This is a genomic window from Methanocalculus alkaliphilus (genome assembly GCF_024170505.1).
GTDB lineage: Archaea > Halobacteriota > Methanomicrobia > Methanomicrobiales > Methanocorpusculaceae > Methanocalculus > Methanocalculus alkaliphilus.
Map to the genome: position 1 here is coordinate 1 of NZ_JALJYG010000013.1, position 53,831 is coordinate 53,831.

Annotated in this window: 63 protein-coding genes; 21 read left to right on the forward strand and 42 right to left on the reverse strand. The window is 56.9% G+C overall.

The annotated features are described in order from the left end of the window. The first annotated feature begins 80 nt into the window (after nt 1-80). Entirely contained in the window at nt 81-767 is a 687-nt protein-coding gene (locus tag J2T58_RS08770; RefSeq protein WP_253488938.1) for an ABC transporter substrate-binding protein, read from the forward strand. Between the two features lie 46 nt (nt 768-813). Then, complete coding sequence (locus J2T58_RS08775; RefSeq protein ID WP_253488941.1) at nt 814-972, forward strand: hypothetical protein; 159 nt, start codon at nt 814-816, stop codon at nt 970-972. Here J2T58_RS08775 and J2T58_RS08780 read toward each other — a convergent pair. Next, nucleotides 956-1,147 carry a hypothetical protein gene (locus J2T58_RS08780; protein ID WP_253488944.1) on the reverse strand — a complete coding sequence of 64 codons (192 nt, stop codon included), beginning with the start codon at nt 1,145-1,147 and terminating at the stop codon, nt 956-958. The two genes, J2T58_RS08775 and J2T58_RS08780, sit on opposite strands and share 17 nt — an antisense overlap. 140 nt (nt 1,148-1,287) lie before the next feature. Here J2T58_RS08780 and J2T58_RS08785 point away from each other — a divergent pair, with 140 nt between their 5' ends. Continuing rightward, nucleotides 1,288-1,479 carry a type II toxin-antitoxin system HicB family antitoxin gene (locus J2T58_RS08785; RefSeq protein WP_253488947.1) on the forward strand — a complete coding sequence of 64 codons (192 nt, stop codon included), beginning with the start codon at nt 1,288-1,290 and terminating at the stop codon, nt 1,477-1,479. Nucleotides 1,480-1,588: 109 nt separating this feature from the next. Here J2T58_RS08785 and J2T58_RS08790 read toward each other — a convergent pair whose 3' ends face one another. Genes J2T58_RS08790 through J2T58_RS08830 form a run of 9 tightly spaced genes read right to left on the reverse strand, consistent with a single transcriptional unit; the run spans nt 1,589 to nt 11,228 of the window. Next, a complete protein-coding gene (locus J2T58_RS08790; protein ID WP_253488949.1) occupies nt 1,589-2,236 on the reverse strand; it encodes a V-type ATP synthase subunit D in 648 nt (215 codons plus the stop codon). Beyond that, the gene (locus J2T58_RS08795) at nt 2,233-3,621 is read right to left on the reverse strand and encodes a V-type ATP synthase subunit B (protein ID WP_253488951.1); all 1,389 of its coding nucleotides are present in this window, start codon (nt 3,619-3,621) and stop codon (nt 2,233-2,235) included. Before J2T58_RS08795 ends, J2T58_RS08790 begins: the two co-directional genes overlap by 4 nt. Continuing rightward, entirely contained in the window at nt 3,618-5,375 is a 1,758-nt protein-coding gene (locus J2T58_RS08800) for a V-type ATP synthase subunit A (protein WP_301287525.1), read from the reverse strand. The genes J2T58_RS08795 and J2T58_RS08800 overlap by 4 nt, the downstream gene beginning before the upstream one ends. Before the next feature lie 6 nt (nt 5,376-5,381). After that, the gene (locus J2T58_RS08805; RefSeq protein ID WP_253488952.1) at nt 5,382-5,699 is read right to left on the reverse strand and encodes a V-type ATP synthase subunit F; all 318 of its coding nucleotides are present in this window, start codon (nt 5,697-5,699) and stop codon (nt 5,382-5,384) included. Beyond that, nucleotides 5,696-6,892 carry a V-type ATPase subunit gene (locus J2T58_RS08810; RefSeq protein ID WP_253488953.1) on the reverse strand — a complete coding sequence of 399 codons (1,197 nt, stop codon included), beginning with the start codon at nt 6,890-6,892 and terminating at the stop codon, nt 5,696-5,698. The genes J2T58_RS08805 and J2T58_RS08810 overlap by 4 nt, the downstream gene beginning before the upstream one ends. Beyond that, nucleotides 6,867-7,478 carry a V-type ATP synthase subunit E gene (locus J2T58_RS08815; protein WP_253488954.1) on the reverse strand — a complete coding sequence of 204 codons (612 nt, stop codon included), beginning with the start codon at nt 7,476-7,478 and terminating at the stop codon, nt 6,867-6,869. The genes J2T58_RS08810 and J2T58_RS08815 overlap by 26 nt, the downstream gene beginning before the upstream one ends. Further along, on the reverse strand, nt 7,479-8,933 hold the full coding sequence (locus tag J2T58_RS08820; protein WP_253488955.1) for an ATP synthase subunit C-like protein: 1,455 nt from the start codon (nt 8,931-8,933) through the stop codon (nt 7,479-7,481). Continuing rightward, on the reverse strand, nt 8,930-10,894 hold the full coding sequence (locus tag J2T58_RS08825) for a V-type ATP synthase subunit I (protein WP_253488956.1): 1,965 nt from the start codon (nt 10,892-10,894) through the stop codon (nt 8,930-8,932). The genes J2T58_RS08820 and J2T58_RS08825 overlap by 4 nt, the downstream gene beginning before the upstream one ends. A 1-nt stretch (nt 10,895) precedes the next feature. Then, the gene (locus J2T58_RS08830) at nt 10,896-11,228 is read right to left on the reverse strand and encodes a hypothetical protein (protein ID WP_253488958.1); all 333 of its coding nucleotides are present in this window, start codon (nt 11,226-11,228) and stop codon (nt 10,896-10,898) included. A gap of 78 nt (nt 11,229-11,306) precedes the next feature. Between J2T58_RS08830 and J2T58_RS08835 the strand changes: the two genes are divergently transcribed. Next, entirely contained in the window at nt 11,307-11,591 is a 285-nt protein-coding gene (locus J2T58_RS08835) for a chorismate mutase (RefSeq protein WP_253488961.1), read from the forward strand. Nucleotides 11,592-11,648: 57 nt separating this feature from the next. Here the strand turns inward: J2T58_RS08835 and J2T58_RS08840 are convergent, their stop codons facing one another. The 3 genes from J2T58_RS08840 to J2T58_RS11140 all read right to left on the reverse strand — a co-directional run bounded on the left by J2T58_RS08840 (nt 11,649) and on the right by J2T58_RS11140 (nt 14,977). Continuing rightward, nucleotides 11,649-12,665 (reverse strand): hypothetical protein, encoded by a 1,017-nt coding sequence (locus J2T58_RS08840; RefSeq protein WP_253488966.1) that lies wholly within the window; start codon nt 12,663-12,665, stop codon nt 11,649-11,651. A gap of 1 nt (nt 12,666) precedes the next feature. Further along, the gene (locus J2T58_RS08845; RefSeq protein WP_253488969.1) at nt 12,667-14,661 is read right to left on the reverse strand and encodes a hypothetical protein; all 1,995 of its coding nucleotides are present in this window, start codon (nt 14,659-14,661) and stop codon (nt 12,667-12,669) included. 193 nt (nt 14,662-14,854) lie between these two features. After that, nucleotides 14,855-14,977 carry a hypothetical protein gene (locus tag J2T58_RS11140; RefSeq protein ID WP_301287526.1) on the reverse strand — a complete coding sequence of 41 codons (123 nt, stop codon included), beginning with the start codon at nt 14,975-14,977 and terminating at the stop codon, nt 14,855-14,857. Here J2T58_RS11140 and J2T58_RS08850 point away from each other — a divergent pair. Continuing rightward, nucleotides 14,968-15,165 carry a chorismate mutase family protein gene (locus J2T58_RS08850; RefSeq protein ID WP_253488972.1) on the forward strand — a complete coding sequence of 66 codons (198 nt, stop codon included), beginning with the start codon at nt 14,968-14,970 and terminating at the stop codon, nt 15,163-15,165. The genes J2T58_RS11140 and J2T58_RS08850 overlap by 10 nt on opposite strands. Before the next feature lie 27 nt (nt 15,166-15,192). On the opposite strand, the gene J2T58_RS08855 is transcribed toward J2T58_RS08850, so the two are convergent. The 3 genes from J2T58_RS08855 to J2T58_RS08865 all read right to left on the reverse strand — a co-directional run bounded on the left by J2T58_RS08855 (nt 15,193) and on the right by J2T58_RS08865 (nt 16,071). Further along, nucleotides 15,193-15,372, reverse strand: a complete 180-nt coding sequence (locus tag J2T58_RS08855; protein ID WP_253488974.1) for a hypothetical protein — start codon at nt 15,370-15,372, stop codon at nt 15,193-15,195. A 132-nt stretch (nt 15,373-15,504) separates the two neighbouring features. Further along, nucleotides 15,505-15,699: a YwbE family protein gene (locus J2T58_RS08860; RefSeq protein WP_253488976.1), complete on the reverse strand. Its 195-nt coding sequence runs from the start codon at nt 15,697-15,699 to the stop codon at nt 15,505-15,507. A 63-nt stretch (nt 15,700-15,762) separates the two neighbouring features. Next, nucleotides 15,763-16,071, reverse strand: a complete 309-nt coding sequence (locus J2T58_RS08865; protein ID WP_253488977.1) for a DUF1894 domain-containing protein — start codon at nt 16,069-16,071, stop codon at nt 15,763-15,765. Between the two features lie 83 nt (nt 16,072-16,154). Here J2T58_RS08865 and J2T58_RS08870 point away from each other — a divergent pair, with 83 nt between their 5' ends. Together J2T58_RS08870 and J2T58_RS08875 are read left to right on the forward strand one after the other, a co-directional pair. Next, nucleotides 16,155-16,862, forward strand: a complete 708-nt coding sequence (locus J2T58_RS08870; protein WP_253488978.1) for a flavodoxin family protein — start codon at nt 16,155-16,157, stop codon at nt 16,860-16,862. 39 nt (nt 16,863-16,901) lie between these two features. After that, nucleotides 16,902-17,510, forward strand: coding sequence for a flavin reductase family protein (locus J2T58_RS08875; RefSeq protein ID WP_253488979.1), 609 nt, complete (start codon nt 16,902-16,904; stop codon nt 17,508-17,510). Here the strand turns inward: J2T58_RS08875 and J2T58_RS08880 are convergent. The 6 genes from J2T58_RS08880 to J2T58_RS08905 are packed head-to-tail and all read right to left on the reverse strand — an operon-like array spanning nt 17,452 to nt 23,586. Further along, nucleotides 17,452-19,080: a Na/Pi cotransporter family protein gene (locus tag J2T58_RS08880; RefSeq protein WP_253488980.1), complete on the reverse strand. Its 1,629-nt coding sequence runs from the start codon at nt 19,078-19,080 to the stop codon at nt 17,452-17,454. The two genes, J2T58_RS08875 and J2T58_RS08880, sit on opposite strands and share 59 nt — an antisense overlap. A gap of 37 nt (nt 19,081-19,117) precedes the next feature. Next, nucleotides 19,118-19,987, reverse strand: a complete 870-nt coding sequence (argB, locus tag J2T58_RS08885; protein WP_253488981.1) for an acetylglutamate kinase — start codon at nt 19,985-19,987, stop codon at nt 19,118-19,120. Beyond that, complete coding sequence (gene argJ, locus J2T58_RS08890) at nt 19,984-21,129, reverse strand: bifunctional ornithine acetyltransferase/N-acetylglutamate synthase (protein WP_253488983.1); 1,146 nt, start codon at nt 21,127-21,129, stop codon at nt 19,984-19,986. The genes argB and argJ overlap by 4 nt, the downstream gene beginning before the upstream one ends. Next, a complete protein-coding gene (locus J2T58_RS08895) occupies nt 21,126-21,611 on the reverse strand; it encodes a CBS domain-containing protein (protein ID WP_253488984.1) in 486 nt (161 codons plus the stop codon). The genes argJ and J2T58_RS08895 overlap by 4 nt, the downstream gene beginning before the upstream one ends. A gap of 9 nt (nt 21,612-21,620) precedes the next feature. After that, the gene (argC, locus tag J2T58_RS08900; protein ID WP_253488986.1) at nt 21,621-22,613 is read right to left on the reverse strand and encodes an N-acetyl-gamma-glutamyl-phosphate reductase; all 993 of its coding nucleotides are present in this window, start codon (nt 22,611-22,613) and stop codon (nt 21,621-21,623) included. Between the two features lie 52 nt (nt 22,614-22,665). Then, entirely contained in the window at nt 22,666-23,586 is a 921-nt protein-coding gene (locus J2T58_RS08905; RefSeq protein WP_253488988.1) for an ADP-ribosylglycohydrolase family protein, read from the reverse strand. A 145-nt stretch (nt 23,587-23,731) separates the two neighbouring features. Here J2T58_RS08905 and J2T58_RS08910 point away from each other — a divergent pair, with 145 nt between their 5' ends. From J2T58_RS08910 to J2T58_RS08925, 4 genes are all read left to right on the forward strand, one after another. Continuing rightward, a complete protein-coding gene (locus J2T58_RS08910) occupies nt 23,732-25,237 on the forward strand; it encodes a glutamine synthetase family protein (RefSeq protein ID WP_253488990.1) in 1,506 nt (501 codons plus the stop codon). A gap of 215 nt (nt 25,238-25,452) precedes the next feature. Beyond that, complete coding sequence (locus J2T58_RS08915; protein ID WP_253488992.1) at nt 25,453-26,406, forward strand: ABC transporter ATP-binding protein; 954 nt, start codon at nt 25,453-25,455, stop codon at nt 26,404-26,406. After that, the gene (locus J2T58_RS08920; RefSeq protein ID WP_253488993.1) at nt 26,406-27,131 is read left to right on the forward strand and encodes an ABC transporter permease; all 726 of its coding nucleotides are present in this window, start codon (nt 26,406-26,408) and stop codon (nt 27,129-27,131) included. Before J2T58_RS08915 ends, J2T58_RS08920 begins: the two co-directional genes overlap by 1 nt. A gap of 80 nt (nt 27,132-27,211) precedes the next feature. Further along, nucleotides 27,212-28,138 carry an AEC family transporter gene (locus J2T58_RS08925; protein ID WP_253488994.1) on the forward strand — a complete coding sequence of 309 codons (927 nt, stop codon included), beginning with the start codon at nt 27,212-27,214 and terminating at the stop codon, nt 28,136-28,138. On the opposite strand, the gene comE is transcribed toward J2T58_RS08925, so the two are convergent. From comE to J2T58_RS08975, 10 genes are all read right to left on the reverse strand, one after another. Further along, on the reverse strand, nt 28,131-29,246 hold the full coding sequence (comE, locus tag J2T58_RS08930; RefSeq protein ID WP_253488995.1) for a sulfopyruvate decarboxylase subunit beta: 1,116 nt from the start codon (nt 29,244-29,246) through the stop codon (nt 28,131-28,133). The two genes, J2T58_RS08925 and comE, sit on opposite strands and share 8 nt — an antisense overlap. Further along, nucleotides 29,239-30,480 (reverse strand): cysteate synthase, encoded by a 1,242-nt coding sequence (locus J2T58_RS08935; RefSeq protein ID WP_253488997.1) that lies wholly within the window; start codon nt 30,478-30,480, stop codon nt 29,239-29,241. The genes comE and J2T58_RS08935 overlap by 8 nt, the downstream gene beginning before the upstream one ends. Beyond that, nucleotides 30,477-31,712 (reverse strand): methanogenesis marker 16 metalloprotein, encoded by a 1,236-nt coding sequence (locus tag J2T58_RS08940; RefSeq protein ID WP_253489000.1) that lies wholly within the window; start codon nt 31,710-31,712, stop codon nt 30,477-30,479. Before J2T58_RS08940 ends, J2T58_RS08935 begins: the two co-directional genes overlap by 4 nt. After that, complete coding sequence (locus J2T58_RS08945; protein ID WP_253489001.1) at nt 31,709-32,314, reverse strand: (Fe-S)-binding protein; 606 nt, start codon at nt 32,312-32,314, stop codon at nt 31,709-31,711. Before J2T58_RS08945 ends, J2T58_RS08940 begins: the two co-directional genes overlap by 4 nt. Before the next feature lie 2 nt (nt 32,315-32,316). Next, nucleotides 32,317-33,021, reverse strand: a complete 705-nt coding sequence (locus J2T58_RS08950) for a GTP-binding protein (protein ID WP_253489003.1) — start codon at nt 33,019-33,021, stop codon at nt 32,317-32,319. Then, nucleotides 33,018-33,785 (reverse strand): ATP-binding cassette domain-containing protein, encoded by a 768-nt coding sequence (locus J2T58_RS08955; protein ID WP_253489005.1) that lies wholly within the window; start codon nt 33,783-33,785, stop codon nt 33,018-33,020. The genes J2T58_RS08950 and J2T58_RS08955 overlap by 4 nt, the downstream gene beginning before the upstream one ends. 225 nt (nt 33,786-34,010) lie before the next feature. Further along, nucleotides 34,011-35,006, reverse strand: coding sequence for a Holliday junction branch migration DNA helicase RuvB (gene ruvB, locus J2T58_RS08960; protein ID WP_253489006.1), 996 nt, complete (start codon nt 35,004-35,006; stop codon nt 34,011-34,013). After that, nucleotides 35,003-35,596, reverse strand: a complete 594-nt coding sequence (gene ruvA, locus J2T58_RS08965) for a Holliday junction branch migration protein RuvA (RefSeq protein WP_253489007.1) — start codon at nt 35,594-35,596, stop codon at nt 35,003-35,005. Before ruvA ends, ruvB begins: the two co-directional genes overlap by 4 nt. A 4-nt stretch (nt 35,597-35,600) precedes the next feature. After that, nucleotides 35,601-36,074, reverse strand: a complete 474-nt coding sequence (gene ruvC, locus J2T58_RS08970; protein ID WP_253489009.1) for a crossover junction endodeoxyribonuclease RuvC — start codon at nt 36,072-36,074, stop codon at nt 35,601-35,603. An 85-nt stretch (nt 36,075-36,159) separates the two neighbouring features. Beyond that, nucleotides 36,160-36,558 (reverse strand): hypothetical protein, encoded by a 399-nt coding sequence (locus J2T58_RS08975; protein ID WP_253489011.1) that lies wholly within the window; start codon nt 36,556-36,558, stop codon nt 36,160-36,162. A 147-nt stretch (nt 36,559-36,705) separates the two neighbouring features. On the opposite strand from J2T58_RS08975, the gene J2T58_RS08980 reads away from it, so the two are divergent. From J2T58_RS08980 to J2T58_RS08990, 3 genes are all read left to right on the forward strand, one after another. Beyond that, entirely contained in the window at nt 36,706-37,914 is a 1,209-nt protein-coding gene (locus J2T58_RS08980) for an AAA family ATPase (RefSeq protein ID WP_253489014.1), read from the forward strand. Nucleotides 37,915-38,027: 113 nt separating this feature from the next. After that, on the forward strand, nt 38,028-38,549 hold the full coding sequence (locus J2T58_RS08985) for a DUF4276 family protein (protein WP_253489017.1): 522 nt from the start codon (nt 38,028-38,030) through the stop codon (nt 38,547-38,549). Beyond that, complete coding sequence (locus tag J2T58_RS08990) at nt 38,536-38,724, forward strand: hypothetical protein (RefSeq protein WP_253489020.1); 189 nt, start codon at nt 38,536-38,538, stop codon at nt 38,722-38,724. The genes J2T58_RS08985 and J2T58_RS08990 overlap by 14 nt, the downstream gene beginning before the upstream one ends. Nucleotides 38,725-38,733: 9 nt before the next feature. On the opposite strand, the gene J2T58_RS08995 is transcribed toward J2T58_RS08990, so the two are convergent. Beyond that, nucleotides 38,734-39,138 (reverse strand): molybdenum cofactor biosynthesis protein MoaE, encoded by a 405-nt coding sequence (locus J2T58_RS08995; RefSeq protein ID WP_253489023.1) that lies wholly within the window; start codon nt 39,136-39,138, stop codon nt 38,734-38,736. Between the two features lie 5 nt (nt 39,139-39,143). After that, nucleotides 39,144-39,422 carry a ubiquitin-like small modifier protein 1 gene (locus J2T58_RS09000; protein ID WP_253489026.1) on the reverse strand — a complete coding sequence of 93 codons (279 nt, stop codon included), beginning with the start codon at nt 39,420-39,422 and terminating at the stop codon, nt 39,144-39,146. A 134-nt stretch (nt 39,423-39,556) separates the two neighbouring features. Here J2T58_RS09000 and J2T58_RS09005 point away from each other — a divergent pair, with 134 nt between their 5' ends. Next, nucleotides 39,557-39,883, forward strand: coding sequence for a transcriptional regulator (locus tag J2T58_RS09005; RefSeq protein ID WP_253489030.1), 327 nt, complete (start codon nt 39,557-39,559; stop codon nt 39,881-39,883). Next, nucleotides 39,876-40,658, forward strand: a complete 783-nt coding sequence (larE, locus tag J2T58_RS09010; RefSeq protein ID WP_253489032.1) for an ATP-dependent sacrificial sulfur transferase LarE — start codon at nt 39,876-39,878, stop codon at nt 40,656-40,658. The genes J2T58_RS09005 and larE overlap by 8 nt, the downstream gene beginning before the upstream one ends. 58 nt (nt 40,659-40,716) lie before the next feature. Here the strand turns inward: larE and J2T58_RS09015 are convergent, their stop codons facing one another. Beyond that, nucleotides 40,717-41,082 carry a cupin domain-containing protein gene (locus J2T58_RS09015; RefSeq protein WP_253489036.1) on the reverse strand — a complete coding sequence of 122 codons (366 nt, stop codon included), beginning with the start codon at nt 41,080-41,082 and terminating at the stop codon, nt 40,717-40,719. A gap of 60 nt (nt 41,083-41,142) precedes the next feature. Then, entirely contained in the window at nt 41,143-42,756 is a 1,614-nt protein-coding gene (gene hcp / locus J2T58_RS09020) for a hydroxylamine reductase (protein WP_253489039.1), read from the reverse strand. 185 nt (nt 42,757-42,941) lie between these two features. Here hcp and J2T58_RS09025 point away from each other — a divergent pair, with 185 nt between their 5' ends. The 3 genes from J2T58_RS09025 to J2T58_RS09035 all read left to right on the forward strand — a co-directional run bounded on the left by J2T58_RS09025 (nt 42,942) and on the right by J2T58_RS09035 (nt 44,559). Continuing rightward, nucleotides 42,942-43,178, forward strand: a complete 237-nt coding sequence (locus J2T58_RS09025; protein ID WP_253489042.1) for a DUF7557 family protein — start codon at nt 42,942-42,944, stop codon at nt 43,176-43,178. Nucleotides 43,179-43,358: 180 nt separating this feature from the next. Continuing rightward, the gene (locus J2T58_RS09030; RefSeq protein ID WP_253489045.1) at nt 43,359-43,718 is read left to right on the forward strand and encodes a winged helix-turn-helix transcriptional regulator; all 360 of its coding nucleotides are present in this window, start codon (nt 43,359-43,361) and stop codon (nt 43,716-43,718) included. 10 nt (nt 43,719-43,728) lie between these two features. Further along, nucleotides 43,729-44,559 carry an ATP-binding protein gene (locus J2T58_RS09035; protein ID WP_253489048.1) on the forward strand — a complete coding sequence of 277 codons (831 nt, stop codon included), beginning with the start codon at nt 43,729-43,731 and terminating at the stop codon, nt 44,557-44,559. 22 nt (nt 44,560-44,581) lie between these two features. On the opposite strand, the gene J2T58_RS09040 is transcribed toward J2T58_RS09035, so the two are convergent. The 6 genes from J2T58_RS09040 to J2T58_RS09065 all read right to left on the reverse strand — a co-directional run bounded on the left by J2T58_RS09040 (nt 44,582) and on the right by J2T58_RS09065 (nt 51,456). Beyond that, nucleotides 44,582-45,805, reverse strand: coding sequence for an adenosylhomocysteinase (locus J2T58_RS09040; protein ID WP_253489051.1), 1,224 nt, complete (start codon nt 45,803-45,805; stop codon nt 44,582-44,584). Nucleotides 45,806-45,881: 76 nt separating this feature from the next. Continuing rightward, the gene (locus tag J2T58_RS09045) at nt 45,882-46,721 is read right to left on the reverse strand and encodes a class I SAM-dependent methyltransferase (protein WP_253489053.1); all 840 of its coding nucleotides are present in this window, start codon (nt 46,719-46,721) and stop codon (nt 45,882-45,884) included. Nucleotides 46,722-46,794: 73 nt separating this feature from the next. Further along, entirely contained in the window at nt 46,795-47,667 is an 873-nt protein-coding gene (locus J2T58_RS09050; protein ID WP_253489055.1) for a glycine betaine ABC transporter substrate-binding protein, read from the reverse strand. A 348-nt stretch (nt 47,668-48,015) separates the two neighbouring features. Then, entirely contained in the window at nt 48,016-49,200 is a 1,185-nt protein-coding gene (locus tag J2T58_RS09055; RefSeq protein WP_253489057.1) for a coenzyme F420-0:L-glutamate ligase, read from the reverse strand. Between the two features lie 93 nt (nt 49,201-49,293). Then, nucleotides 49,294-50,499, reverse strand: a complete 1,206-nt coding sequence (locus J2T58_RS09060) for a methionine adenosyltransferase (RefSeq protein ID WP_253489059.1) — start codon at nt 50,497-50,499, stop codon at nt 49,294-49,296. Between the two features lie 354 nt (nt 50,500-50,853). Continuing rightward, nucleotides 50,854-51,456 carry a DUF2238 domain-containing protein gene (locus tag J2T58_RS09065; RefSeq protein ID WP_253489061.1) on the reverse strand — a complete coding sequence of 201 codons (603 nt, stop codon included), beginning with the start codon at nt 51,454-51,456 and terminating at the stop codon, nt 50,854-50,856. A 98-nt stretch (nt 51,457-51,554) separates the two neighbouring features. Here J2T58_RS09065 and J2T58_RS09070 point away from each other — a divergent pair, with 98 nt between their 5' ends. Both J2T58_RS09070 and J2T58_RS09075 read left to right on the forward strand, forming a co-directional pair. Continuing rightward, complete coding sequence (locus tag J2T58_RS09070; protein WP_253489063.1) at nt 51,555-52,850, forward strand: condensation protein; 1,296 nt, start codon at nt 51,555-51,557, stop codon at nt 52,848-52,850. 80 nt (nt 52,851-52,930) lie between these two features. After that, nucleotides 52,931-53,752 carry a hypothetical protein gene (locus tag J2T58_RS09075; protein ID WP_253489066.1) on the forward strand — a complete coding sequence of 274 codons (822 nt, stop codon included), beginning with the start codon at nt 52,931-52,933 and terminating at the stop codon, nt 53,750-53,752. Nucleotides 53,753-53,831: the final 79 nt, after the last annotated feature.

The following is a 53,831-nucleotide window of genomic DNA, read 5'->3' on the forward strand; positions in this document are numbered from 1 at the left end:
AAATGGGAGATCCAGTCTAATGCTATCGCCGACTACCTAAAGGATCCAAAGTATGCGCTCTAAATTTTTTTCGGAGGGTTATGCGTAAGTCCTATCAGGATGAACCGACCATCGACCTGATTGGAGATGAGATCCGTCTCGTCGGGGACGTCTTCTCAAGGGAGAATGATGCCGATGCACTTGCAGCGTATCTTGATGGCCAGATCGCTGAGATACGGAAACGGACACAGGATATCCCCGAAGACGAAAGGGTTCGGATGATCCAGCTTGGTCTCTCCCCCCGTGCCCGGCAGGGAGGCGGTGCCGGCATGGTATGGGGCCAGGATACGATAGAGTCCTACTTCATTGAAGAGATTGCACATGCTAAGAATGTCTACGAAGGAACAGGCGCTTTCGTCGTTGTCTCAACCGAACAGATACTGGCACTTGATCCGGATGTTATCGTCCTTCCGACGGCACAGGGATACCATCCGGCCAGTGAACTCTATACCGCCCCGTATTACCGGAACCTGCAGGAACTGACTGCTGTGAAGAACGAGCGTGTCTATGCCCTCCCCTGGACACCCTTCAACTGGGCCAAACGCCTGGAGTATCCGATTGAAGCGATGGTCATCGCAAAAGCGGCATACCCTGAGAGGTTCTCCGATATCAATGTCGGAGAATGGACACTGGAGTTCTATCAGGAGGTCTATGGTGTTGATGAAGCAACCGCACGGGAACTCAGGTCAGTCCAGTGGCTTGACTGGATGGCCAAAGAGAACTTCTAACCTTTTTTTGTGAAAACCAGTGAAATTTCATTCTATCAGATTTCATATGGTAGATGGATCAGGGAATACGATCCTGATCCCCCCGATCAAAACCGTCAGCACCCCGGCGATCCAAAAAAGTGTGACCACCATCGGTCAGTTCGATCCCGATCCTGGAATTGCTGATGCGAATCCTGAAGTATGGGGTTTCAGGCAGATTTCTTAATATTGTTGTAATAATTCAGAGCACCGGCACAATCAAGAAGCTCATCGTCGTCTGATTCGCGGATATACCCTGTAAGACCATACTCCTCAAAAAGGGAATCAGTCTCTTCGGCATCCACCACCAAACCGACAGGCCCTCTCTCCCCGGATGAACAGGCACATTGCCGGGACCTCATGAACCATATACCCTGCAACACTATCTCTTCATCATACCCAGGGGTTGGGAGGTCCCGGTATTCATGCCGGAGAGGAATCAGCAGCATAGTGGCCATTCCTCTCCATTATCATCGTATATATAGTAAAAAGTGGGGGTAAAATGGAATTTCATGTATTGATTCGAGCAGATCCCGAAGATGGAGGCTATACTGTCAGCTGCCCGGCCATCCCCGGATGCCACTCGCAGGGCGAAACGGTTGAAGAGGCTCTTGAAAATATACGGGATGCCATTGCTGGCTGTATTGGAGAGACCGATGAAGAAAGAGGGGATATCAGCATCACCCTCATCTGATCCCCTCAGATAACCCCGACCAGCACCAGTATCAGCACGATCCCCCCGATCGCCACCGTCAGCACCCCGGCGATCCCAAGTGCAAGGTACAGCAACGGCAGGTAATTATTCACCATCGCCGCTCCTCCCCCCGTGACTTGGTCCGCTTTCTCCTGAAGAGATCCTCCCGCTCCTGCTCCTCAAGATAGTCGGAGATATACGCGATGATCCCCTTCAGCCGGGGAATCAGGATCGAGTCGAGGGCATTTGTCCGCCGCCGGACCGATGCTATCCGGGAGGAGAGGCGGAGGATCGCCCCCTCCACCCCGGCGAGCCGGACTGCCGCATCCACAGCCTCAAGGGCGAGATCCGAGGCGGCATCGAGGCGGCCGTTCCCGGCAGCCAGCCCGTACCCCGGCATCTTCCCCGGCCGGAGGGGGTCCGGGATCGCAAATGCCGGGATACCCACCCCCATGATCCCCTTCTCTATTGCAGGGATATCCGGGATCGTCCGTTCGACAGCCGCCGCACTCTCCACCTCACGCCGGGAGCCCGCCATCTCAGCCTCCATGAGGGCAGGATAGGCGGCGGCAAACGCCTCCTCCATTGTTCGCCGCATCTCATCCCGCCGCTTTGTCAGGGAGAAGAACTCCATCACCATCGCATCAAGCTTCTCCCGGAGGAGCTCATGCCCCTTCTCGGCGGTCACAAGCCTGCGGCGGACCTTCTGGAGTTCAATGCGTGTCGGTCTCAGCCCCGGCGGGAGGCGCCTGCTCACCCGGTCTCACCCCGGTAATACTCCCTGATGAAGTCGGGGTTGATCCGTTTCAGCTCCTCTTGTGGGAAGAGGGAGAGGAGATCCCAGGCACGATCGAGGGTCTCGCCTATCGAGCGGCCCTCATCCATCTTCTGCCCGACGAACTCCCCCTCAAACCGCTCAAGGAAGGTGAGATACAGCCGGTCGGTATCGGTCAGCCCCTCATCCCCGATGACCGCGACAAGCCCGGCGAGCCGCCGTCCACGGGCATACGCCGCATAGAGCTGGCTTGAGACATTCGCATGATCCGCCCGGGTCCTCTCCTTGCCGATCCCCCCCTGCATCAGCCGTGATAAACAGGGGAGGACATCAATCGGGGGATAGATCCCTTTGCGGTGGAGCTCACGGGAGAGGACGATCTGGCCTTCGGTGATATATCCGGTCAGATCGGGGACAGGGTGGGTGATGTCGTCATCCGGCATCGAGAGGATCGGCAGCTGGGTGATCGAGCCGGGCCTGCCTTTCACCCTCCCGGCACGCTCATACAGGGAGGCGAGATCGGTGTACATATACCCAGGATACCCCCGGCGGGCCGGGATCTCCTCACGGGCGGCCGAGACCTCCCTGAGCGCCTCGCAGTATGCCGTGATATCCTGCATCACCACAAGGACATGCATCCCGCAGTCAAATGCGAGATACTCCGCCGCCGTCAGGGCGAGACGGGGGGTGACGATCCGCTCGATGGCGGGATCATCGGCACGGTTGAGGAAGAGGACCGCGTGTGCCCGTGCCCCGGTCTCGGAGAACTCCCTGATAAAGAACCGGGCCTCCTCATGCGTGATCCCCATCGCTGCAAAGACGACGGCAAAGGACTCCTCCGTCCCCCGGACCCGTGCCTGCCGGGTGATCTGGGCGGCGAGCCGGCTGTGGGGCAGGCCGGACCCGGAGAAGACCGGGAGTTTCTGCCCCCGGACGAGGGTGTTCATCCCGTCGATGGCAGATATCCCCGTCTCGATGAAATCCTCGGGGAACTCACGCCTCGTCGGGTTGATCGCATACCCCGAGATCTCCATCTCCTTCTCGGGCACAACGCGGCCCCCACCATCTATCGGCTCGGCCGAGCCCGAGAAGATCCTCCCGAGCATCTCCTTTGCAACCGGCATCATCAGGGGTTTTCCGGTGAACCGGACCGCCGATACATCACAGTCGAGATCGCGGGTCCCGCCAAAGACCATCACAATCGCCATCCCCATCCGTGACTCGAGCACCTGGCCGAGCCGCCGGGTGCCATCCGGCAGGAGGACATGGACGACCTCGTTATATCCGGCATCATCGATCCCGGAGACGGCAAGGATCGGGCCCGCCACCCGGACGACGGACCGGAACTCACGGAGCGGCCGGGTCATCGCCCGCCTCCTCCAAAGGCATCATCAATCTCATCCAGTATCGTCTCATAGTCTTCGGCAAACTCATCATGCGGCCGGGGTCCCATCCGGGCAAGCCTGCCGGTAACCGGGATCTTCGCCGCCTCCTCAGCCGTCATCCCCTCCTCGACCGCATCCCTCCCACGGACCAGGTAGCGGTGAATCAGCCGCATCATCCGGTACTGCTTCTCCGGGGGGCAGAAGGTATCGACCTCATCAAATGCGGACTGGATGAGGAACGATTCCCGCAGGATAGTGGCGACATGGAGCGTGAACTTGTCCTGTTCAGGGAGGAGATCAGGCCCGACGAGCTGGACGATCTCCTCAAGCTCGCTCTCCTTCTGGAGCAGCCTGATGAGGTCACTCCGCATCCTGCCCCATTCCGCTCCGCCATGCTTCTCCCACCAGGGCTCTGCCAGATCGGCGTAGAGCGAGTAGGAGAGGAGCCAGTTCACCGCCGGAAAATGTCGCTGGTGGGCGAGATCGGCATCCAGCGCCCAGAAGACCCGGACGATCCGGAGTGTGTTCTGGGTCACCGGCTCTGAGAAGTCGCCCCCCGGCGGCGAGACCGCACCGATGACCGAGACCGATCCCTCCTCCCCGGACAACGCCGTCACCCTTCCCGCACGCTCATAAAAGTCGGCAAGCCGTGATCCGAGATAGGCGGGATACCCATGCTCTCCCGGCATCTCCTCGAGCCGGCCGGAGATCTCCCGCATCGCCTCGGCCCACCGGGAGGTGGAGTCGGCCATCAGGGCGACGGAGTACCCCATATCCCGGTAATATTCGGCGATGGTGATCCCGGTATAGACCGATGCCTCGCGTGCGGCAACCGGCATATTCGAGGTGTTCCCGATGAGCACCGTCCGTTTCATCAGTGGCTCCTTCGTCTTGGGATCGATGAGGGCAGGGAACTGCCTCAGGACGTCGGCCATCTCGTTTCCACGCTCTCCGCAGCCGACATAGACGACAATATCCGCATCCGACCATTTGGCAAGCTGGTGCTGGACGACGGTCTTTCCGGCGCCAAAGGGGCCCGGTACCGAGGCCGTCCCCCCCTGGACCATCGGGAAGAAGGAGTCGATCACCCGCTGGCCGGTGATGAGCGGCCGGACCGGGGGGAGCTTCTCATTCACCGGCCGGGGTACACGGACCGGCCAGCGCTGGAGCATCGTGATCTCATGGTCGTTCCCATCCCGGTCAGTCAGCCAGAGGACGGGGTCAAGCACCGTGTACTCACCCTCCGGGGCGACCTTCGCCACCCTCCCGGAGAGATGGGGTGGAAGGAGGATCGAATGGATGATCCGGTTCGTCTCCGGGACCGTCCCGATGACAGCTCCCCCTTTCAGGTCATCCCCTTCGGCGACATCCGGCGTGAACCTGTACGTCTCCTCCCTCGGGAGGGCAGGGCTGCTCACCCCCCGGATGATGAAGTCGCCGGAGATGGATCCAAGCTCGGTGAGGGGCCTCTGGATACCGTCATAGATCATCCCGAGGAGGCCGGGGCCGAGCTCGACCGAGAGGGACATCCCGGTCCGCTGCACCGGCTCGCCGGGGGTGATCCCGCCTGTCTCCTCATAGACCTGGATCGTTGCAAGATCCTCCTCAAGCCCGATGATCTCGCCGATCAGCTCGTCATCTCCGACATAGACGACCTCGTACATCTGTGCTCCACGCATCCGGTCCGCCTCGACGACAGGACCGGTGATCCGGATTATCCTTGCTGTATCACTCAACACACATCACCCTGGCATCCCTTTCCCTGCAACACGCCGTATTGCGGCGGTCACGGCATCTTCTCCCTTGACGGGCCCTTCTGGCCCCGGTATGGCGATGACGGCCGGATAGACCGCCTGTGATCGCCCATGGTCGCTCAGGAGCGGGAGGATCTCCTCCTGGTACCGGTCGAGGATCAGGATGATCCCGATGGTATCATCCTCCAGTGCTTCACGGAGTGCTTCTTTTGCCTCCTCTCCGTCCTCGCACCTGATGACATCCTCAACCCCGGCAAGCCGGCAGAGGAGGGTCGTCGCCCGGTCACCGATAGCGATGATCCTCATGGACCGCCTCCTTCAATCACCATCATGGTGGCTCCCCTCTCCTCGCTAATGCCAAGTATCAGTCTCCCCGCCGCTGCCCTGAGGTTTGCGATCTCCATCTCAAGTGCCAGCAGGTACCGGATGATCGGCCCGCTTCCGAGATGATACTGGCTGCTGTTCATCCTGCCGACATCCAGAAGGCACCGGTTCAGGGCGATATCGATCTCCCCGCTATTCCGCACCCCCTTCTCCATAAGAGGCTCGAGATACTGCCCGTACATCGTCTCCCTGAGGGCGGCCGCCATCTCGATGAGATCTGCCGTTCGTGCAAGCTCCTTCTGGAGATCGATGGTGATCTCAAAGCCGCCCTGCGGGATGAGGAAGGGGATGAGATCGCCCCCGTCAACCCCGGCAATCTTTCCACGGGCGAGGATTCGGAGGTTTTCGCAGTCGATCATCCGACCTGCCATCATCACCGCCGGTTCGTACTGCGAGTCCTCAATCCCCCGGGCCGTCATCATCAGGCTCTGGTATGCACCGGCGATGAGTGCCGCTTCGAAGGCAGCAAAACCGACCGGTTCGCCGATCTTCATCCACTGCTCCCGGATACCGGGGGTGATCGCTGATCGTTCAAGCCTCTGGACCGCCTCTTCAATCGTATCGGAATATGCCGCCTTCCTGATTGCGGTCCCGCTCAGCCCTCCGACCGGGACTGCCCGTTCCATAATGAGATCGCGGGGGAGATTCCCTGCGATCCCCCGGAGGATGGCCGCCACCTCCCGAATGGCAAAGATCTGGGTGTAGGCGGTGATGAGCGGCCGAATCGCATCGGGGACGCTCCCGGCGAGGTCCGCAAGCAGGCGGTAATGATGGGATCGGATCAGGTGTTCGCAGTCGTCAGGAGAGATCCCCTCCCTGTATCCGACATGATGGCCGATATGCTCGGCACGCTCGAAGAGTTCGAGGAGGTCGGCGGATGCAATGATCGACGCCACCCCTTCCCTGGTGACGAGCGGGTTGCCGATTGCACGGACACGTGCCGCCGGGTAGGCGAAGGATGCGATACTGAGGATGATCCGGAACCATCCTGCGGAGATCGCGATGAAGATGGCGACCATGAAGGCGATGGCGAGGCCGAGGGCGATGATCCCCGCCCCCTCGACCGTGAGGAGATCCGAGAAGATGCTCTCAATATCCAGTATCCCCACCTCCATAGAGGACTTCTGATACCCTCTGCGTCAGCTGGTTGCGCATATCCAGAAGCCGTGTCGGGAAGGTCTGATCACACCGGACGGCTCCATCCCTGGCAAGCAGGATCACCCCCCCGATCCGTATCATCGGATCATGCCTGGGAAGCGGTCTGACCGTCACATTGCTGATCCCTTCCGCCGCCTCCTCTGCTGCCTCCTGATCGTCGGCACGGCAGAGGATGGTGAGCGGCCCGTCATCGATCATCTCCCTGCCTTCAAGGATGAGGTGGCGGAGGATGCCGGGATAGGCGGAGGAGGATACCATCTCCGACAGCTCCTCTTCGGCGATGGAGAAGACCTCCCCGATGCCATCCCACCGGGCCTTCCGCTCGGCCGCCATCGCCTCAAACTCAGCCTGGAGGAGGATGGAACGCCGCATCGCCTCGATCTCCCGCTCCGTCTCACGCCGGATCTGGTCGGCCTTCTGCTCTGCCCTGAGGCGGGCCTTCTCCCTGATGCCTGCCGACTCTTCTTCTGCATCGTTTCGGATCCGGGCGATCTCCTCATCCCTCTCCTCCTCGATAAGCCGGATGATCACCTCCCTGCTCATCTAGAGTCCTCCGAAGAGCCCGATACCAAACATGATCAGGATCGCAATCAGGAGGCCGAAGATGGCAAAGGTCTCTGCCATCACCGCAAAGACGAGGCTCTGGCCCATCGCCTCAGGGCGGCGGGCGACCGCACCGATGCCTGCCGCCGCCGTCATCCCCTGGCCGATGGCGGAGAGCCCGGCAAGCCCGACGGCAAAGCCCGATCCGATGCAGGCAAGCCCGGCCGCCGCGGTTGCGGTCACATCCCGGGTGATGATCCCGGTGAATGCCATGATCAGGATTGCGACGAGGAGGCCATAGATCGCCTGGGTCTCCGGCACAACCGTGAAGACGAGCCCTTTCCCAAACATATCCTCACGCTCCGAGGTCGTTGCAATCCCTGCGGATGCGGATATCCCCTGGCCGATGGCGGATATCGCGGCAAATCCGACGGCGATACCGCAGGCGATGGATGCAAATCCGGCGGCAAGGGTGGCGGTCACATCCCGGGTGATCATCCCGGTGAATGCCATGATGAGAATTGCGACAAGGAGTCCGTATATCGCCTGCGTCTCCGGGATGACCGAGAAGACGAGGGACCGGCCAAACGACTCCTGCTTCTCGGCGGTCGCCGCAGCTCCCGCCGCCGCCGCTATTCCCTGGCCGATGGCGGAGAGCCCGGCGAGCCCGATGGCAAATCCGCACCCGAGGGCTGCGATCCCAAGTGCGGGCTCCGTGATGGGATCGCCGGCGATCATCCCGGTGAACGCCATGATGAGAATTGCGACAAGGAGTCCGTAGATCGCCTGCGTCTCGGGGATGACCGAGAAGACGAGTGAGCGGCCGAACGCACCCTCATGCTCGGCAGAGGAGGCCGAACCGGCGGCGGCCGCGATCCCCTGTCCGATGGCAGAGAGTCCTGCGATGCCGACGGCGAGCCCGCACCCGATGGCGGCAAACCCGGTCGCCGTCGTGGCGACCTCATCGCCGGAGAGGAGGCCGGTGAACGCCATGATGAGAATTGCGACAAGGAGTCCGTATATCGCCTGCGTCTCCGGGATGACCGAGAAGACGAGCGATCGGCCCATCGACCCCTCACGCTCGGCGGCGGTTGCAATCCCCGAGGATGCCGCGATCCCCTGTCCGATGGCAGAGAGTCCTGCAACACCGACCGCAAGCCCGGCACCGAGTGCCGCAAGCCCCATCGGGACCGAGACGGTGGTATCACCGCCGCCTATCACCCCGGTCGCGAGGAGGATGAGGACGGCGACGAGGAGGCCGTACATCCCCTGTGTCTGGGGGACCGCCTGGAAGACGAGCGCCTGGCCGAACTTCTCCGGTTTGATCGCGATGACCCCTGCTCCCGTCGCCCCGGCGATACCGACCCCGATACCGGAGCCGATGGCTGAGAGGCCGACGGCAAGCCCGGCCCCGATGACGGCGAGGATGAACCCGGCTGTTATCTCAGGTATCATTGGTCATCCTCCAACAGGCGGGTGGTTGTCCGTCCCGATGCAAACGGGAGAAAGACCCGTCCGCCACCGGTATAGAACGTCCCGAAGAACTCGACATACTGAAGACGAAGTGCATGGATAAAACCTCCGAGTGCCTGCAGAACAAGATTTGCCGCATGGCCTGCAATGGAAAAGAGTACCGCGACGATGACGAGGGCCGGGTGGATGGACCCGATCATCTCTGCGAGAATATTGATGGTCATCGCGATCCCGGCGGTGGCGAGTGCCAGTGCCAGGATCCTCGTATAACTGAGCCAGTCACCAAGGAATCCGGTGATACTGAAGAACCCAAGCGGCCCCTCGACAAGGAAGATCAGCGCAGCCGCAACAGCCGCTCCAAAACCGGCGGCAAGGATGACCGCCTGGGAGAACTCTGCCCATCCGAAGAAGGCAAAGAGGAGGATGGCCGCACAGGGCTGCAGGAGGAACCAGACCCCGACGGATCTGAGCATCTCACCGGGCTTCCCTGTACTGAGATGGCGGTACGATGCGATCCCAAGGCCGATATTGAGATGGATGATCCCAAAGATGAGTGCTCCCGTCAGGAGGATGAGGGGATCCATCAGGGGATCGATGGCGGCGAAGGGGACAGAAGCCCCGAAGAACCGGGGGAGGAGATCGCCGAAGAACCCCCCCTGGAGGATGCCAAAGATTGTGCCGGAGATCCCGCAGGCGACGAGGACGATGGCGAGATCCCGTGTCGATCCCGGGGCACTCGCCGGGCCTGCAAGGAGGGCCGCTGCGATGATCGCAAGGAGAAGGCCATATCCTGCATCGCCGAGCATCACCCCGAAGGTGATGATCAGAATGGGGGCGATGAAGATGGTCGGGTCGATCTCGCGGTACCTCGGCCGTGCAAAGGTTGTGGTGAGGAAGGCGAAGGGTGCGAGCCACCATGGATGATCATACGAAACCGGAACCTCGGCATCCCCGTCCTCCCCCGGCACCGACCGGTAGATGAGGGTTGCCCCGGCATGCTCATCCCCGATCCTTGTAAGATGCGGGATATCCTTCTTCCGGATCCAGCCTTTATAGAGGCGGAGATCCCGTGTGGATCCGGCAAGTGCGGCTGCATCGATCCGCTCCCTGGCAAGGGCAAGCTCCTCGGCGGCAGCCGCGAGATCACGGAGGTGATCCCCGGCGATCCGGTGCAGTCTCTCGTCGATACCCTCACGCTCCTGATGGAGATCTCCTCTGATCGAGGTGAGATCTGCGAGTGCATCAGAAACCGTCTCCTCCCGTCTCGTGAAGGTAAATTCGGCAAAAGCACGGGCACGGAGGAGTTCATCGACCGCCTCCGCCGAGCGACGATGGACCGCGATGATCACCACCATCCCCTCTTCCATGCACCTGCAGACAGAGGAGACGACTGCATCGGTGATCCCCTCCTCCTCAAAGACTGCATCGAGATCCTCACACTCATCAGTCGGGATGAGACCTGCCCTGATGACGATGAACCGGTGATCTGAACGGGGGGGAAGTCTCTCACTGAGGCATCCAAAGAGGGTGAGCTGCTCCTCCTCTTCATCAAGGCGGATCAGATGCTCCTCGATGGCAGAACGGCGGGTTCTCAGGGTCAGAACCTCCCCGATCATCTCTTCATGGATCGATGCGGCATGAAGGATCTCCTCCGGGCTCCTTTCCGGGACCCCGACCGGCTCGGGCCTGATCGGGAGGAAGAATCCAGCGATCCTGCCACGCTCCCCCTGCACCTGGCTGGTGAGGATCTCAACCGCCCGCTCGGCCCGTGACTGTACGGCTGCAATATCCTGCCGGATGGCATCACGCCGGACAGGGGTGATGAGCGGTTTGAGATGGTCGTCGCCGGTGATCGGGGTCAGCTCAACGATCCCCGCCTCATGGACGGCCTGAAGAAAGGATCCGGCGTACCGGCGATGGATACCGATTGTGATCCGATGCATCTCAGCCGGATAGAACATCCCTGTCTCCCGTGACCGCCCTGATGATCACCCTCACCCCGTCTCTCTTCTTGGAGGCGGCGAGTGCATGCAGACGCTTCACCGCCTCCTCCGCATCGAGCGCCATCGTTTCCGCGACAGACTCCGCATCGCTTCGTGCCCGGCTGATCTCCTCTTCTGCCGCTCTCCGGGCCTTCTTCTCCTCTTCCCTGATATACTCTGCCGCTCTCTTCTCTTCTGATTCGATGGCTGATGCCGCCTCTGCCTTCGCAGCCTCGATCTGCGAGACGGCCTCCTCTTCGACCTTCAGGACGGCCTCGATATCATGAACGGGCATACTGGAGTTTATGGACGGCTCCTATATAAAATGAACACGAGGCGATCTTTTTTTATCTTTATGAGTTTATTTCTCAGTATGGGTATCACTGAGATACGGGAGGAGATTGCCCGTGTGGATATGGAGATTCTGGAGCTTATCAGAAAGCGGCAGTCGCTTGCCGGGATGATGGCACAGGAGAAGATCAAAGCAGGCAGGCCGCCGGTCGATCCCGATCAGCGTGGCCAGGTGATCGCCCGGGCGGTGGATGTCGCGGTTGAGGCGGGGATCGATCCCTCTGGCATCAAGGAGATCTTCACCCGCCTTGTTCTGATGAGTGAGCAGAAGCAGAGCGGGTGCATGGGGGATGGTAATCTGCCGTAAAAAGGGGTGGTTTTCCTCCCTCATGGGGGCTGTCGCCAGGTACCACTCCGGATCAACTCAATCCTGGGAAAAAAGTGATTCAGCTCCGATTATCTCAAGAGGCTTTGAGGAATTCCCGCTGAATAATGTCTTGATGAGAGCTGATATAACAGAAGCATCTGTCAGATAGAGTCTCATATTCCCATTTAATTCCCATGGTTTCTCAATGGTAATGGCACAGTGTTCTGACAGGGATGAGATGGTATCCGTTGATCTGATGACTCCCCGCTCAGGATCCCATTCTGAGATCGCAATCTGAATGACTGTTTTGGGAATCCCAAAACCATTGCAATAGGGAATAATCACATCGTTTGGTAGGTATTTTCCATTCTCCTCGGATACACTTCTTTTCTTCACAAGAGCATTGAGAATGGTTTTAACTCTCTTAACCGGTGTTCCTTCATCCTCCTGGACAAGCCCGGGAAGGGATGAGAAGACAGTACTGCCTGGAATTGTCTCAGCCCTCTTCAACATCACTTCGACTTCGTCTGCATCAAACCCGTTGCTGAATGTGGAGATATTCTCCCCAGACGGTATTTCCCGGCCGATAGGAAGCTCCCATGAGAGATCACAGAGAGCCAGAAGGACTTTCATCTCGTTGAATGTCGCAGGAATCATCCATGATTGAAGCCTGGTGGCATTATTACCTTCCATCCCAAACTGGCTGATAACCCAGTCAGTTTTTAGTGATTCTCCGAAAGCCACCGTTCCGTCGTCGCCATGGAGCATTGTTACTGCATCTGATTCACGAGAGAAGATTGTCGTTATGGTGCTCTCTTTTTCTTCACCTGAAAAGGTGATGGTGATGATTCGGACAGGGGTTGCCAGTGTATTGAGTGTGCTGGCAAAAGAACTCATTATATTGCCCTGCTCATCAAGAATGCCGCCCTCTTTGAAGGATTGCAGGACAGGTTTCTTTGCCATGCTCTCTGTTTTGGGATCAAGATACGTAAGCGGGGTTCGATCACCCTCCCAGAATGATCCGAGTTCTCCAAGCATCCCGGTTTCAAGTGTATAGGTGGGCTTTTCGTTCATGTCACCATACCCCCCTTTCAATCTGCTGCTGTGTATCGCGTATCTTCCGCTTGATCTCCCGAGTTTCTTCGAGCATCTCCTCCTTTGATGGCATGCTGTCGAGCCGGGATCTAAGTTCTCTTCTCCGGGTCTGGATCTCCTGCCACTCGCTGGTAAGTTCTTTGGTAGTGACCTCTCTACCAAAAAGCTCCTCCTTTGCTTCATCAAGGGGTGTTTCAATTTCTAACTTTTCTTTGACACCATCGTAGATCGTCTGTTTGGGATCGGTTACTGCATCCCAGGTCTCCTTCCCCATCTTGAACATAGTCCTGACACCCTGCCTCTTATATTCCCTCTGAGCTCTTTCATAATCTGCCTGGATCTCTCTTCTCTCCTGCCAGGTGCTCCTGATCTCCTGTTCCCGGGTTTCCAGTTCGCTGATATGATCTCTCAGCTGTTGGATTCGCCACTCCGGCATCGTCTCCTCTCCCGGCTGGGTGGGTGCTTCAGGTGCTGCCGGGGGATCAGACATGATCGGGGCTTTTGGTATCCGTGGAGGTTCCACTTCCTGCTTCGGTTCTTGTGGCATCTCCGGTTCTACCGGTCCTTCAGGTTCTGGCTGCGGATGCTCCGGAGTGGGTGGTGTCTCCGGGGTTTTTGGCGGTTCTCTCTCTGGTATTGGCTCTCCTGGTGCTTCAGGCTCAGGCATCTCAGGGGCCACCGGTGCCTCCGGGGTTGTATCTGGAAGTTCCTGCTTTGGTGCTGCTCCTCCCTGATCCCCTGACTGTTCTCTGTATCTTCTGTACTCCGGGTTGTCCCGGTACGGATCGTCTGGTGTTCCCCTCCCAATGATCTCAGGAGGTCTTCCAACCTGCTCGGGATATTGTGTAAGACTACCATCAGCCTCAGTCTTCCCGATAGAACCCGCATCGCGGAACGGATCATCTGGTGTACCAGTACCGTATATACCGGAGTCGGGGCGTCCAGGTGAAGCTCCGGCAGCAGAAGTTCCCGCTGCTCCGGCTCCAGATGAGCCCATACCTGCTGTTATTCCCGCAAGCGAAGACGCACCGCCGGATATTGTCAGGGTTGAGAGAATGCCCGCTATTGTTGCAGATGCAGGAAAGATGCCAACAATGAGAGCGGTTCCGGTATTGTTATAGGGACATGAGCAGCTGCTGCTTATCGGCATCCCTCCGACAGCTGCGAGAACCGGGGTTGTGAGAAGGCTTGCCGCCATGAGAACCAGAATACCGGTCAGGGCAGTAGCAGCTTCAGGTGACCTCCCGGATCCCTTCTGCATGTGATACCAGTAGAGTGCATACCCCAGAGCCGCTATCGCAATAATGAGAGAGCCGATCCGGGGAATGAACGCAGCAAGCAGAAATCCTGCTGAACAACCGGTGATTACAAGGGTTGTTCGCTCTATCTCAAGGGGAGAGAAGGCAGGTTCATTCAGGAAGATCCGTTTCAGATCAGAATACCCGACGCCTGAGACGAGTAACAATACACTCTCCTCCCGTGCGGTGAATGAGAGGAGGAGGAGGATTGCAATAAGAATCGAAACAAGATAATTCTGGAAAATTGCACCGATAAGTCCACCTATGCCAATCCCGGCAGCGAGCAGAGCAGTTGATTCAGCCTCATAGAGGGATCTGGATTGGCTGATCCACTCTGGAACCTCCTTAATCTCCCTGATATAGCCGTCTACTCCATGCTGCCTGATCTTGAGAAACACTGTTGTTCCAAGCATCGCAATAAGCAGCCAGAATAAGGTTCCGGTAATCAACCCGTCAGTGACTGCGAGCATATTTCCAAGGAGGTCTCCTCTTCCACGGATGCTCTGGTTAATATAAAAGAGAACAAAGGTATGCAGGATATAGATTCCAATAAAGATACCAATGAAAAGTGGAATTGTTCTTTTCAGATTTCTGACCATCCCCTCAACCATAATACCGGCAATATCTGCAAGTGTTTCGGGGCCGGGTGTATTCCTGGGTATATCGTTTCTCTCCATCTGCACCACTCCATTGGCTATCAATGAAAATTTAGCGATACGCTTTCATTCTTCGTTATATTATATCAAGATATTGTGAAGAATACACCAGGGGACTCATTTGCTAAAGCCCCTCCATTCCTTAATTATCGAAAATAGCGAACTTGATATGGGCTGAATGAAATACGTAACGTACACTCTCTGTTTACGGCCATCATACAGGTGTCCAAGACCCACGTGACAAGGCGGCGAGTGCATGCAGACGCTTCACCGCCTCCTCCGCATCGCTTCGTGCCCGGCTGTTCTCCTCGTCTGCCGCTTTCCGGGATGATGGCACAGGAGAAGATCAAAGCGGGCAGGCCGCCGGTCGATCCCGATCAGCGTGGCCAGGTGATCGCCCGGGCGGTGGATGTCGCGGTTGAGGCGGGGATCGATCCCTCCGGCATCAAGGAGATCTTCACCCGCCTTGTTCTGATGAGTGAGCAGAAGCAGAGCGGGTGCATGGGGGACGGTAATCTGCCGTAAAAAGAATTGGAGAGCCGGGTCTCTCCCTTATGCTTTCCGGTAGATATTCAGGCCGATCTTGATCTCCTCATCACCGGGGATGGAGATATTCCCCTCGCTTGAGGCGATGATCGTTGACTTTCCGGACTTTGAGATCCCAAACTCCTGTGTGAGATCCACCTCAATGATAAGTTTCGTCCCCTCCCGTCTCATCTCCATGTTCTTCATCAACAGGGATATGCATCCGGGTGCATTGAATCTGCCGAAGAGTTTCGGGTCTCTTTTATGTGTAATATTGTTAACTTTACCTAAATATTAATTAAAGTATGGGGATACCTCGCAGATATCCTCCGCTATGTTTTATTCTTCAATAGAGGCTACACGGCCAACGGTGCCATCGGTCAGCCGGACCTTGATGCCGTGGGGGTGGGATGCCGAGTTCGTCAGAATGGCGGCTACCACCCCGCGGGTCGTCTTTCCACTCCGCTGATCCTCCTTCAGGACGATCAGGACCGTCGATCCGATCCTGATATCCGATCGGTTCCTGCCATTCATCCGTTATATATGGACGGAGGTGGGGATACACCTGTCGATGAGGGGGCGGATAGCTCTCTCCACCTAACTCTCTACCTTCTTCAGCTCTGATCGGATCGCATCGAAGTCCTCGTCGGTTGCATCTATCTCATAGAGGATGGTTCCGTACTTTGGGCAGAGTTTGGTGAACGGGAAGATGATCTTCTTCTTTTTGATCTTCAACCCGACGAGCATCGGCGAAGAGAGGAGCATTTTGAGGCCGCGAAACTCAAAGCCGGGATGCATCTCGTACTGTTCTTTGGTGTTTTTCCTGACGTACTCGTTGACCTCATTGGTCTTTGCATCCATCAGAAGGACTTTACCGCCAAAGTTATTGACACAACGCTCTTGCATGAATAATTGTTCGCCTTTAATGGAATATATATCTCTCTCATCAAGCCGTCAGGTACATATTGTCAGACGGAGTATGCTGGTATATGCCCGCACCCCTTGTTGGACGGAAGTTCGGTGTCAATGTCATTTCGCCCCCTGATATGGAGGACTGCAGAGGGCTGAAGGTCCTTGGAATCTCCGGTTCAAGCCGGCAGGCTCCAAACCTGAGCAAATCCGAGCGAATATTACAGCAGAGCCTCGATCTCTATGGATCATTCGGATGCACGACCCGGCTCATCAGGCTGAAGGATCTGAAGATTTACCATTGCGAAGGGAACTACTCTGAAGATCCCTCGCAGTGCATCTACCCCTGCATGTCCACGCTGAAGTACCCCGATGACCAGATGCAGCAGGTCTATGACGCCATCCTCGAATGCGACATCCTCATCCTGGCATCACCCATCCGGTGGAACAACCATTCAGCGCTCATCCAGAAATGTATCGAGCGGCTGAACTGTATCGAGAACCAGTACTCCTGGTTCGGGAACCGGATGATCCAGAAGAAGGTGGCAGGGCTGATCATCATCGGCCATGTCGACGGTATCCAGCACGTCGCAGGAAACCTCTTCAACTTCTTCTCCTGGCTTGGATTTTCGATACCCGATGTGGCGATCACCTCATGGGTGGGTGAGCATGATGAGGATACTACCCGCGACTGGGAGAAGATTGAGGCAAACCCCTATACCCAGGAGGATCTCGTCAACATGGTCCACAGCTCTCTCCATCTCGCCTGCTCTCTCAAAGAAGAATAAACCAATACCATTAATCCCCTCCCAAACCATCCTTTCAGTATGAAGACCGCCATCGGGCAGACCAACGCCCTCTACCCCTCCCTCATGCTCCTCGTCGGCGCAGAGGTGAACGGGCGGCCAAACTTCCTTGCGGTGGCCCATGCCGGGGTTATTGATGAGACCCATCTGATGATCTCGCTTGCTGCCACCCACCATACCACACAGGGGATCCTGGAGCATCGGGAGTTCAGTGTCAATATACCGGATACCAGCCTCCTTGAGGAGACCGACTACTGCGGGATCGTATCCGGAAAGAAGACCGATAAGTCCGATCTCTTCACCATCGGGTATGGCGAACTGAAACACGCACCACTCATCAGGGAGTGCCCCGTCTCGATGGAGTGCCGGGTCACGCAGACGATGGAGCAGGGGAGGTACCTCATCTTCATCGGCGAGATCCAGATGACCTATGCAGATGATACAATCAGGGTCGGCAGGACGATTGACCCGGAGCGCCTCCAACCGATCTTCTTTGCGATGAGCACCCGCGGCTATTACGGGCTCGCCGGCCGCCTTGGCAGTGCATGGGATGTCGGGATGAACCTCCCGCTCAGGGAGCGTCAGGCATCATCTCATGAAGAGCGGAGTATTCTTCGGTCAGTTTTCTGATATCCCTGATCTTCCCGTTGGCGGCCTCAAGGATCGAGAGGATCTCAAGATATCTCGAATCCCCGCTCTCGTTTAATGCTGCGATACGTTTTAAGTAGAGGGAGTACTCCAGATTCAGTGCACGCTGAAGCTCGATATCCCGTGCACGGAGGGATCGGATCGTCTCCGGCGTGGACTGGGGGAAGGTGGCGGCAAGAGCCTGCATATTGGCATCAAATATTCGATAAATCCCCCATATCGACTCAACCTGCCCCTTTGGGAAGGCATGACCGGTCCGGTGGGCATTGCGGCCGACTTTTGCAAGATCACGGGAGAGATCAGCAAGCCGTTCAAGTTCGTTTGAGATACGAACAAGGAGAACGGTCTTCTTCGCCTGCCTCTCGGTGAGTGCCTTCTTTGATATCGTGAAGGTGGCCTTCTCGATCTCCTCGTCAATATAGTCGTTGAGGAGCTCCAGTTTTCCGGCTTTATGGTATGCCCGCTGAGGACTTTTTGCCGAGAAGACGGCAATTGCAGCATCAAACGCCTGGTCAGTGATCTCATAGAGGTGTGTCACCTCCTCTTCGATGAGAGGGATGACCTGGTTGACATCGTCAGGAAGCCGTGATGGGAGGGACGCGGTCCGGAAGAGAATCTCCTCCTCCTCACCGGGGAGAGCCCGGGTAACGAACCGTCCAAATGGATGCACTGCCAGGATGAAGATAGCCGAGGTGACGACATTGAAGATCAGGTGCGCATTTGCCACCTGCTGGGCCTCAGTACCCCCGATCCATGCGATTGTACTGACAAACGGTGTCAGAAGGGGGAGGATCATCAGGACACCCCCGACATTGAAGAACGTATGGGCAAGGGCTGCCCGCCGTGCGAAGAGATCGAGCCCCCGTGATGCGAAGAGGCCGGTTGTCGTCGATCCGATGTTGGCGCCAAGCAGGAACGGGACCGCCTCGGGCATCGTGATCATCCCCTCCTGGGCGAGGATGACCACAAGCCCGCTCGTCACCGCACTCGACTGAAATGCCGTTGTCACAAGGAAGCCGACGAGGATCGCAAGAGGAAGGAACGCTATCCCTCCAAGGATGCTGAGGACAAGCGGATCCCCTTTGAATGGCTCGATACCCCGTGACACAAGATAGAGACCGAAGAAGACGAGCCCGAAGTAGAAGATCGGCTTTCCAAGGAATTTATATCTCCCACCAATGATCCCGATCAGAAAACCTGCGATGATAAAGACGGGCCCGAAGGAGGTGAGCTGGTAGGCGACCAGCTGGGAGACGATGGTCGTTCCGATGTTGGATCCGATGATGATGCCAAGGCTCTGGGTGAAGGAGATTGTCCCTGTGTTGACCAGGTTGATGGCGATCACCGTGGTTGCCGCACTCGACTGGACGAGTGCAGTGATCCCGGCACCGAGGAGCAGACCCTTATACCGGTTTGTGGTGAGTTCTCCGAGGATCGCCGCAAACCTTCCTCTTGCCACGGCAAGGATCTCTTTGCTGAAGTTCTCGATGCCGAAGAGGAAGAGGATAACCCCGGGGAAGACACTGAAGATGAGCTCCCAGCCTGCAACCATACAGATAAGGATAGCCTATTTGATTAAAAAAGGTATTCTATCCTCGAATCATCGTACCGACGCCCTGATCGGTGAAGAGTTCAAGGATGAGGTTATGGGGGGCATTCCCGTTGATAATATGACACCGTTCAACCCCGTTTCTGGATGCATAGATACAGGCGCCGAGTTTTGGGATCATCCCGCCCTGGATCGTCCCGTCTGCAATCATCGACTCCACCTCCGCGAGGGTCAGCCGGTGATAGATGGTTGTCCGGGCTTTGTCCATCACGCCATCAACATCGGTGAGTGAGACAAGTTTCCCGGCATCTAGGGCGACAGCAAGCTCTCCAGCCATGGTGTCCGCATTGATATTGAGGTTATTGCCCTGTTCATCGATGGCAAGCGGCGAGACGACGGGAATGTACCCGGAGTCGAGGAGCGTCCGGAGGAGGCCGGGATTGACCCGCTGAATCTCCCCGACATACCCGAGATCGACCTCCTCTTCCCGGTCCTCGATCGTCACCTTCTGGGCATCCATCTTCCGTGCGATCACAAGGTTGCCATCATTGCCGGAGATCCCGATTCCCCGTGCACCGTTCTGTGCGATGAGCGAGACGATGGTGTTGCTGATCTTCCCGGCAAGGACCATCATCGCAATCTCAAGGGTATCAAGATCAGTCACCCGGAGCCCGGCAACGAACTTCGGCTCCTTCCCCATCGCCTTCATCTTCTCGGTGATCTCAGGTCCTCCGCCATGGACGAGGACGACCCTCATCCCGATATAATGGAGGAGGACGGCATCCTCGATGACGGTATTCATGATCTTCGGATCGACCATCGCATGGCCGCCGAGCTTGATGATGATCGTCTTTCCGTGGAACTGCCTGATGTAGGGGAGTGCCTCCATCAGGACATCTTCGCGTTTCATGTCGTATACTTCCCGTTAATCTCTACGTATTTCTCAGTCAGATCACAGCCCCAGGCGGTCGCCTCAGAGGAGCCGGAGTCGAGATCGATGCTGAAGACGACGGTATCGCCCTGCATCGCCATCTTCGCAACCTGCAGATCTGCAACGATCTCCCCTTTCAGGACAAGCGGTGACTTCTCTTCACCCGTTCCAATCCAGAGGGAGAGATCCGGGATCTCAAAGTCAACACCTGCATACCCGGCAGCAGCAACGACACGCCCCCAGTTGGGATCATTCCCATAGACCGCGGTCTTGACGAGGGGGCTCGTCACCACGGTCTTTGCGATCTTCTCCGCATCCTCTTCACTCCGTGCACCGGAGACGGCGACCTCGATCAGCTTCGTCGCCCCTTCGCCATCCCGTGCAATCTGCTGTGCAAGAGTGATGCATGCACTGGTGACCGCCTCTTCAAGCTCCCTCTTCCCGACACGGCCCGCTTCGCCGGTTGCGGTGAGGAAGACACAGTCATTTGTCGAGACGTCCCCGTCGACGACGATGCGGTTGAAGCTCCTCCGCACAGCCCTCTTCAGGATATCCTGGAGATCAGGGGCATCCACCTCGGCATCGGTATAGACGAAGCCGAGCATCGTTGCCATGTTCGGTGCGATCATCCCGCTCCCCTTGGTGATGCCACCCACCGAGAAGCCCTCCCCCATGACGAGGGCATGCTTCTCGACGAGATCGGTCGTCAGTATTGCTTGTGCGGCGGCGATCTCGGCCTCTTCTGAGGAGACAGGGGTGAGTGTTCCTGCCTGCTGCCTGATGCGATCCATATCGAGGTACCTGCCGATGACACCGGTGCTTGCAACACCGACTGCCATTGGATCCACGCCGAGGCACTCCCCGCCGATCTCCGCCATCCGTATTGCATCTGCAAGGCCACGCCTTCCGGTATAGGCGTTGGCACACCCGGAGTTGGCGATGATCCCCTCAATCCGGCCTGCCTTCATCCTCTCCGCCATCAGATCGATGACCGGGGCACGTGCCCTGTTCCGGGTGAAGACGGCGGCACCTGTTCCGGATGCCCTGATGAGGGCAAGCCCGTACTTCCCCTCTTTTATCCCTGCCGCAGTGACCCCTTTAACACCACAGATACTCTTCATTCTGCCATCTCCTCCCTCTCCCGTCCGATCCCCTCGACGATATCCGCCCGGGTGACGATCCCGGTGAGCTTTCCGTCCCGCAGGACCGGGAGGCGGGCGACCCCCTGCCTCAGCATGATCCGTGCCGCCTCCTCGACCGAATCATCTGCATCGATAGTGATGATCGGATAGCTCATCACCGAACTGACCGGGCGCGATCCGATATCCGAGAGTGCTTTCTTGGCCTTCTCCCAGTTGAAGAACTCGCGGATGGGGATCTCGATCACTTCAAGGGGCGAGGGGAGCCAGAGGTCCTCACTGGGCCCTTTCGTCTCAAGGAGTGCCAGGATATCCGATTCGGTTATCATCCCGATGAGGTTCTCCCCATCAAGGACGGGGAGGCCCCCGATCTTCTTCTCACGGATGATGCGTGCGGCATCCCGGATGGTAGCCTTCGACTGGATCGTCACCGGATCCTGTGTCATGACATCTTCTACATTCATCGGTATTCCTCATGGTGCGGCTGCGGGGAAGAGGAGCCCGTCGGTCTCGTTGAATCCGCAGATGATATTCATATTCTGGACAGCCTGGCCTGCAGCCCCTTTCATCAGGTTATCGATGACAGAGACGGCGACGATCCTCCGTCCCCCGTCTTCGATCTCAAAGGCGATGTCACAGAAGTTCGTCCCCCGAACACTGGCAAGTTTTGGCGTCTGAAGCCTGATAAATGGTTCATCCCGGTACATCTTCCGGTACCGCATTCGTATCTCGCCCTCTGTCACCGGACGTTCCGTCAGGATATGGGCGGTGGTGAGGATCCCCCGTGTCACCGGGACGAGGTGCGGGGTGAAGTGAACGGATGCCCGGGACCCGAGACGGGAGATCTCAAGCTCCATCTCCGGAAGGTGGCGGTGCGCCGTCCATTTGTAGGGATTGATGTTATCTGCGACATTTGGATAATGTGTCGTCTCGGAGACGGTATCCCCTGCTCCGGATACGCCGGTCTTTGAGTCATAGATGATGGTCTCTGCGAGATCGGCGACGGGTGCCGCTGCTAATGTGGCTCCGGTCGGGAAACAGCCGGGATTTGCGATGAAGGAGGCTTTCTTAATAGCATCACGGTGAAGTTCGGGGAGTCCGTACGGAGCCTCAAAAAACGCGGTATGCGTGACCCCATAGATCTCTTCATATATTCCCCGCGGGAGCCGGTAGTCCGCCGAGAGATCGATTGTTTTGATCCCACGTTCATGCAGTGATCCGGCATACTGCATCGCCACGGTATGGGGGACTGCCATAAAAACAACGTCAGCATCGATATCAGTGACATCAGGGTTCGTATAGGGGATATCGACGAAACCCTTCAGATGTGGCTGATCAAGACTGACCGGGGTGCCATCCAGTTTTCGGGATGTGGCACAGACAAGGTCGGTATGTGGATGGAGGGTGATGAGCCGCATCAGGTCTCCACCGGCATACCCGCTCGCTCCGATGATCGCAATATCCATACATGCTATCTCATCAGGCCGGGATAAAGTGTTTACCCCGGATGGCTCGCTTTCACTCAACTCCGCCGGGGATCGGATAGCCGGTTCGCCTGAGGAGGCCGGTTGCAAGCCCTTCGATCAGATCGCGCGACTCAAGCATCTCGAGAAGGTCTGTGGGAAGTGCTGATCTGCCGAGGCGGGCTCCGGCATATGCACCGCAGATATAGGAGATTGTATCTGTATTGCCCCCGACCTGCGATGCGATCATCAGGAGTTTCTCAGGATCCGGTATCCGTGCTGAGAGGAAGAAGGCGAGAGGGACGGTCTGATAGACCGAACTGTCATTTCCAAGGCGATCCAGTGCCCCCTGGATGGTGATCCCCTCCTCGGCAAGCCGGAGTGCCTCCTGTATCCGTACCCCAAGGACCTCATCCTCCCGCAAGGCGGTCTCTGCGGCTTTCGCAAGCGGATCTTTATCTCCGGCGATGGTGAAACGGATCATTGCTCCGACCGTGACAGCACCTGCCAAGGCACCGGGATGGATATGGGTGACACTGCATGCCTGAACGAGCCTCTCTGAGCACTCGATGATATCGGTGTATGCAAGGGCAAACGGGATCGCAAGAGGAACGCATCCGGAGGTGGCTGAATGGACTGCGGCTTCCTTCCATCCCCTGTCCCTGAGGTGTTCACAGACGGCATGCAGTGCACTGTCAGGAAATCTGAGGAGTCCGTCTTCATAACAGCTCTTCAACCGGGCTGCATAGGCCCCTTCGGAAAATTCCCTGTCTCCAAGGAGCTTTCCCGCAATGAGCATCAGCTGGGTGTCGTCGGTGAACTGTCCGGGTTTCAGGGCATTGTTCGGGTGGCCTTTATATGCCTTCCGGAATCCGCGAAGTGGGGCATGGAGCCGGGAAGGTGCGGTCTCGTTTGGCATCCCGAGTGCGTCTCCGAGGGCAGCCCCAAGGAGGCACCCCCTGTACTGTTCGAGCATTGATGGTGGGTTGATTTGGAAGGTGATAATCCTTGCTGGTCGGCGGTGGTTATGGAAGGAAACTACCTTCTTATATTCTCTTAAAAAAATGATGCGAATTGCCTTACGAACCATTATAATGGTTTTTCTCACACCGTACTCATAAATGGTGCAAGCAGACACTTTTCAGAACCCTCATACTCTGGCCAGACTCCTTGGAAAACCGGCCGATCAGTTCAGTCGTGAGGATCTCATCCGTGCAGTTATCGAACTTGGGATCGAGATGATCAACTTCCGGTACGTCGGCGAGGACGGCAAATTAAAGACCCTGAACTTCGTCATCACCGGGAAGGAGCATCTTGAGATGATCCTGACAGATGGCGAGCGGATCGACGGATCACAGCTCTTCTCAAGCATCGAGGCGGGATCGAGCGATCTCTATGTCGTACCACGATACCGGACAGCATTCATCAATCCCTTCACAGAGATCCTCACACTTGAGATCCTCTGTTCCTTCTATACAAATGAAGGAAAACCCCTCCCGAGTGACCCCTCGAACATCCTGAGAAAGGCTCACCAGGCATTTCTGAAGGAGACGGGTGCCCGGTTCCATGCCCTTGCCGAACTTGAGTACTATGTCATCTCGCCCCATGATCCCACCTATCCGGTCCTTGACCAGAAGGGATACCATGAGTCCCGGCCCTTTACCCAGTCTGAGGATCTCCGGGTCGAGGCACTCAGGCTGATCGCCCAGGCAGGCGGGAAGGTGAAGTACGGCCATGCCGAGGTCGGATGTTTCACCCTTGACGGAACACTCTATGAACAACATGAGATAGAGTTCCTCCCCGTCCCGATCGAGGAGGCAGTCGACCAGCTGGCGATTGCAAAATGGATCGTCCGGATGCTTGGGGATATCTATGGTGTCCAGATCAGCTTTGCACCAAAGATCACCGTCGGCAAGGCGGGATCCGGCCTTCACTTCCATATGATGGCGGTGCGGGACGGTGAGAACCTGATGGTCAGCGAACGGCAGCTCTCGGGCTTTGCACGGAAGATGATCGCAGGTCTCCTCGACTGTGCAGGAGCATTAACCGCATTTGGCAATACCATCCCGACATCGTACCTCAGGCTCGTCCCCCACCAGGAGGCCCCGACCAATGTCTGCTGGGGCGACCGGAATCGCTCCGTCGTCGTCCGGGTTCCTCTTGGCTGGACCGGCGCAGAGAATATGATTGCTGATGCCAACCCGGCAGCACCGCCCGAGGTTTCAAAGCGTATTGCAAAGCAGACGATTGAGCTTCGGACACCGGATGGATCCGCGGATGTCTATCTGACAGCCGCCGGCATCGTCGCCGCCTGCCTGCATGGTATCAGGATGCCGGATGCCCTTGATAAGGCAAGAGAGCTCTATGTCGATGGAAATATCTTCGATGAGAAGAACCGGGAGAAGCTTGCATCCCTTTCACATCTGCCAAACTCCTGTGTCGAATCGGCAGAGGTTCTTCTTGAGAAGCGTGCCGTCTTTGAAAGCGACGATATCTTCCCGGCAAGCGTCATCGATTCGACAACCAGACGGCTCTTCGGATACCAGGATCGCGGCTTAAGCGAGCGGATCTATGGGAAGGAGAAGGAGTTCCGGGCGATTGTGGAAGAGTATATTCATGTTCAGTGAACTACGTCCACCCTTTTTTTTATCGTATTGTTTGCTTTCTTTAATAATCGTGAAGAACAGGGCGTAAGATGCCTTTCCAACCGCTTTCTCCCTGATGGCATTGGCAGAATCAGGGCGGGTTTGTAACACGATGAAGATTTAAGGTGTTACTGTAATACGTATGATAGGCAGGCTGGCTTCATGATGGTGCTCTATTCTCAAGAGGGTATGATTCGATGACCGCAATCGAGACCTCCGGCCTGACGAAGCGCTTCGGCTCCCTCACTGCCGTCGATGATCTGACAACACGCATCGATGGCGAGATCTTTGGTCTCCTCGGGCCAAACGGGTCAGGTAAGACGACGACGGTGAAGATGCTGACGACCCTCATCTCTCCGACATCGGGGGATGCCCGTATCTGCGGCTATTCCATACAGGAGCATCCAAAGGAGGTCAGGGAGCATATCAGCTATGTCCCGCAGGATATGGCCGTCGATCCGAAGCTGACCGGGAGGGAGAATGTCGTCTTCTTTGGGAAACTCTATGGAATCCCCCGTCCCCGGGAGGCTGCGGATGAGGCACTCGCCCGGATGGATCTCTCGGACCGTGCCGATGATCTGGTCCGGACGTACTCGGGAGGGATGCGCAGAAGGCTTGAGCTTGCACAGGCACTCGTCCATGACCCCTCTGTCCTCTTCCTGGATGAGCCGACGATCGGCCTTGATGTCGCTGGAAGGCGGCGGATCTGGGAGCATATCATCAGCCTGAAGGAGCGGGGGATGACCGTCTTTGTGACAACCCACTATATGGATGAAGCCGATCATGCCTGTGATCGTGTCGGGATCATCGACAAAGGGAAGGTGATCGTCACCGATACCCCCGGGATGCTGAAGGCATCGGTCTGCCGGGATATCGTTCTGATCCGATCAGATGACCGGTTCAAAGGGACCTTTCCGGAGGGCGTCACCTTCCTTGGACGAACCGGGGATGAGCTCCGGTTTGAGGTCGAGGATGGCGACGAGGCGGGGCTTGTCCTCTCCCGCCTTTTTGCAGAGAATGGGATGAAGGTTCGTTCCATCTCGGTACGGAAGCCCACCCTTGATGATGTCTTCCTCTCCCTCGTCGGTGAGCAGGATGAACAGACCGCCTTTGATTTCACGCGGTTCAGGACGATGCTGCGGAGGCGCTGATGATCCGGACACTCTGGTATGTGGAACGGGATCTGAGGCGCTGGCTCAGGGGCCGGATCAATCTCCTCTCCGCCCTGATCATGCCGGCCGCCTGGCTCATCTTCGTCGGCATGGCACTCCCGATCCGGTTTACTGATAATTATCTCGACTTCATCACGCCAGGTATCCTTGTCCTGACGATGCTGGGTGCGGCGTTGCAGGGTGGCTCTCTCCTGATGTTCGATAAGATCCTCGGCTTCCTTCAGAAGTTCCTTGCGATGCCATCGCCGCGTGAGAGTATCCTCTATGGCAAGATCCTCTTCATCACCCTGCGGGGGATGATCCAGACGACGGTCATCCTGGTCTTTGCGATCATCCTCGGGGCGCAGTTCCTCGACCCGATCCTCCTTGCGCAGATCTATCTGATCCTCTTCATCTTCGGGGTCCTCCTCTCCTCGATCACGACGACGGTTGCCCTCACCCTTGAGGACCATGACACCTATGCGGCATTCAATGCGATGATCGCGATGCCGCTCTTCTTTACAAGCAGTGCGCTGATGCCCTATGACCAAATGCCGTCCTGGCTCGCCGTCCTCGCACGGCTCAACCCGGTCTCCTATGCAATCGACGCGATCCGTGATCTCCAGGCGGGGATTCTCCCGGTTATGACGCTCGCCGGGCTTCTGATCGGTGCATTCGTCGTCCTCATGATCAGTGTCATCATCTTCAGGAGAGCAACGGTATAGGCTTTGATCCCCCAAGCTGATGATCCCCCGATTTTTCGAAGGATAGAACAATACCCGATCAACAACAACCATCCTCCCGGATGACCCTCTCTGCTGCCGGCATTCTGATGGTCGCCGACCGGATCACCATCCTCCTGATCCTGATCGCGGTCGGGTACCTGGCGTTCCGCCTCGGGATCCTCGATCGCCAGGCGACCCATAAACTCTCGCTCCTCCTCCTGCACGTGACGATCCCGGCATTGATCATCGTCTCGATGCAGATCCCGGCCTCCCCCGAGCTCCTCTCAGGTGCAGTCGTCTTCTGCCTCGCGATCGGGGTCTTCTATCTCCTTGCGGCCACGGTCGCCTATTGTGGAACTGTCCTCCTCAGGATGGAGGATCGGGAGCGGGGGGTCTTCTCCTTTGCCATCCTCTTTGGAAATGTCGGGTTCATGGGGTTTCCGATTGCAGAGGCGCTCTTTGGTGCTGCCTCCCTCTTCTATGTGGCACTCGGAAACCTGGTCTTCAATCTCCTCGTCTTCTCAGCAGGTATCGTGATGATGACCGGCAGGTACGACTTCAACCCCCGGCTGCTCATCAACCCCGGGATTGCGGCTTCCTATATCGGCCTGACCCTCTTCCTCCTCGGTCTCCGGATACCGTCGCCCCTCTTCGATGCGATGGAGATCACCGGCAACCTGACGACCCCGCTTGCGATGATCATCGTCGGGTCACTCCTCGCCACATTCCCTGCAAAAGAGATGATCGGGGATCTGAAGGCATATCTCGCAACCGTCCTCCGGCTCATCGTCCTGCCGATTGCGACCTATCTCCTCCTTGCTCCGCTGATCGCTGATCCCCTCGTCCTCGGGGTGCTTGTCATCCTTGCCGCGATGCCGGTCGCCTCGACCACAGCCATCTTTGCCGAGATCTACGGGGGTGACGAGCGGTTCGCGTCCCGCCTCGTCTTCGTATCGATGATCTTTTCGATCATCTCGATCCCCCTGATCGGTGCCTTCCTCATCTGAGGACTGCCGCCTGCATGAACCGATCCCGGATCTCAACCGGTGAGAGGGGGATATTGGGGACATCGGCATTCCCGGGCCTGATGATCGTATGGATAAAGCGTGGGCCGGGGGTGCGATCCTGAATTGCCGCAGTGAGGTCTGCCTTCGTCTGGACCTGCCGGGTATGGGAGATACCTGCTGCCTGCGCAATCTGTGCGAGATCGGTGGTTGCATACCCCTGCGTAATCTGGTTGCCGGTTGAGCCGAAGGTGCCATTATCGAGGCAGATGATCGTCAGGTTCTCCGGCCTCACCGATGCGATGACCGGAAGGATCGCTGTTCCAAGGAGCGAGCCGTCGCCATCGATGACCACAACCTCCCTCCCTGACCTGAGTGCCAGGCCAAGGCCGATGGGTGATGCCTGGGTGTAGGACCCGAGCATATAGAAGTTCTCAGCCCTGTCTCCGGTAGCATACAGCTCCTTTGAGGGGATACCTATATTCGAGACGGCTAGGGCATCCCCAAGATGTGGCGACAACGCCTGGATGGCATCATATCGTGTCATCTGCGGGGGTTTGATCCGACCTCCCGGTATTTCAGGTATGATCCGGCTCCTGTCAGGGAAGACCGGGGGCGGGCAGGTTCCCCCGGCAAAGCATGCAGGCGAGACGAGGGCGACGGTCGGCCTCCCCTCTGCATATGAAAGCCGGATCATCTCCCGGATGGAGGGGAGATCCTCCTCCCCCATCACGGCTGCATACGGGATCCCGGCTCCCTTCAGTATCTCCGGAAGCCGGGAGTTGAATGGAACCTGTGCCGGGATTGCTTCATTATATACTCCCCGCCAGCTTGCGATGATCGGGAGGGGGAGGGAATATGTACCGTGGAGCGAGAGGAGGGCATTGAGCATATTCCCAAGCCCCGAGCTCTGGATCACCATTGCAGGCCTCCCCCCGGCAAGATACACGCCTGCCGAGACGCCCACTCCGTCCTCTTCACGGAGGAGGGGTATATGGGTAAATTCTTCGGTGATACGTGCACAGAGGAGGCTGGCACGGTCACAGGGGAGGTGGGGGATGGTGTCGATCCCCTCCTCCCTGAAGATCGTGAGGATCGCTTCTTCAAACATGGTTCTTCTCCATAATGCAGACCGGGAGCTCTCCCGGCCTGATGATCTCTGCCGGCGTGACCGGGTATTGCTTCGTGACCGAGCGATATCCCCCGCCGGTGATATTGAGGAGGATACAGTCATCCTCTCCAACGGCACCGCGTTCGACGGCTCTGAGGAGGGCGGCGCAGGCGACGGCTGCTGCCGGATCGGGATCGATCCCCTCGGTCTCGTCAAAGAGAGTACCGGCACGGGCAGCATCCCTGTTTGTGATCCCATACATCGCCCCGCCACATGCCCGGAGGGCATCGAAGAGGCCGCCGGGGATGGCATAGGGGGGGGTCCTGTTCGTCAGGACATCGGCCTCCACCGCTGCTATCGCCTCTTCCGGATGGGGCATATCGATCGCCGGGATGATCTCCCGCCTCCCCGCCTGCCATGCCGAAACAAGCGGGATGAAGGGGAGGTTCTGGGCGAGGTGGAGGGTGGGGAGGGTGTTTCCGTATCTCCCATCCCCGATGAGCCGCAGCGACGCCTCCCATGCCGCGATAGCGCCGGTTCCGCTCCCGACCGCCTGGAAATACTGATCAGGAATCTTCCCGATGGTGGCGGCGGCATCAAGGAAGACGGTCCCCATGCCGTCCCGGCGGGCGACATTCTTTGCGCCCCCCTCCGGCCGGTACCCGGGGAGTGATGCGATCCTGTCGGCGACCGCGATCGCGTCGGCATAATCGCCGTCAACGCCGATGAGGGTGATATCTTCGGCCGGCTCCGTCGTCCAGATCCGCTCAAGCGAACGGACGGGAACGACGATGACGACCGGGTCACCGGTCTCCCTGGCGACCTCGGCGAAGGCCCGGCCGGTATTTCCAGCCGATGCGAGGACGATGGTGCCGCCGCCGGTCTCCCGATGCCGGACGAGGGTCGGCCAGGCCTCCAGCTCCTTGAAGGAGCAGGTCGGAACATATGCCCCCCTCTCCGGTGCATGGCCGGTAAACCCTATCCAGAGATTGGAGAGGCCGGCTTCACGACCAAAGCCCTCTGATCGGAAGGTGACGGGGCCGGAGCGTGTGGATGGGATCTCTTCAACCGGCAGCCATCCCGCATAGCGGAAGAGGCCGGGCTCATCCCTCAGAACCAGCTTTGTTTCAGGATAGATCGCCCTGAGGAGCGCTTTGTGGCCATGCGGGCAGGCGAGCTCCCCGGTATCCGGGAAGGTGCTCTGGCAGACCGGGCAGCTGAGGAGATGGGTCATGTTCCCTCCTTCAGAAGGAATGTCCCTTCCTGTATCCGCTGTGCAAGCCTCCGGCAGAGCCGCTCTGCCCGTGTCCTCTCTGACTGCCTCAGGGTGATTGGGATCTGTTGTTCATTATAGGCGAGGGCTCCAAGCCGTATCCGGTACACCCCGGCCTCGCAGGCCGACTGGCAGGTCCCACAGGCGAGGCAGAGCTTCCGGTCAATGGTGAGATCTTCCCGGATCGCTGCTGCCGGGCAGAGTATCCGTGCATGGCAGGGGGAACAGGAGATGCAGCTATCGGGATGATGCCGGACGGCCCGGTCGGTCCCCTGCCAGACGGCACCGTAATCGGCAGATCCACGGGGTTTCCTCTCTTCTATCCCGGCGATGGGGAGTGGGATGTCGCCGTCCCGGATCAGAAGGGCCTGCAGGGATGCATCGTCAAGGACAGGAACTGCGGCAGCGACCGAGGTGAGGCATTCGGGTCCTTCGGATGTTGTAAACCCGCCCATCATCAGAGGATCCATCCCTTTCATATCGGCGGAACAGGCGAGATTCGGGCGTTGTGGTGTTGATCGCGTCCCTTCGCCGAGGATGATCCCGTCGGCGCCATTGAGGTGGATCGGGGTCCCCGGTCCGAGGGACCTGAGGGAGGGATCATTCTCGACGGGATTAATCTCTCCGCATCCTGAGACCGAGATCTCCCTGCATGGGCCGTGGAGGCCGGTCACCGAGAAGATCGTCGGGGTGACCCCCTCCTCCTCGGCAAGGAATGCGGTATAATTCCGGAATGCCGATCGTGTCGTATGGAGCCTCGCCGCCGGGCAGTCATCAAGGGTGATGGTGGCGGAATGGGTCTGGCCGTCAGCAAACGCCTCGCAATGGATCTCCCTGCCCGCTGCGAGATCCGCAAAGAGGTGGCCTCCCCCATATCGGCCGTCACGGTGGGCAGTGCCATAGACGATACAGTCGATGAGGCCGAGCCGTTCGTTGGGGCAGGGGCCTGGAAAGGCCGGGACCCCGTTGAGAGTACATGATACGGCACGCCTGAAGGTGCCGGGCGGGGCAACCGGGATCGAGAGAACTGCATAGGTCCCCGACATCACCCCGAATGTTGCGCAGGTGACGATATCGACCTCCTCTGCCGTGAACTCCTCCCCGTCCCGCAGGCGCCTCTTAAACTCATCTGCCGGGATGACAACGGCAGTGCCATCCCGTATCTTCCGGTTGATCTCTCCCGGTGTCTTCACAGTCCGATCCCCTCCACTCTGACATGCAGTCCGTCCTTCTCCATGATAACCATATTCACGACACCAGTGTGGGAGAGGCCCATCATGCAGAAGCCGGGGAGGAACCGCTGCCTGTTGCCGAATGCAGGCTCACGCCTGACCGTCTCTGCGATCCCCTCGAAGGCATGGACATGGTATGCCCGGATATCCTTCACCTCCCCGTTCCGTGCTTCAAGAGGGGTTGTGACATGGCAGGAGATGATCCCGCTCACCGGATCGGCAGCGGTTACCCTGAGGGCATGGGTAATCGGGCAGCCTGCACCCGCGGGCCTTCCGATGACGAGATCCCCCCTCTGTATCTCCCAGCGTTCAACGAGATCCGGGCGGAAGGGGACGATATCCTTCCGGGTCGACGGCTCCCCCGGAAACGGGTGAAGGACGAAGTCGTACTCAATCCCAAGAAGATCAACTCCTGAATACCCGGTTGGCGCCTGTTTCTTCTCTTCCCCATAGAACGGGCAGTCGGTCCGCCTCTTTGCACCAGCGGCAAGGAGAGCAGAGAATGCCATGCAGGTCTTCGCACCGCAGAGGCCGCAGTCCTTGCCGGGTGGCTTCCATGCCATGGTCACTCACCCCGGAAGAGGTTATCTGCATCATCCAGCCGGCGGATCACACCAAAGTGATGGTTCCAGCCGATCTCTTTCTTCCCGATACAGACGGTGCAGACACCAAGCGGCGGGTTGCCCCGGAGGGTGATTGCAGACTCTTCCGTTATCTCCTCCTGCCCCTCGATCATCTGCATCAGATACCGCATCCCGGTGCCGACGATGGCATTCGTCTCGATGATCTCAACGTCGGGTGCGACATCCCGGATTCCCTCCCTGAAGACCTCCTTCTCGGCCTGGGAGACGAGATCCACCCTGGTGACGACGGCGATATCCGCAAGGGCGATCATCGGTGCCATCTTATATGGGGAATGTGTTCCCGAGATGGCGGAGATGACCGCGATTCCAAGTGACTGCGTTGTGTAGGGGGTGCAGCGGAGGCAGAGGCCCGCCGACTCGATGATCAGGTACTCTGCCCCCGCCTCCCTTGCCCATCCGAGGGCATCGGCGGTGACCATGATCCCGGCATGGTCCGGGCAGAGATCGCCGGAGATGAGCTTCTTTGCCGGTATTCCAAACTCCGCTGCGATCTCTTCATCCTCTGTTGCATAGATGACATCGATCTTGAGATATGCTGCCGACCGCTCCGGGAGATTCCGAAGGATCTGCCTGATCACCGCGGTCTTCCCGGCAGAGGGAGGACCGGCAACGATGATGAGCTTCATGTGGCGGCGACCTGTTCGCTGAGTATTTCTCCGGATCGGAGCCGTTCCCGGAGGGAGGAGAGATAGTTGTCCATCTCGGTGACCTGCCTGAGAATGGATGCCTCTGCGCCGTCAGGCTCAAGGACCGCACGGACCGAGCCGTTCCCCATCACGATCCGCCGATCCGAGAGGAGTGAGACAAGGGGGTCATGGGTGACGAAGATGACGGTTGTTCCCGACTCTTTGAGGCATGAGATGACGCGGTCGCGGAAGATTCCGGCGTTTTCAATCTCATCAAGGAGGATGATCGGGGCATGCGAGATGACGACGGCATCAGCGATGAGAAGGGATCTCGTCTGGCCGCCGGAGAGGGAGGAGATGCGTGTCCCGGATCGGATCGGCTCGCCGGTGAACTGGTTGGCAAGGCGGATCGTCTCTTCGATCCGATCCCCCTCCTCGATCTTCCGGGCCCGGAGATGCATCGAGAGGAACTCATGCACCGTCAGGTCGGCGAGGCATTTGGTCGTCTGGGTGATGAGGGCGACCGGCTTGCAGGAGGGGTCGCGGACGAACCGCTCCGGTGGCGGGGCACCATCGACGAGGATCTGTCGTCCGGTGACGGTATCGCCCTGTGCAAAGACCTCAATATCGTTGATGAAGGCACTCTTTCCGGAACCTGTCGGGCCGACGATGGCGATGGTGTCGCCTGGCCGGAGATGGAGGGCCTCAAACGGCTCGGGAGCACCGTTCCGATCATGGCCCGGGAGGATGGTGATCGTGTACATGATCAGGTTTCTCTATCCGGGAGGTGATAACTGTTTCCCCATTGTGATATTTTATTTGTCTAAATTGTCCAAAATATCTAATAATTTAATCTTTATGTATAATTTTTACCCTGTAAATTAATGTATGCTCTCGACAGGGCTGACAAAGAAACCATTCGGTATGGTAGTGCCCATACCAGAAAAGGTGCGATCTCAAACCCTAATCCAGATTAGTACTAATCCGGATTAGGATCTGCGCCCTGCAAGGAGATGCTCACTCGCCGCCTCTGTCGTCTCCCTCCCCTTCGGTGTCCGCTTCAGAAAGCCGATCCTGATGAGATAGGGCTCATAGACCTCCTCGATGGTCCGGACCTCCTCCCCGATCGAGATGGCAATCGTCCGGACGCCGACCGGCCCGCCCGAGAAGTCCTCGGCAACGACGGTGAGGATCCGGCGGTCGAGATCATCGAGGCCGAGGGGATCGATCCCGAGGATGCCAAGAGCAGCGTCTGCCGACTCCCGGGTGATGGTACCGTCCCCCCGGACCATCGCATAATCCCGGACACGCCTGAGGAGGCGGTTAGCGATTCGCGGTGTTCCACGGCTCCGTTGTGCGATCTCTTTTGCTCCCTCTTCGGTGATGGAGATCGAGAGGATTGATGCCGACCGTTTGACGATACTGAGGAGTTCATCGACCTCGTAGAGATTCAGCCGGAAGATCATTCCGAAGCGGTCACGGAGGGGGGAGCCGAGGAGGCCGACCCGTGTCGTCGCTCCGATGAGGGTGAACCGGTCGAGGGGGAGCTGGATCGCCTTTGCCCCCGGTCCCTCCCCGATCATTACGTCGATCATGTAATCCTCCATCGCCGGGTAGAGGATCTCCTCAACGACCGGGTTCAGCCGGTGAATCTCGTCGATGAAGAGGAGATCGCCATGGGTGAGGGCCGTCAGCTGGGCGGCCAGATCGCCGGGCTTGTCGATGACCGGCCCGGTGGTGCTCCGGATGGCCGCCCCCATCTCCCGTGCGATGATCTGGGCGAGGGTCGTCTTCCCAAGGCCGGGCGGGCCTGAGAAGAGGATGTGATCGAGGGTCTCGCCACGGAGCTTTGCTGCTTCGATAGCGATCCGGAGCGCCTCCTTGAGTTGTGGCTGGCCGACGAACTCGTCAAGACTCCCCGGCCGGATCGCGGGATCCTCGATATCATCCGTCATCCGGACTGGCGCTGTTATCCGGTCGGTCATTCTGATCGCTCCCTGAGGCGGGCGAGTGCCGCCTTGATGATCACCTGGACAGACTGGCGCTCCTCCGATTCGATGACGCTTTGGACTGCTTCATCTGCCTCCCGCTCGGAGAAGCCGAGGGTGATAAGCGCAGAGATGGCATCTGATGCAGGCTGCGGAGAGGCAACCGCTCTGAGTGTTCCCGCCCGCTTCTTCATCGTCTCCTTCAGCTCGAGGATGAGCCGCTTTGCACTCTTTGGCCCGATCCCTGATATCCGGGTCAGGACCTTCTCATCCTCACCGATGATCGCCATAGCAAACTGGTCAAGGGATATCTGGGAGAGGATGTTTAATGCTATCTGTGGCCCGATTCCGGAGACGTTGATGAGAATGAGGAAGAGCTCCCGCTCGCCGGGATGGAGGAATCCATAGAGTGAGACAGCATCCTCCCGGACGACGAGATGGGTATGGAGCTTCACCGGAGTATTCATCTCCTCGATCTCCCGGAGATCCGGCTGGCTGACCCGGATGAGGTATCCGATTCCGCCGACATCGATGACGACGGTTCCCTCCCCGATGGAGGCGACTGAGCCGCTGATATGTGCAAACATGGGTTCACCGAAGGGTATTGGTATGGCAGAGAGCGATGGCAAGGCCGTCGGCGGCATCGTCGGGGCGTGGGATCTCGTCCAGTCTGAGGAGCCGCCGTACCATATCCTGCACCTGCTCCTTCTTTGCCCGGCCTGATCCCGAGACCGCCAGCTTGATCTGGTTCGGGGTATATTCGACGACCGGAATCCCCCGCTCCTCGATGGCAAGGAGGATCACCCCCCTCACCTCCGCAACCCTGATGGCTGATGTGACGTTCTTTGTGAAGAAGAGCTCCTCGACTGCGACTTCATCGGGGGCATGCTCTTCAATGAGGGCCGATATGCGGCGATAGATCTCATGGAGGCGGTGGCTCGTCGTCTGGCTGGTCCCGGAGGTCTCAATACAGCCGTTTTCAATATGCCGTATGCTCCGGGTCCCCTTCTCGATGACACCGTACCCCACCCGGGCGATGCCGGGATCTATCCCGATGATGATCATGATCCGTACATGGATCTTCGGTCCTTATGGTAAATACGGTTATGGAGTGGGATGTGAAAGTGAAGGGCGGGGACCTCCCCGGATCTCACGCCCCCCTCCCGCTCCCAAGCTCTGCCGAAGCCCCTGCGAGGAGCGCCATCATCGGGATGATCAGGTACCGGGAGCCGATCCCCATAAACCACTCCCATGGCCCCATCCCGAAGAGCCCGACCATCACCAGGAGATCAAGGGCCCAGTTGATGAGGAGCCAGCTCGTACCGATGGTCAGCCCGGCGGTGATCCAGGCCGTCTGCTGCGGAAGGGATCGGAGGTACAGGGAGATGAGGAGGGCTCCGGCGGCTGCCCCGGAGATGATCATGATGCTCTTGAAGGCGAAGATATCGATCTGTACTACCCCGTCCCTCCCGTAGAAGGGAAGAGAGAGGCCGAAGGGGATGAGCCAGGTGAGGATGCCATAGAGGAGGAGGCGGAGGTGCCGGTGCATGGATGAAAATGAGTCATTCATGTATCGTCAGGATTGCGGTTTGTACTTGGAACGCAGATCAGAGGTATTCCGCCTGGTTATCTGACATGGATTATATTTTATAATCTGTGTGATTCATATAAGCGTATGGAGCGTGTATAGTCGATTATGGGGGGGCCTGTTTTACAAGAGCTGTGTCTGAAGAATATCCTCTCATTTGGTCCGGATGCTCAGCCGATCCCGTTATCATCACTCAATGTCATTATTGGACCGAATGGATCGGGGAAGTCCAATCTTATTGAAGCGATCAGCCTCCTTGCCGCAGCTCCAAAGGATCTCTCAGCTCCGGTCCGAGAGGCAGGGGGTGTCAGAGACTGGTTATGGAAGGGGGCAGACAGCCCTAAAGCCACAATTGAAGCCATCCTGTCGCTACCTTCCCATCCGGAGATGCCAATTCGCCATACCATCTCATTTCGTGAACATGGAAACCGTTTTGAAGTGACTGCTGAGCGGATCGAGACATCAGCGCCATATCCGGGATATGATGAACCATACTATTACTACCGGAATGATGCAGGGTTTATCAGGCTCAAGGGGAGAGCCAGATCAGAGGCGATGCAGGTCTCTGAGGGGGATGGTGGTGAAGAGCGCCAGCTCCCCCGGGATACGATAGATCCCGAACGATCCGTCCTCTCTCAGGTGAAAGATCCATACTACTACCCTGTACTCACCGGCCTGAATGAGGTATATAGCGGAATTCATATCTACCGTGACTGGACATTTGGGCGGTACGCTCCCCCACGCCAGCCACAGAGGACCGACCTGCCCTCACGATATCTTCGTGCAAATAGTGAAAACCTTGCTCTGATCCTGAACAAACTTGCATTACATGATAAAACAACAATTCTTGAGGCGCTCAATGCCCTGTACCCGGAGATCGATGATTATCATATCCAGATCGTCGATGGGGGCGGGGTCCAGGTGTACCTGAAAGAGGGATCATGTGACATCCCTGCAACCCGGCTCTCGGATGGAACCCTCAGGTATCTCTGTCTTCTTGCTATCCTCTGTCATCCGACTCCTCCGCCACTCATCTGCATCGAAGAGCCAGAGCTTGGGCTGCATCCGGATGTCCTCCCGACGCTTGCTGATCTGATGGTCTCTGCATCTGAACGGTGCCAGTTGATCGTGACGACTCACTCTGATATACTGGTGGATGCACTGACAGACATTCCCGAGTCTGTTCTCGTCTGTGAGAAGAGGAATGGAAGCACACATCTGCAGAGGCTGAAGCATGATGAGCTGAAGGACTGGCTTGAACGCTATAGTCTGGGTGAGCTCTGGATTAAGGGAGAGATCGGAGGGAAACGCTGGTGAATGATACAATATATCTGGAAGGAGGGGGTGGGAAAAAGGATTCAAAGGCCCTGAAATTAAACTGTCAGAAAGCATTCAATACATTATTAGAGAAAATGGGGTATTCCGGGAGGATGCCACGGCTTGTTGCGAGTGGCAGCCGTGATGATACATTCTCTGACTTCAAAATCGCTCTCAAAAGCCGAAAAGACAGGTATATAGCGATGCTGATTGATAGCGAAGATCCCGTCCAGAATCCGGAAAAGCCCTGGGGCCATCTCAGGAAGCGTGATGGTTGGGATCGACCTGATCGGTCTGATGATGAGGATATCCTGCTGATGATGACCTGCATGGAGACATGGATCGCTCTTGATCGTGAGGCACTGAGAGAGTATTACAACAAACGTGGAAAGATCCAGGAATCTGCTCTTCCTCCCCTTTCGGGGATCGAAGGGCGCCATCGCCATGATGTACAGAATGGGTTGATGCAGGCCACGCGAAACACCACCCAACCATATGCAAAGGGGAAGGTTTCGTTTGAACTGGTAGGCATGCTCAATCCTGATGTTCTGGAAGAACATCTCGTGGCGTTCCAGCGCATGAAACGTATTCTGGATGAGAAACTACAAGGGAGAGTAAAAAATGACACTTCTTGACCGCATCCTCTCCGCCCTGAAACCAAAGCCGGACACCTCCCCCCGCCGGTATCAACGATGTGCCTACTGCGGCAAACGCTCAGAGGATCCATGGACGGATGCAGAATGGGACCGCCGTGAGCGGATGTGTGAGGAATGCGAGTATGGGGAGATGGCAGACGGAACGCTCTGGTAAAAACCGGGATTAGTGGTGCTCTCCCTGCACCCACCGCTCCCCGTCCGGCGTATACTCCTTCTTCCAGATCGGGACCCGCTCCTTGAGCCGCTCGATGATATATTCGCATCCCTCAAACGCCTCCCGCCGATGGCCTGCACCGACCAGGATCAGGACGATGTTATCCCCGACTCTCAGGTCGCCGATCCGGTGGATGATATCGACGGATTTGATCGGAAACTTCGCAAACGCCTCATCCCGGATCACCTCAAGTTCCTCGACGGCGACCTCCTGGTGTGCCTCAAGCTCGATCCGCTCGATCCCGTCATCCCGGACGATCCCGATGAATGAGACCATTGCGCCCATATCGGGGGCTTTTCTCTCCTCGATTAGTCTGTTGATATCAAAGTCTTCCTGGGTAACCGTAACAACCATAGTATTCATCCTCCTGCTACCGGTGGGTACAGTGCAATCTCATCGCCGTCATTGAGGGCCATGGCAGCGATCTCCTCCCTGTTCACCCGCTTCTTGTTTCTCATCAGAATGATGTACTTCCGCAGAGCACCCTCCTCGTCAAAGAGGGCAGATCGTGCGGCAGGGCTCTCTGCTGCAATCTCCTGAAGGAGTGCCTCAAGTGTTGCCTCCTCCCCCATCTCCCTGGTCTGTTCTGATCCGAATATCTCCCGAAACCGGGCAAATGACTGCACTCTGATCTTCATCGATTCCTCCTGTTCAATACTTCGTCCATGGAAGGTAATAAACCATTATTTCGCGGCCCTTCCTGTTCCATGGCGAAGATATTTATCGTCCGATACCTTAACAATTGTGAATAGGGATCTACGGTGACGATACCATGAAATTACCCTGCCAGGTGATCGTCTGGGATGTTCTTCCGGCCATCAGGGCTGCCATCGCAGAGGAGCTGATCGCCTTCGGTTCGACCCAGCAGGAGGCAGCCGTCATCCTTGACTGTGCCCCCTCTGCAATATCACAATACCTCTCCGGCAAGCGGGGGTACAGAATCGTCTTTGAGGATGAGATCCGCTCTCTCATCCGGGATCTGGCGGCAGATCTCCATGCTGGTGCGGAAAAAGATCTTGCAGCCCGAATCTGCCGGATCTGTGTTCAGCTGCGTGAAGGTGAGCGGGCCTGCGGAACATGCGAGGATGCTCATGACTGATCAGAAGAAGAATCTCGATGCCGTCCTCAGGGAGAAGGCCCCCCTTGTTATTGCCTTCTCCGGGGGGGTGGACAGCTCGCTCCTCGCGGCGGTTGCGGCAGAGGCCGTTCCCGGCAAGGTCCGGTATATTCTCCTCGACTCCCCGATCATGCCCCGGCGGGCGATCGCTGATGCACGACGGATTGCAGAGGAGATCGGGATCGACCTTGAGTTCATCGACTTTCCTATCCTTGATGACGAATCATTCCGTGGTAACCCAAAAGATCGGTGTGCCATATGTAAACGGCGGTCGTCCGCGATCCTCAAAGAGTGTGCTGATGGTGCGACAGTGGCCGACGGGGCGAACCTCTCGGATCTCGGGGAGTACCGCCCCGGTCTTGCCGTCTCGGATGAGGAGGGGATCGTTCATCCCTTCATCGAGGCGGGGGTCGATAAGCGGGGCATCCGCGAGCTGGCACGCGAATGCCGGCTCAGCTTCTGGAATAAGCCCTCAAATGCCTGCCTTGTCACCCGGATTCCATATAATGAGCCGATAACCCGGGAGAGGCTGATGATGATCGAGGAGGGCGAGGAGGTCCTCGCCGAGATCGGCTTTTCGCAGTTCCGTCTCCGGGTTCATGGCGATATTGCCCGGATCGAGGTGCCGAAAGAGGAGCTGGATGCGGTGATCGCCCATCGGGAGGAGATCCTCGAGGTTTTTAAGGGGTTGGGCTTCCTCTATGTCACCCTTGATCTTGGGGGATTCCGGAGCGGGAGTATGGATAGAATATTGTGACCGGCAGCCATCATCGAGTGGCCTCTTAGGTACAAAAGAACTGTTCCGGTGGATCAGGCTATCCCCGTATCATCACCAGCGTCATCTTGAACTTCGTGATTGCGCTGAGGGCATGGGGGACGTTTGCCGGAAAGATGATGGTCTCCCCTTCCTTCATCTGGAATGTCTCCCCGGCGATCCAGACCTCGCATTCGCCATCAAGGATTGTGACGACTGCATCATATGGTGCGGTGTGTTCGGAGAGGCCTTCATCCTCATCAAATGAGAAGATGGTGATGCTCCCTGCCTTGTTGTTGATGACCATCCTGCTTGCGACGGTCCCCTCCTGATAATCGACGAGATCCGGAAGACTGAGGACCTTTCCCTTCAGCTCCTCACGATTTTTATCATGCTTACCAGGACTCTCCAGTTTAAACTCAGCCATACTGCTTCTTCCTCCTGCTTCTTGTCTTCATGTATACTCTGCGGGTATAAAAATGGGGGGTTATGCCCCGACCATCCTTTTCATATCTTCCTCGACTGTGGTGTTTGGCTTGAGATCGAAGTTCTTCACCAGCACATCAAGGACCGTCGGAGAGACGAATCCCGGAAGCCTTGGGCCGAGGGTGATACCCTGTATCCCGAGGGAGAGGAGCGAGAGGAGGACGAGGCATGCCTTCTGCTCATACCAGGCGATGTTGTAAGCAATCGGGAGATCGTTGATCCCGACCCCGAAAGCCTCGGCAAGTGCCTGGGCGATGACAACCAGGGAATAGCAGTCATTGCACTGGCCTGCATCCAGGACCCGTGGAATCCCGCCGATTGTCCCGAGATCAAGGCTGTTGTACCGGTACTTGGCACACCCGGCGGTAAGGATGACCGTATCCTTTGGGAGCGCCTCTGCAAACTCTGTATAATACGCACGGTCTTTGCGCCTCCCGTCACAGCCTGCCATCACGATGAACTTTTTGATGTCCCCGTTCTTCACCGCATCGACGACCGTCCCAGCTATTGAGAGGACCGCGTCATGGGCGCAGCCGGTGATGAGATCCCTCCCGCTCCCCGGAAGCGCCTGCGGGGGTTCTGCGGTCTTTGCTGCGGCGATGACTGCTGCAAAGTCCTTGGTGCCGTCCGCAGATGCCGGGATGTGGGCAATGCCCGGATAACCGGCAAGCCCTGTCGTATAGATCCTCCCCTTGTAGGAGTCCTTTGGCGGGACGATACAGTTTGTTGTGACAAGGACCGGCCCGTTGAAGCTCTCAAACTCCTCCTTCTGGTCTGGCCAGGAGCCGCCGTAGTTCCCGACAAGGTGTGCGTATTTCTTGAATGCCGGATAGGCATGGGCAGGCAGCATCTCGCCATGCGTATAGATATCGACTCCGGCATCCTGTGACTGCTCAAGGAGCATCTCAAGGTCTTTTAAGTCATGGCCGGTGATCAGAATACCGGGCCGGGATCCGGGGGTGGTCTTCACGCTTGTGATCTCCGGCTTTCCATATGCCCCGGTATTGGCTGCATCGAGGAGTGCGAGCACCTTCACACCATGCTCTCCACATTCGAGGACGAGTGCGACCATCTCATCGACTGAGAGATCCCGGAGTGTTGAGGCGAGCCCTCTCTGGAGGAAGAGCTCGATATCCGGATCTCTCTTTCCAAGCACCTCGGCATGCGTATAGTAGGCGGCGATCCCCTTCATTCCGAAGAGGAGGGTTGAACGGAGCGAGCGAACATCTTCGTTCTCTGTGGCAAGGAGCCCGGCGGTCTTCCCCTTTGCCAGCATATCGGCTTCGGATGCCGGCTTCCAGGTGCATGCATCCGGCTCGTCCGTTCCTGCCGGGAGGCCGTCACGGATTGTGATTGCTTTCTTGATCAGATCAACAAATCTCTCCTTATCGAAGTTGACATTGGTCAGGGTCGCAAAGAGGGCATCCGCGATGAATAATCCGGCCTTCGGATCATCCTTTCCGGTCTCCATCGCCTGGAGATTCCGAACCGCAATTCCCTTGCAGAGATGGATGAGGAGATCCTGGTACACCGCGATCTCATCCTCCTTTCCACATACTCCTTTGACTGTACAGCCGTTTCCTTTGACGGTCTCTTCACACTGGTTACAGAACATCGAAATCCTCCTTTGATATCTTTTTGATACGAGATACCTATTACATACTATATTATAAATAGAGGAGAGTTTCCAATAGTATACCATGCAGGAAGGGTGTACAGTCAATCTGTAACCAACATCTCTACCTTCCGGAGTTTGAGCGGTAGTATCCCTTATGGTATACTGTGGAGTACTATAGTAACATGGCGACATCCCAGACGATTAAACTTGAATCTTCAACAAAAGAGCGGCTGAACAGGTTGAAGATCCATCCCCGTGAAACCTATAACGACTGTATTGAGCGCCTGATTGATGTGATATATGATGATGAACCCCTCTCTGAAGAGACCGTCAGGCGTCTGGATGAGGCAGAGATCTCTATAAAAGCTGGAAAATACAGGCCTCTTGACGACGCCATGAGGGATCTTGATCTCCTGTGAAACCCTTTGACATTGTCATCCTCCTCCTTTCCACATACTCCCCTGACGGTGCAACCGTTTCCTTTGACGGTCTCTTCGCACTGGTTACAGAACATCGAAATCCCCCTTTGATATCTTTTTGATACAAGATACCTATTACATACTATATTATAAATAGAGGGGAGTTTCCAATACTATACCATGCAGGAAGGGTGTACAGTCAATCTGACGGTCCGATACCTCTCAAAGAAGTGGATGCTCTTAATCATCCTTGAGCTGTACAAAGGCGAAGCCTACACCCGCCGGTTTTCCGAGCTGCGGACCTCCCTGGATGGAATCACCCCGAAGGTCCTCTCTGAGCGGCTGAGGGAGCTTGAGGAAGAGGGGCTCCTCACCCGCCGTATTGATACCAGCGTCTTTCCGGTCCGCTCAGAGTACTGCCTGACCGAGAGCGGCCTTGAGATCGTTGATCTGATCCGTGATATTAAACGCTGGGCACTCAAATGGAAGATCGATAACATCCCCTGCGGTGAGCAGGACTGCAAGAAATGCATCCTTTAAGTGGTGAACCATGAAGCGACAGATCATCAGTATTAATGAAGAGCTCTGCACCGGGTGCGGCGAATGTATCCCCGACTGCCCGGAAGGGGCGATACAGATCATTGACGGAAAGGCACGGCTGGTCAGCGACCTCTTCTGCGACGGACTCGGTGCCTGCATCGGGACCTGTCCTGAAGGAGCGATCTCGGTTATCGAACGGGAGGCCGAGCCATATGACGAATGGGCTGTGATGCGAACCATCGTCCCGAAGGGGGAGGGGGTCATCAGGGCTCATCTTGCGCACCTTGATGAACATGATCAGATGGACCTCTATGAACAGGCGATAGCCTATCTCCAGGAGCATGACATTCCGGTTCCCTATCATGAGAGGGGGCCGCAGGAGTGCCAGTGCTCTCATGGTGTCTGTCCGGGAACGGCATCCCGGAGCATCAGCCGGGACGATACGGGAACGCCAGGAATGAAGGAGGTACATTCAGAGCTCCGGCAGTGGCCGGTCCAGCTCCGGCTTATCAACCCGGCCGCACCCTGTTTTGATGATGCCGATCTCCTCATCTCGGCAGACTGCGTTCCGTATGCGTATGGAAATTTCCATGCAGGGCTCCTCAAGGATAAGGTCGTGGTCAACCTCTGCCCGAAACTGGATACTGACCTTGAGGGGTATATTCAGATTCTCGTTGAGATCTTCACCCTCCATACGATCCGATCACTAACCATTGCCCATATGGAGGTACCCTGCTGCAGTGCCGTTCATTATATCGTCGAACGTGCTCTCGAAGAGGCGGGAGTTGCAATCCCGATAAAGAATGTCGTGATCACCGTGAATGGCGAGATTCGCTCATAATTTTTTTAAAAAAAAAGTTTTTTTATGTCCCGACATTCCAGGAGGCCATATACTCCTCCTGCTCGGGGGTGAGGGTGTCGATGGTGCAGCCGAGGGATGCGAGTTTGATCCGTGCGATCTCCTCATCCATTGCCGTCGGTACATCATGGACACCCGGGGCGAGGCTCTTTCCATGTTTGACCATGTATTCTGTTGAGAGTGCCTGGACTGCAAAGGAGAGATCCATCACCTCAATCGGGTGGCCCATCCCCTTTGGAACGGCGAGGTTCACAAGCCGTCCTTCTGCAAGGACGTGAATCTTCCGGTCCCCGAAGGTGTACGAGTCGATCCCGTCCCGGCGGCCGATCTCATCTGCGTTTGCATCAAGCCATGCGACATCAATCTCGACATTGAAGTGTCCTGCATTGCAGAGGATTGCACCATCACGCATCAGGGCAAACTCCGGCTCTTTCAGGATGCCGACATTCCCGGTTGTGGTGACGAAGAGTTCACCGATGGGTGCCGCCTCCCTGATCGTCATCACATCAAAACCGTCGAAGTGCGCCTGGAGGGCACGGCGGGGATCGATCTCGGTGACGATGACCCGTGCACCGAGTGCCCGTGCCTTCGTTGCAAGACCCCGGCCGCAGTACCCGTATCCGGCGACGACGAGATGTTTTCCTGCGATCAGGTTGTTGGTCGTTGCCATAATGGCAGTGAGCGCACTCTCGCCGGTGCCGTGGACATTGTCGAAGAAGTGCTTCATCGGGGTGTCGTTGACGGCAACCACCGGGAATTCGAGCTTTCCTTCTCCCGCCATCGACTTCAGCCGGTGGATCCCGGTCGTCGTCTCTTCACAGCCTCCGAGGACCCCGGGGAGGATGTCACGCCTGCCTGTATGGATATGGTGGATGAGATCCATCCCGTCATCGATGGTGATCGACGGTCGGGCATCAAGGACCTTGTCGATTGCGGCATAATACTCTTCATGTGAGCAGGCACGCTTCGCATAACAATGAATGTTCCCATCATTGAGTGCCTCTGCCACATCGTCCTGGGTCGAGAGCGGGTTGCAGCCGGTGATATGCACCTCTGCACCTCCTGCTGCAAGTGTCCGGGTGAGGACCGCGGTCTTCGCCTCGACATGGAGTGCCATCCCGATGACGATCCCTTTCAATGGCTGTTCTCTGATAAAACGCTCCCGGATCTCCCTGAGAACCGGCATATACTGTTCCGCCCAGCGGATCTTTTCTTCACCTGTATGCATTGTTTATCCCTGTCTGTATGAACTTCTCTTTATTCTGTTATCTTCCTTCTCTTTTCCTGTGGGAACTGCTTTTTGATTATTCCTTCCGGAGACGGGCAACGAAGAGTGCCCAGCCGATCTTCTTCTCATAGCCCTTCTCGACCCAGAACCGGAGTCCCTCAAGGGCAGCGTCGATGATCCCAGCGGGAGCCCCTTTCTCGTTGATGAGTGTATCCCGTTTCCTCTCCACGATATCATGGACCTCCTGGTAGGATCGGGCCAGGTTGCCGCTCCCCAGATCCTGGATCTCAAGGATCTCAAAGCCTGCTTCTCTCAGCTTCTCTTTATAAAGGTCGTGTGTGGCAATATTCGATGTCCTCACCCTGGCATAGACCCGTTCAGCCTCTTCACGGCTGAGGGTCTCCATCTCAAGGATGTCAGAGAAGACGAAGGTACCACCCGGTTTCAGGACACGTGCACACTCCCTGACGAGCTTTCCCTTATCCGGGCTGTGGAGCATCGCATCCTGGCTGACCAGGATATCAAACTCATCATCTGCGAAAGGCATGTTGTTGTAGTCCCCATCGACGACAGTGATCCTCCCGTCCAGACCCTCTTGTGCGTTCTTCATCCGGGCGTACGCATTCTCTTTCTCTGAAAGATTCAGCCCGAAGACCTTTTTGCAGTCAGTATTTTTGGCTATATACCGTGGAAGACCGCAAAACCCGCTTCCGACATCGAGGATGACCGTCTGTGGGGTTATGGAGAGCCTCCCCACCAGATTCTCGTTTGCCTTGATTGCTGCTTCAAAGAAGTCATCGGTCTCATCAAAGATACCGAGATGGTGGTTCTCTCCACCCCAGCATTCTTTATACATCTCGTGAATTGCGCCATCGTAGAACTGTTGGGTGACTTCGATATATTCTTCTGATGTCATCAGATACCTCCAAATTGATTCTATTCTCTTTGTCTCATCGGATCAGCCGGTGGAATGACCGGAAAAAAAGGGGTTAGTTATCTCCAATCCATCCATGGACTGTTGCCTGGTTGGCATTGATCCATGCCTGAGCGGCTTCCTCTGCCGGAGTTCCGGATTCGATATCGGTCATGACAGATGCGATATCATCAGCGGTCCACTGGAAGCGTTCAAGGATTCCGTACGCCTCGGGATCATCCTCTCGAAGATCCATACGGGCAAGGGTGACGATGTCGTCAAACTCTCCGTACTCCTTCCGTGGGTCGTCGAGGAACTTCAGATCGAAGCGTCCGAACTTCCAGTGCGGGCTCCATCCCGTCACTGCAACCCATTTCTCATTGTTGATGGAGGATCTGAGTTCGGCAGCCATGCCGGCACTGCTGCTTGCGACAAGTTTGTAATCGAGATCATAGCCTTCGATGGCATTCTCGGTCATCGTCATGACACCTGCCCCCGGCTCGACACCGATGATCCGGTGATCAAATTTGTCGGCGACAGTGTTCATCTCCTCGATGGAGTCGATGGTGACATAGGCGGGGACGACGATCCCATGCCGCCCTGATCCCTCGATATTTGCATTGACATAATCGATTCTGTCACCATACTCTTCCCAGAAGTGCTGATGAATATGCGGGAGCCATGCATTCGTGGTGAAGTCGACATCACCGCTTGCAAGTGCTGCATAGAGCGGTCCTGCATCGACGGCGATGATCTCAACATCATATCCGGCCTGCGTAAAGACCTCCTCAATGATATGGGTGCTGGCGATAGCACAGTCCCATGTGACATATCCTATTGAGATCTCTTTTCTTGGTTCTGCTTCGTCACCCATGCATCCAGCGATGAGGATGCCTGAGAGGATGAGAAGGCCCATACATACCGGGATACCAAACCTCTTCAAAATCATAATGAAACTCCGTTCACCCCGGTTATCCGGTGATGAACAAAAGGCCATATCAGACCGATACCAGTTTAGATACCCCTTATTCAAAGTATTTATTGGGTACCTTTATATCAAATGAGGTTTTTCGGGGTGTATTTCTCAAACAATGACCAAAATAGAGGATTTCTTCTGGCCTGATCTCTCTCTTCCCTCATGAAAGCTATGCAGAATGGCACCCCCTTCTGAATATGGCGTGGGATAACCGCTCTCTTCCGGATATATAGGATATAGGTGCTTCTTCTTCCAGTAGCGACTGGAATACTCCTTTGAAACGGCTGCGCGAGTCGTTCTGATGAGAAAAAAAGTGATTTTTCAGTGTTTGTTATGGATCCCTTTGATCAGGATCATCGGTGTGCCGGCATCTGCGGAACCACTGACGAGGTCGGCAAGGCTTGCCAGAACGTCCTTCATATTCCGGGGTGTCGTCCCTTCACATTCGATACAGTGGATCTCCCGTGCACGTTTGTACTCTTCCTCAAGGAGTTTTGTTATCTCTTCTTCTGATCTCCCCTCGGCATGGAACATATCAACCAGGTACTTCATCTTGAATCCCTCACGGAGGCTGTCGCCGATCCCCGGGGTGGCGCCGAAGGTGGTAATCGGGTCGGCGAGTTCGTAGATGCCGCTACTTGGATCTTTATATGCTCCATCACCGTAGACGATAATCTCAAGATGCTTGCCGGTCTTCTTCAGGATCGCATCCTGAAGGGTGCAGGCGAAGAGATCGGCGAGATGCGGGGCCAACTTCAGCCTCTCCTCCGAGGACATGTTACTCCCGAGGAGTCCCCATTCGGAACCTGGTAATGAGGTCCCCTTGCTGCAGATATCCTGAAGGGTGCAGCAGTTGGGTATGAGAGCAGAGAGTGCTGCCCTTGTCTTCTCCCGTGTATGAATGTCGGCAGCGATGACGCCATCAGGAGTGAAGTCTGCGATCCGTGTCGGATCATTGCAGAGGAAGACGGTCGGTGTGGCTCCTGCCTCCCGGATGATCGACTCATACAGGCCGATGTAGTTGACCCCGGTCAGCGGGTGGGTGAACTCCCGTGGAAGGTCGCCGGACCTGATCAGGCCTCCATGCTTCTCCCCAAGCTCTATTGCCACATCTGCCGGGATTATCTGGTTCCCTACCTCATCGTCCGGGAAGGAGAGCTGGACGATCACCTCACCGTGTGGGACCGCCCGGGCAATGCTCTTTAATATGGGGGAGAACCGGTTGCGGCTCGCGATGGGGAAGACCACGCCAATCCTGCTCTCCGGGGTGAGGGAGAGGAGGCTTCGGATCTCTGCTGCGACATCGTCGATGTTGACAAAATTATTCTGGGCACGGGCAACGATCGATTCGGTGATGGCAAGGACATCACAGTCCTCAAGCATCCCGTCTGCATCCATTCTTGTGATATCCGCAAGGATCATCTCCTGCAGATCTGTTCCCGGCACGATAACCCCCATTTTGATGCCGAATGCACAGGGTCCGATATAGTCTGGTAATTGAAACATCTGATTCCCTCTCTATTAAATCTGGTATTCTATCGGAGATAAGCTATGATGATCGCTGGCTGGAGGAAGGTTCCTCCAGCCGCACTCCGCCTCTCAAAAGGTCTTCAGTTCGCCTTTGATGACCTTCTCGGTGATACTGGTGATGTTTGCCAGCCTCTCATTGACGATCTCCTCAACATCACGGGAGAGTGCGGCAAAGTCAGCCTCCTTCTCCGGGATGATCTGAACGCCGGCGACAAGGGGCTGGTCGATGGGCTTTCCGATCTGGGAGAGGAGACGGACGTACATCTCGGTGATCCCGTCGACCTTCATGCAGGCCTCCTGTGCGATCTCGGTGGCGAGGAGATTGTAAATCTTCCCGATATGGTTGATCGGGTTCTTCCCGCTTGCAGCCTCCATGCTCATCGGCCGGTTCGGGGTGATGAGCCCGTTGATCCGGTTGCCACGCCCGACGGAGCCGTCATCCCCCATCTCTGCGGAGGTGCCGTTTACGGTGAGGAAGATGCTGTTATTTTTGATGTCATCGGCAGTGTTTACGGCAACCTCGACCTTCCTGCCGGTGTGCTTCCGGGCAACTGCCTTGAGCTCCTCCTGCATGAGGGCGGTCATGTTGACATAGTCGTCCATGGATGAGCAGTACCGGTCCACCATTGCCGAGGCGATGGTGAAGGTCATCTGGTCGCCGTTTCGGAGTCCCATGATCTTGATGTCATAGCCGATCATCGGATGCTTTGGGCGAAGCGTATCAGCGATCTCCTGGTTCATGGCGAGGATAATCTGTTCGACCTCGGAGAAGGGGGCATGTCCGACACCAAACGAGGTGTCATTGGCACGCGGGATCGGGCTGGCTCCTGATGGCTTGAAGACATCCCGGAGATCGGTTGAACCATCCCCCATCCTGCAGTCCACAATGATGTCCCGGTCCATGTTCAGGGTCGGGAGGGTCTCTGCAATATACTTCCGTGCTGCCTCGACAGAGATTGCATCGGTCGGGATGACATGGCCTTCAAACTGTTTGGTTGCCCTGCCTGTCAGGAGGAGATAGATCGGCCGGACGATCTTTCCGCCGCCAAACGAGGGGATGGAGGCACCTGCAACGACCTCGCCCTGATCGGTGTTATGGTGGAGGACACCGTCGCAGCGGTCTTCGTACTCCTGGCAGAGTGCCCGGCTGACCGCTTCGGCGACGCCATCGGCGATGCTGTCGGGGTGGCCGATACACTTGCGCTCGACGAGTTCGATCTGCTGCTCTTCAATCGGTGTCTGGTCCAGGGATACAACATTGATGGTGCGTTTCATAAAAAGCCTCATTTGTGGGTCATCTTGTACTGAATACTGGGAAAATGACCTTTATTCTACTATTACCCCGCCGAGTGACAAATAGCTTCTGCCTTACTCCCCGAGATCCGGGATATGGTACAAAAGCAGTCTGGGAGCTTGTCGTGCAATCTGTTGGAGTACCTCCTTGTATGGAGGCTATGTCCTTCGTATTGGCTCTCTTTTTAGGAATCAGAGGTTATATATCCCGTATTGTAGCAGATTCCACAGCATTGTCCGTCTGTACCTTCATTCATTACAGGCAGGTGCGCAGGTTCTTTGACCCCTTCTGCTCTTCCTCGCATATTCCTGCATCTGGATCGACCAAGAAGGGGGCTACCGGTCCCTGGCTATGATGAACGAGAGCTTCTCACCATCGGGTATCGTAAGGATGAGATGGTGTGCATAGGCCGCTGCGAGGAGGGAGCCGATGGTATTTGCAAGCATATCCAGGGCCGTGTCAATATACCCGTGATTATAGGATGATTGAAAGATGCTGTCGATGAACAACTCGCCGATCTCCCAGACGGCACCAAGGAGGAAGACGAGGATGATGATCCCAAGGTAGATCCCCGGAGGGCGTACCCCGACTCCCCGGAGACTGAGGATGCAGAATACAGTGAAGATGATCAGCCCGAGTGCAAATCCTGAAGCGAGGTGGGCTATCTTGTCATACCATGGAGCATATATCCAGTAGTACCGGGCGATTCCCCCGGCACTGTGGATGAGGAGTGCCAGTCCAACAGCTCCCTTTGTGCCGGTGGGGAGATCTATCGAGAGATACCATTCAATACCAAATGGAAGGATGATGAGAGCAATGGTGAGGAGGACGAAGAGAACCCTGAGCATATCCTGATGAAGGTATGCCTGTATGAGATATCCGATGAGGATGATCTGGATCAGGATGACTGCTGCGGATTCAATTGCTTTTATTTTCATTAAAAAGCACGTGATTAGGTCTATTGGATCTATTTTATAATTATCGGTCGGGGTGAAGAGGGATACAAGCAGTTATGGTGCACCGGGCAGAATAGTGGATGATGGCCGCACCGATCCGCTATCCCGCCTCCACGTTTGATATCTTCAATGTCTCATTCGAGCGTTTCTTTGATCCGGCGATGCACAGGATTGTTGTCTTTGATGGCGCCCTCGATGCCGGGGTTCTCCGGGAGGCGACGATGCTGCTGATCGGATCGAATCCGTACCTTGGAGCACGGTTTGCTGAGGATGGCGATCTCCCGGTCTGGGAGGCAATCCCCGAGGATGCCTGGGCGATGGCATTCTCGGTTGTGACCGGGGCCGGGGATGGACCCCTCCCCCGCCCCCCGCCACCCATCGATCCCCGGAAGGGACCGCAGGTGCTGGTGAGGCTGTACCGCAGGGGGGATGGCGATACCCTTTCTGTCACCTGCCACCATGGGTTCTGTGATGCCGGTGGGCTTGGGATCGTCACCCGGCAGCTTCTTTCAATCTACCGGAATCTGATGAAAGATCCGGCATACCGGCCCCCCAGGCTTGATTCCTATGACCGGGGGATGGATCAGATCCTCGATCTCTACACGGAGGATGAACGGCGGCAGGCACTCCGGGATGAGGAGCCCTTCATCGACCGGTGGGGCTTTCCGTATGCATACACCGGCAGAGGGGAGCCGAAGATCGCATACCGGAGATTTTCACAAGAACGGCTCGATGCTGTGAAGGCGTTTGGACGGAAGCATGGGGCAACGGTAAATGATATCCTCATCGGCTGTTACTTCCTGGCTCTCAAAAAGATACGGGCCGATTTGTGTGATCATGGCGAACCTCGGTCGATCATGAGCTCTGCCGATCTCCGGCGGCACCACTGCATGGATACCGGCGATCTCCCAAGGAATTCGTCGGTATCCTTTCAGATCACGCTTTCTCTCGATGAGGGTGCGGGGCTTGCGGATATCATCGGCGAGGTGACGGCGGTGATGGCCCGGAAGAAGCAGCGGGATCTCGGCCTTGCCTGCATCCTCTTCTATGAGACGCTTCTGGAGGGGGGGATGCCTGCTGTGGAAGAGTTCTTTGATGCGATCGCCCGGGGCCATGCCGAGGAGGGGCTGAAGAACCCGGTCTTCTCAAATCTGGGTATTATTGATCCTGATGATCTCACCGGGGGAGAAGATCTCCTCCCGGAGATCCGGGATGTCCAGACCCTCCCCTGCGTCTGCTGGCCGTATGGGTTTCTCCTCGTCGCCTCCACCTTCAGGGGGAGGCTGACGCTGATGACGGGATATGAGGAGGGGCCCTATGCGACGGAGACGGTGGAGCGGTTCCTCGGATGTATGGATGCGTATCTGCCGGGATAGGAGGGGGGCTCTTCTCATTCCGGAAAGCTCTTTCTTCTCCTGCATCTTATGGTGCGATCATCTGAATACGAGAGGATACCATGCAGCAGCTGACAACCATCGCCCGCCCCGTCGATCCCTCGTATCCGACGAACCGGGCGATCATCATCCTGATACTCCTGGTCTTCGCCGGAGGCTCAGGTGTGTATCTGTACCTGGGATCCGCTCCGTCTGAATCGTTCATCTCGGGGCTGGTCGCAGCAGTCGTCGTCTTTCTTGCATGGGCCATCGCCAGGGAGCTCGACCCTGACCCGGAGTATGCCGCCTTTCTTCCGGCTGCGATATCCATCCCTCTCCTTGTCTTCATTCCGGTCCATGGCCTCCTTGCACCACTCTTCCTCCTCCTCCTTCTCCGGGTGGTGAACCGGACGACCGGTCTGCCGGCTGGAGTCCTCGATTCTGCCGCCATCCTCCTCCTCTCCGGATGGCTGGTCTCTGCCGGGGTATGGATTGCGGGACCGGCAGCGGCTGCTGCATTCCTCCTTGACTGGCGGTTGCGGAGCGGCAACCCCCGGCAGATCTGGTTTGCGGCCGGGACGCTCCTTGTGATGCTGTCTATTCTGATGAGGGGCGGGGGGGGTCTCGCCGGGGCGGATCTGCCTGCCACTTCGTCGGGCTTTCTCCTGCTCCTCGCCGCCCCCCTTCTCTTTGGTATCGTCATCCTCAGGGGGGCTTCGATCCGTTCCCGGGATGATCGGGGGCATGGGGTACTTGATGAGATGCGGGTGCAGACGGCCAGGGTCCTCGGCCTCACGGTTGTTCTGGTCTCGGTTGCCGCCGGTGCGATGAACCTCGTCTTCCCGGCATGGGCTGCGCTGGTGGGCCTTGGGATATATGGCGCTATCCGGTGGGTGGTACCATAGCCCGGTTTCCGGGGTGAGAAAAGAGGTGGCGTCTCTGGCAGCCGCCACCGAAGGGATGCAGTTTATGGGTGGGAGAGGG

What these genes read in the sequence shown, in the direction of transcription:
- J2T58_RS08770 (WP_253488938.1), top strand. Translation starts at nt 81, where the DNA reads ATGCGTAAGTCCTATCAGGATGAACCGACCATCGACCTGATTGGAGAT.
- J2T58_RS08775 (WP_253488941.1), top strand. Translation starts at nt 814, where the DNA reads ATGGTAGATGGATCAGGGAATACGATCCTGATCCCCCCGATCAAAACC.
- J2T58_RS08780 (WP_253488944.1), bottom strand. Translation starts at nt 1,147, where the DNA reads ATGAGGTCCCGGCAATGTGCCTGTTCATCCGGGGAGAGAGGGCCTGTC.
- J2T58_RS08785 (WP_253488947.1), top strand. Translation starts at nt 1,288, where the DNA reads ATGGAATTTCATGTATTGATTCGAGCAGATCCCGAAGATGGAGGCTAT.
- J2T58_RS08795 (WP_253488951.1), bottom strand. Translation starts at nt 3,621, where the DNA reads ATGACCCGGCCGCTCCGTGAGTTCCGGTCCGTCGTCCGGGTGGCGGGC.
- J2T58_RS08805 (WP_253488952.1), bottom strand. Translation starts at nt 5,699, where the DNA reads ATGAGGATCATCGCTATCGGTGACCGGGCGACGACCCTCCTCTGCCGG.
- J2T58_RS08810 (WP_253488953.1), bottom strand. Translation starts at nt 6,892, where the DNA reads ATGGAGGTGGGGATACTGGATATTGAGAGCATCTTCTCGGATCTCCTC.
- J2T58_RS08815 (WP_253488954.1), bottom strand. Translation starts at nt 7,478, where the DNA reads ATGAGCAGGGAGGTGATCATCCGGCTTATCGAGGAGGAGAGGGATGAG.
- J2T58_RS08820 (WP_253488955.1), bottom strand. Translation starts at nt 8,933, where the DNA reads ATGATACCTGAGATAACAGCCGGGTTCATCCTCGCCGTCATCGGGGCC.
- J2T58_RS08825 (WP_253488956.1), bottom strand. Translation starts at nt 10,894, where the DNA reads ATGCATCGGATCACAATCGGTATCCATCGCCGGTACGCCGGATCCTTT.
- J2T58_RS08830 (WP_253488958.1), bottom strand. Translation starts at nt 11,228, where the DNA reads ATGCCCGTTCATGATATCGAGGCCGTCCTGAAGGTCGAAGAGGAGGCC.
- J2T58_RS08835 (WP_253488961.1), top strand. Translation starts at nt 11,307, where the DNA reads ATGGGTATCACTGAGATACGGGAGGAGATTGCCCGTGTGGATATGGAG.
- J2T58_RS08840 (WP_253488966.1), bottom strand. Translation starts at nt 12,665, where the DNA reads ATGAACGAAAAGCCCACCTATACACTTGAAACCGGGATGCTTGGAGAA.
- J2T58_RS08845 (WP_253488969.1), bottom strand. Translation starts at nt 14,661, where the DNA reads ATGGAGAGAAACGATATACCCAGGAATACACCCGGCCCCGAAACACTT.
- J2T58_RS08850 (WP_253488972.1), top strand. Translation starts at nt 14,968, where the DNA reads ATGATGGCACAGGAGAAGATCAAAGCGGGCAGGCCGCCGGTCGATCCC.
- J2T58_RS08855 (WP_253488974.1), bottom strand. Translation starts at nt 15,372, where the DNA reads ATGAAGAACATGGAGATGAGACGGGAGGGGACGAAACTTATCATTGAG.
- J2T58_RS08860 (WP_253488976.1), bottom strand. Translation starts at nt 15,699, where the DNA reads ATGAATGGCAGGAACCGATCGGATATCAGGATCGGATCGACGGTCCTG.
- J2T58_RS08865 (WP_253488977.1), bottom strand. Translation starts at nt 16,071, where the DNA reads ATGCAAGAGCGTTGTGTCAATAACTTTGGCGGTAAAGTCCTTCTGATG.
- J2T58_RS08870 (WP_253488978.1), top strand. Translation starts at nt 16,155, where the DNA reads ATGCCCGCACCCCTTGTTGGACGGAAGTTCGGTGTCAATGTCATTTCG.
- J2T58_RS08875 (WP_253488979.1), top strand. Translation starts at nt 16,902, where the DNA reads ATGAAGACCGCCATCGGGCAGACCAACGCCCTCTACCCCTCCCTCATG.
- J2T58_RS08880 (WP_253488980.1), bottom strand. Translation starts at nt 19,080, where the DNA reads ATGGTTGCAGGCTGGGAGCTCATCTTCAGTGTCTTCCCCGGGGTTATC.
- argB (WP_253488981.1), bottom strand. Translation starts at nt 19,987, where the DNA reads ATGAAACGCGAAGATGTCCTGATGGAGGCACTCCCCTACATCAGGCAG.
- argJ (WP_253488983.1), bottom strand. Translation starts at nt 21,129, where the DNA reads ATGAAGAGTATCTGTGGTGTTAAAGGGGTCACTGCGGCAGGGATAAAA.
- J2T58_RS08895 (WP_253488984.1), bottom strand. Translation starts at nt 21,611, where the DNA reads ATGAATGTAGAAGATGTCATGACACAGGATCCGGTGACGATCCAGTCG.
- argC (WP_253488986.1), bottom strand. Translation starts at nt 22,613, where the DNA reads ATGGATATTGCGATCATCGGAGCGAGCGGGTATGCCGGTGGAGACCTG.
- J2T58_RS08905 (WP_253488988.1), bottom strand. Translation starts at nt 23,586, where the DNA reads ATGCTCGAACAGTACAGGGGGTGCCTCCTTGGGGCTGCCCTCGGAGAC.
- J2T58_RS08910 (WP_253488990.1), top strand. Translation starts at nt 23,732, where the DNA reads ATGGTGCAAGCAGACACTTTTCAGAACCCTCATACTCTGGCCAGACTC.
- J2T58_RS08915 (WP_253488992.1), top strand. Translation starts at nt 25,453, where the DNA reads ATGACCGCAATCGAGACCTCCGGCCTGACGAAGCGCTTCGGCTCCCTC.
- J2T58_RS08920 (WP_253488993.1), top strand. Translation starts at nt 26,406, where the DNA reads ATGATCCGGACACTCTGGTATGTGGAACGGGATCTGAGGCGCTGGCTC.
- J2T58_RS08925 (WP_253488994.1), top strand. Translation starts at nt 27,212, where the DNA reads ATGACCCTCTCTGCTGCCGGCATTCTGATGGTCGCCGACCGGATCACC.
- comE (WP_253488995.1), bottom strand. Translation starts at nt 29,246, where the DNA reads ATGTTTGAAGAAGCGATCCTCACGATCTTCAGGGAGGAGGGGATCGAC.
- J2T58_RS08935 (WP_253488997.1), bottom strand. Translation starts at nt 30,480, where the DNA reads ATGACCCATCTCCTCAGCTGCCCGGTCTGCCAGAGCACCTTCCCGGAT.
- J2T58_RS08945 (WP_253489001.1), bottom strand. Translation starts at nt 32,314, where the DNA reads ATGGCATGGAAGCCACCCGGCAAGGACTGCGGCCTCTGCGGTGCGAAG.
- J2T58_RS08950 (WP_253489003.1), bottom strand. Translation starts at nt 33,021, where the DNA reads ATGAAGCTCATCATCGTTGCCGGTCCTCCCTCTGCCGGGAAGACCGCG.
- J2T58_RS08955 (WP_253489005.1), bottom strand. Translation starts at nt 33,785, where the DNA reads ATGTACACGATCACCATCCTCCCGGGCCATGATCGGAACGGTGCTCCC.
- ruvB (WP_253489006.1), bottom strand. Translation starts at nt 35,006, where the DNA reads ATGACCGACCGGATAACAGCGCCAGTCCGGATGACGGATGATATCGAG.
- ruvA (WP_253489007.1), bottom strand. Translation starts at nt 35,596, where the DNA reads ATGTTTGCACATATCAGCGGCTCAGTCGCCTCCATCGGGGAGGGAACC.
- ruvC (WP_253489009.1), bottom strand. Translation starts at nt 36,074, where the DNA reads ATGATCATCATCGGGATAGATCCCGGCATCGCCCGGGTGGGGTACGGT.
- J2T58_RS08975 (WP_253489011.1), bottom strand. Translation starts at nt 36,558, where the DNA reads ATGCACCGGCACCTCCGCCTCCTCCTCTATGGCATCCTCACCTGGCTC.
- J2T58_RS08980 (WP_253489014.1), top strand. Translation starts at nt 36,706, where the DNA reads ATGGGGGGGCCTGTTTTACAAGAGCTGTGTCTGAAGAATATCCTCTCA.
- J2T58_RS08985 (WP_253489017.1), top strand. Translation starts at nt 38,028, where the DNA reads ATGCCACGGCTTGTTGCGAGTGGCAGCCGTGATGATACATTCTCTGAC.
- J2T58_RS08990 (WP_253489020.1), top strand. Translation starts at nt 38,536, where the DNA reads ATGACACTTCTTGACCGCATCCTCTCCGCCCTGAAACCAAAGCCGGAC.
- J2T58_RS08995 (WP_253489023.1), bottom strand. Translation starts at nt 39,138, where the DNA reads ATGGTTGTTACGGTTACCCAGGAAGACTTTGATATCAACAGACTAATC.
- J2T58_RS09000 (WP_253489026.1), bottom strand. Translation starts at nt 39,422, where the DNA reads ATGAAGATCAGAGTGCAGTCATTTGCCCGGTTTCGGGAGATATTCGGA.
- J2T58_RS09005 (WP_253489030.1), top strand. Translation starts at nt 39,557, where the DNA reads ATGAAATTACCCTGCCAGGTGATCGTCTGGGATGTTCTTCCGGCCATC.
- larE (WP_253489032.1), top strand. Translation starts at nt 39,876, where the DNA reads ATGACTGATCAGAAGAAGAATCTCGATGCCGTCCTCAGGGAGAAGGCC.
- J2T58_RS09015 (WP_253489036.1), bottom strand. Translation starts at nt 41,082, where the DNA reads ATGGCTGAGTTTAAACTGGAGAGTCCTGGTAAGCATGATAAAAATCGT.
- hcp (WP_253489039.1), bottom strand. Translation starts at nt 42,756, where the DNA reads ATGTTCTGTAACCAGTGTGAAGAGACCGTCAAAGGAAACGGCTGTACA.
- J2T58_RS09025 (WP_253489042.1), top strand. Translation starts at nt 42,942, where the DNA reads ATGGCGACATCCCAGACGATTAAACTTGAATCTTCAACAAAAGAGCGG.
- J2T58_RS09030 (WP_253489045.1), top strand. Translation starts at nt 43,359, where the DNA reads ATGCAGGAAGGGTGTACAGTCAATCTGACGGTCCGATACCTCTCAAAG.
- J2T58_RS09035 (WP_253489048.1), top strand. Translation starts at nt 43,729, where the DNA reads ATGAAGCGACAGATCATCAGTATTAATGAAGAGCTCTGCACCGGGTGC.
- J2T58_RS09040 (WP_253489051.1), bottom strand. Translation starts at nt 45,805, where the DNA reads ATGCATACAGGTGAAGAAAAGATCCGCTGGGCGGAACAGTATATGCCG.
- J2T58_RS09045 (WP_253489053.1), bottom strand. Translation starts at nt 46,721, where the DNA reads ATGACATCAGAAGAATATATCGAAGTCACCCAACAGTTCTACGATGGC.
- J2T58_RS09050 (WP_253489055.1), bottom strand. Translation starts at nt 47,667, where the DNA reads ATGATTTTGAAGAGGTTTGGTATCCCGGTATGTATGGGCCTTCTCATC.
- J2T58_RS09055 (WP_253489057.1), bottom strand. Translation starts at nt 49,200, where the DNA reads ATGTTTCAATTACCAGACTATATCGGACCCTGTGCATTCGGCATCAAA.
- J2T58_RS09060 (WP_253489059.1), bottom strand. Translation starts at nt 50,499, where the DNA reads ATGAAACGCACCATCAATGTTGTATCCCTGGACCAGACACCGATTGAA.
- J2T58_RS09065 (WP_253489061.1), bottom strand. Translation starts at nt 51,456, where the DNA reads ATGAAAATAAAAGCAATTGAATCCGCAGCAGTCATCCTGATCCAGATC.
- J2T58_RS09070 (WP_253489063.1), top strand. Translation starts at nt 51,555, where the DNA reads ATGATGGCCGCACCGATCCGCTATCCCGCCTCCACGTTTGATATCTTC.
- J2T58_RS09075 (WP_253489066.1), top strand. Translation starts at nt 52,931, where the DNA reads ATGCAGCAGCTGACAACCATCGCCCGCCCCGTCGATCCCTCGTATCCG.